The organism is Phyllobacterium sp. 0TCS1.6A (assembly GCF_026420825.1).
In the GTDB taxonomy this organism is placed as follows: domain Bacteria; phylum Pseudomonadota; class Alphaproteobacteria; order Rhizobiales; family Rhizobiaceae; genus Phyllobacterium.
The window spans coordinates 173,015-230,685 of sequence record NZ_JAPMAB010000003.1 but is presented as its reverse complement, the minus strand read 5'-3'; the positions used below and the strand labels follow the sequence as shown (position 1 = coordinate 230,685).

48 protein-coding genes and 2 pseudogenes (2 of these 50 running past the window's edge) are annotated in these 57,671 nt (G+C 57.5%); 39 read left to right on the top strand and 11 right to left on the bottom strand.

Annotation, left to right across the window (positions count from 1 at the left end):
* The 5 genes from OSJ75_RS09225 to OSJ75_RS09205 all read left to right on the top strand — a co-directional run.
* Nucleotides 1-155: the end of a CaiB/BaiF CoA transferase family protein gene (locus OSJ75_RS09225; protein ID WP_250015669.1), read on the top strand. It extends 1,039 nt beyond the left edge of the window; only the last 155 of its 1,194 coding nucleotides appear in the window; the start codon falls outside the window, past its left edge; the stop codon is at nucleotides 153-155.
* Nucleotides 73-1,302 carry a carbohydrate ABC transporter substrate-binding protein gene (locus OSJ75_RS09220; protein ID WP_267227687.1) on the top strand — a complete coding sequence of 410 codons (1,230 nt, stop codon included), beginning with the start codon at nucleotides 73-75 and terminating at the stop codon, nucleotides 1,300-1,302. The genes OSJ75_RS09225 and OSJ75_RS09220 overlap by 83 nt, the downstream gene beginning before the upstream one ends.
* Nucleotides 1,303-1,309: 7 nt before the next feature.
* Complete coding sequence (locus OSJ75_RS09215; RefSeq protein ID WP_267227685.1) at nucleotides 1,310-2,080, top strand: enoyl-CoA hydratase/isomerase family protein; 771 nt, start codon at nucleotides 1,310-1,312, stop codon at nucleotides 2,078-2,080.
* Nucleotides 2,081-2,132: 52 nt separating this feature from the next.
* Nucleotides 2,133-3,467, top strand: a complete 1,335-nt coding sequence (locus OSJ75_RS09210) for an MFS transporter (protein WP_250015676.1) — start codon at nucleotides 2,133-2,135, stop codon at nucleotides 3,465-3,467.
* A gap of 363 nt (nucleotides 3,468-3,830) precedes the next feature.
* Nucleotides 3,831-4,862, top strand: a complete 1,032-nt coding sequence (locus OSJ75_RS09205; RefSeq protein ID WP_267227684.1) for an SPFH domain-containing protein — start codon at nucleotides 3,831-3,833, stop codon at nucleotides 4,860-4,862.
* A gap of 298 nt (nucleotides 4,863-5,160) precedes the next feature.
* Here the strand turns inward: OSJ75_RS09205 and OSJ75_RS09200 are convergent, their stop codons facing one another.
* The 4 genes from OSJ75_RS09200 to OSJ75_RS09185 form a co-directional block, all read right to left on the bottom strand.
* Complete coding sequence (locus tag OSJ75_RS09200) at nucleotides 5,161-5,349, bottom strand: hypothetical protein (RefSeq protein WP_267227683.1); 189 nt, start codon at nucleotides 5,347-5,349, stop codon at nucleotides 5,161-5,163.
* A gap of 658 nt (nucleotides 5,350-6,007) precedes the next feature.
* The gene (locus OSJ75_RS09195; protein ID WP_267227682.1) at nucleotides 6,008-6,757 is read right to left on the bottom strand and encodes a FadR/GntR family transcriptional regulator; all 750 of its coding nucleotides are present in this window, start codon (nucleotides 6,755-6,757) and stop codon (nucleotides 6,008-6,010) included.
* A gap of 121 nt (nucleotides 6,758-6,878) precedes the next feature.
* Nucleotides 6,879-8,249 carry an APC family permease gene (locus OSJ75_RS09190; protein WP_250015686.1) on the bottom strand — a complete coding sequence of 457 codons (1,371 nt, stop codon included), beginning with the start codon at nucleotides 8,247-8,249 and terminating at the stop codon, nucleotides 6,879-6,881.
* A gap of 15 nt (nucleotides 8,250-8,264) precedes the next feature.
* Nucleotides 8,265-9,191: a proline iminopeptidase-family hydrolase gene (locus OSJ75_RS09185; protein WP_267227681.1), complete on the bottom strand. Its 927-nt coding sequence runs from the start codon at nucleotides 9,189-9,191 to the stop codon at nucleotides 8,265-8,267.
* Between the two features lie 321 nt (nucleotides 9,192-9,512).
* On the opposite strand from OSJ75_RS09185, the gene OSJ75_RS09180 reads away from it, so the two are divergent.
* Together OSJ75_RS09180 and OSJ75_RS09175 are read left to right on the top strand one after the other, a co-directional pair.
* Nucleotides 9,513-9,767, top strand: a complete 255-nt coding sequence (locus OSJ75_RS09180) for a type II toxin-antitoxin system ParD family antitoxin (protein WP_267227680.1) — start codon at nucleotides 9,513-9,515, stop codon at nucleotides 9,765-9,767.
* A complete protein-coding gene (locus OSJ75_RS09175) occupies nucleotides 9,767-10,060 on the top strand; it encodes a type II toxin-antitoxin system RelE/ParE family toxin (RefSeq protein ID WP_267227679.1) in 294 nt (97 codons plus the stop codon). Before OSJ75_RS09180 ends, OSJ75_RS09175 begins: the two co-directional genes overlap by 1 nt.
* Nucleotides 10,061-10,069: 9 nt before the next feature.
* On the opposite strand, the pseudogene OSJ75_RS09170 reads toward OSJ75_RS09175, so the two are convergent.
* Both OSJ75_RS09170 and OSJ75_RS09165 read right to left on the bottom strand, forming a co-directional pair.
* A pseudogene (locus OSJ75_RS09170) lies at nucleotides 10,070-10,273 on the bottom strand (3-keto-5-aminohexanoate cleavage protein); the annotation flags it as partial.
* A 9-nt stretch (nucleotides 10,274-10,282) separates the two neighbouring features.
* Entirely contained in the window at nucleotides 10,283-11,116 is an 834-nt protein-coding gene (locus OSJ75_RS09165) for a helix-turn-helix transcriptional regulator (protein ID WP_323748352.1), read from the bottom strand.
* A gap of 73 nt (nucleotides 11,117-11,189) precedes the next feature.
* On the opposite strand from OSJ75_RS09165, the gene OSJ75_RS09160 reads away from it, so the two are divergent.
* The 3 genes from OSJ75_RS09160 (at nucleotide 11,190) to OSJ75_RS09150 (ending at nucleotide 17,417) form a co-directional block, all read left to right on the top strand.
* Nucleotides 11,190-12,125 carry an NmrA family NAD(P)-binding protein gene (locus OSJ75_RS09160; RefSeq protein WP_267227677.1) on the top strand — a complete coding sequence of 312 codons (936 nt, stop codon included), beginning with the start codon at nucleotides 11,190-11,192 and terminating at the stop codon, nucleotides 12,123-12,125.
* Nucleotides 12,126-12,951: 826 nt separating this feature from the next.
* Nucleotides 12,952-16,980 carry a type III effector HrpK domain-containing protein gene (locus tag OSJ75_RS09155; protein WP_267227676.1) on the top strand — a complete coding sequence of 1,343 codons (4,029 nt, stop codon included), beginning with the start codon at nucleotides 12,952-12,954 and terminating at the stop codon, nucleotides 16,978-16,980.
* A 224-nt stretch (nucleotides 16,981-17,204) separates the two neighbouring features.
* Nucleotides 17,205-17,417 carry a hypothetical protein gene (locus OSJ75_RS09150; protein WP_250015701.1) on the top strand — a complete coding sequence of 71 codons (213 nt, stop codon included), beginning with the start codon at nucleotides 17,205-17,207 and terminating at the stop codon, nucleotides 17,415-17,417.
* 106 nt (nucleotides 17,418-17,523) lie between these two features.
* On the opposite strand, the gene OSJ75_RS09145 is transcribed toward OSJ75_RS09150, so the two are convergent.
* Nucleotides 17,524-19,326 carry an NAD(P)/FAD-dependent oxidoreductase gene (locus OSJ75_RS09145; RefSeq protein ID WP_267227675.1) on the bottom strand — a complete coding sequence of 601 codons (1,803 nt, stop codon included), beginning with the start codon at nucleotides 19,324-19,326 and terminating at the stop codon, nucleotides 17,524-17,526.
* A 319-nt stretch (nucleotides 19,327-19,645) separates the two neighbouring features.
* Entirely contained in the window at nucleotides 19,646-21,544 is a 1,899-nt protein-coding gene (locus tag OSJ75_RS09140) for a sigma-54-dependent Fis family transcriptional regulator (RefSeq protein ID WP_250016044.1), read from the bottom strand.
* Nucleotides 21,545-21,845: 301 nt separating this feature from the next.
* On the opposite strand from OSJ75_RS09140, the gene OSJ75_RS09135 reads away from it, so the two are divergent.
* From OSJ75_RS09135 to OSJ75_RS09115, 5 genes are all read left to right on the top strand, one after another.
* The gene (locus tag OSJ75_RS09135) at nucleotides 21,846-22,772 is read left to right on the top strand and encodes a 3-hydroxyacyl-CoA dehydrogenase (protein WP_267227674.1); all 927 of its coding nucleotides are present in this window, start codon (nucleotides 21,846-21,848) and stop codon (nucleotides 22,770-22,772) included.
* A 223-nt stretch (nucleotides 22,773-22,995) separates the two neighbouring features.
* Entirely contained in the window at nucleotides 22,996-23,976 is a 981-nt protein-coding gene (locus OSJ75_RS09130; RefSeq protein WP_267227673.1) for a substrate-binding domain-containing protein, read from the top strand.
* A gap of 170 nt (nucleotides 23,977-24,146) precedes the next feature.
* On the top strand, nucleotides 24,147-25,136 hold the full coding sequence (locus tag OSJ75_RS09125) for a TRAP transporter substrate-binding protein (RefSeq protein WP_267227671.1): 990 nt from the start codon (nucleotides 24,147-24,149) through the stop codon (nucleotides 25,134-25,136).
* Nucleotides 25,137-25,285: 149 nt separating this feature from the next.
* Nucleotides 25,286-25,816 carry a TRAP transporter small permease gene (locus OSJ75_RS09120; RefSeq protein ID WP_267227670.1) on the top strand — a complete coding sequence of 177 codons (531 nt, stop codon included), beginning with the start codon at nucleotides 25,286-25,288 and terminating at the stop codon, nucleotides 25,814-25,816.
* Nucleotide 25,817: 1 nt separating this feature from the next.
* Nucleotides 25,818-27,095: a TRAP transporter large permease gene (locus OSJ75_RS09115; protein WP_267227669.1), complete on the top strand. Its 1,278-nt coding sequence runs from the start codon at nucleotides 25,818-25,820 to the stop codon at nucleotides 27,093-27,095.
* A gap of 45 nt (nucleotides 27,096-27,140) precedes the next feature.
* Here OSJ75_RS09115 and OSJ75_RS09110 read toward each other — a convergent pair whose 3' ends face one another.
* A complete protein-coding gene (locus tag OSJ75_RS09110) occupies nucleotides 27,141-28,148 on the bottom strand; it encodes a LacI family DNA-binding transcriptional regulator (RefSeq protein ID WP_267227668.1) in 1,008 nt (335 codons plus the stop codon).
* 196 nt (nucleotides 28,149-28,344) lie between these two features.
* Here OSJ75_RS09110 and OSJ75_RS09105 point away from each other — a divergent pair, with 196 nt between their 5' ends.
* The 11 genes from OSJ75_RS09105 (at nucleotide 28,345) to dhaL (OSJ75_RS09055) (ending at nucleotide 41,206) form a co-directional block, all read left to right on the top strand.
* Nucleotides 28,345-29,712 carry an LLM class flavin-dependent oxidoreductase gene (locus OSJ75_RS09105; protein WP_250015711.1) on the top strand — a complete coding sequence of 456 codons (1,368 nt, stop codon included), beginning with the start codon at nucleotides 28,345-28,347 and terminating at the stop codon, nucleotides 29,710-29,712.
* A 17-nt stretch (nucleotides 29,713-29,729) separates the two neighbouring features.
* Complete coding sequence (locus OSJ75_RS09100) at nucleotides 29,730-31,091, top strand: acyclic terpene utilization AtuA family protein (protein WP_267227667.1); 1,362 nt, start codon at nucleotides 29,730-29,732, stop codon at nucleotides 31,089-31,091.
* Between the two features lie 2 nt (nucleotides 31,092-31,093).
* A complete protein-coding gene (locus OSJ75_RS09095; RefSeq protein ID WP_250015715.1) occupies nucleotides 31,094-31,411 on the top strand; it encodes a DUF4387 domain-containing protein in 318 nt (105 codons plus the stop codon).
* 82 nt (nucleotides 31,412-31,493) lie between these two features.
* On the top strand, nucleotides 31,494-32,837 hold the full coding sequence (locus OSJ75_RS09090) for an MFS transporter (RefSeq protein ID WP_267227665.1): 1,344 nt from the start codon (nucleotides 31,494-31,496) through the stop codon (nucleotides 32,835-32,837).
* 17 nt (nucleotides 32,838-32,854) lie between these two features.
* Nucleotides 32,855-33,823 (top strand): flavin reductase, encoded by a 969-nt coding sequence (locus OSJ75_RS09085; RefSeq protein WP_267227664.1) that lies wholly within the window; start codon nucleotides 32,855-32,857, stop codon nucleotides 33,821-33,823.
* 24 nt (nucleotides 33,824-33,847) lie between these two features.
* Entirely contained in the window at nucleotides 33,848-34,729 is an 882-nt protein-coding gene (locus OSJ75_RS09080) for an MBL fold metallo-hydrolase (RefSeq protein ID WP_267227663.1), read from the top strand.
* Nucleotides 34,730-34,766: 37 nt separating this feature from the next.
* On the top strand, nucleotides 34,767-35,891 hold the full coding sequence (locus tag OSJ75_RS09075) for a zinc-dependent alcohol dehydrogenase family protein (RefSeq protein WP_267227661.1): 1,125 nt from the start codon (nucleotides 34,767-34,769) through the stop codon (nucleotides 35,889-35,891).
* Between the two features lie 121 nt (nucleotides 35,892-36,012).
* Nucleotides 36,013-37,323: a histidinol dehydrogenase gene (hisD, locus tag OSJ75_RS09070; RefSeq protein ID WP_267227660.1), complete on the top strand. Its 1,311-nt coding sequence runs from the start codon at nucleotides 36,013-36,015 to the stop codon at nucleotides 37,321-37,323.
* Between the two features lie 63 nt (nucleotides 37,324-37,386).
* Nucleotides 37,387-38,151, top strand: coding sequence for an SDR family NAD(P)-dependent oxidoreductase (locus OSJ75_RS09065; RefSeq protein ID WP_267227659.1), 765 nt, complete (start codon nucleotides 37,387-37,389; stop codon nucleotides 38,149-38,151).
* A gap of 343 nt (nucleotides 38,152-38,494) precedes the next feature.
* On the top strand, nucleotides 38,495-40,513 hold the full coding sequence (locus OSJ75_RS09060) for a bifunctional sugar-binding transcriptional regulator/dihydroxyacetone kinase subunit DhaK (RefSeq protein ID WP_267228032.1): 2,019 nt from the start codon (nucleotides 38,495-38,497) through the stop codon (nucleotides 40,511-40,513).
* Between the two features lie 48 nt (nucleotides 40,514-40,561).
* The gene (gene dhaL / locus OSJ75_RS09055) at nucleotides 40,562-41,206 is read left to right on the top strand and encodes a dihydroxyacetone kinase subunit DhaL (RefSeq protein ID WP_250015723.1); all 645 of its coding nucleotides are present in this window, start codon (nucleotides 40,562-40,564) and stop codon (nucleotides 41,204-41,206) included.
* Between the two features lie 49 nt (nucleotides 41,207-41,255).
* On the opposite strand, the gene OSJ75_RS09050 is transcribed toward dhaL (OSJ75_RS09055), so the two are convergent.
* Nucleotides 41,256-42,608 (bottom strand): MATE family efflux transporter, encoded by a 1,353-nt coding sequence (locus OSJ75_RS09050; protein WP_267227658.1) that lies wholly within the window; start codon nucleotides 42,606-42,608, stop codon nucleotides 41,256-41,258.
* A 333-nt stretch (nucleotides 42,609-42,941) separates the two neighbouring features.
* Between OSJ75_RS09050 and OSJ75_RS09045 the strand changes: the two genes are divergently transcribed.
* The 7 genes and pseudogenes from OSJ75_RS09045 (at nucleotide 42,942) to dhaL (OSJ75_RS09015) (ending at nucleotide 50,662) form a co-directional block, all read left to right on the top strand.
* Complete coding sequence (locus OSJ75_RS09045) at nucleotides 42,942-43,832, top strand: LysR substrate-binding domain-containing protein (RefSeq protein WP_267227657.1); 891 nt, start codon at nucleotides 42,942-42,944, stop codon at nucleotides 43,830-43,832.
* Nucleotides 43,833-43,955: 123 nt separating this feature from the next.
* Nucleotides 43,956-45,128, top strand: a complete 1,173-nt coding sequence (locus tag OSJ75_RS09040; protein ID WP_416362535.1) for an ABC transporter permease — start codon at nucleotides 43,956-43,958, stop codon at nucleotides 45,126-45,128.
* 78 nt (nucleotides 45,129-45,206) lie between these two features.
* The gene (locus OSJ75_RS09035) at nucleotides 45,207-46,208 is read left to right on the top strand and encodes a substrate-binding domain-containing protein (protein ID WP_267227656.1); all 1,002 of its coding nucleotides are present in this window, start codon (nucleotides 45,207-45,209) and stop codon (nucleotides 46,206-46,208) included.
* 67 nt (nucleotides 46,209-46,275) lie between these two features.
* A pseudogene (locus OSJ75_RS09030) lies at nucleotides 46,276-47,829 on the top strand (sugar ABC transporter ATP-binding protein); the annotation flags it as partial.
* Nucleotides 47,818-48,900, top strand: a complete 1,083-nt coding sequence (locus OSJ75_RS09025; protein ID WP_267228030.1) for an ABC transporter permease — start codon at nucleotides 47,818-47,820, stop codon at nucleotides 48,898-48,900. The pseudogene OSJ75_RS09030 and the gene OSJ75_RS09025, both read left to right, overlap by 12 nt.
* A 107-nt stretch (nucleotides 48,901-49,007) precedes the next feature.
* Nucleotides 49,008-50,003, top strand: a complete 996-nt coding sequence (locus OSJ75_RS09020) for a dihydroxyacetone kinase subunit DhaK (RefSeq protein WP_267228029.1) — start codon at nucleotides 49,008-49,010, stop codon at nucleotides 50,001-50,003.
* 14 nt (nucleotides 50,004-50,017) lie between these two features.
* A complete protein-coding gene (gene dhaL / locus OSJ75_RS09015) occupies nucleotides 50,018-50,662 on the top strand; it encodes a dihydroxyacetone kinase subunit DhaL (protein ID WP_250015730.1) in 645 nt (214 codons plus the stop codon).
* Between the two features lie 63 nt (nucleotides 50,663-50,725).
* Here the strand turns inward: dhaL (OSJ75_RS09015) and OSJ75_RS09010 are convergent, their stop codons facing one another.
* Complete coding sequence (locus tag OSJ75_RS09010) at nucleotides 50,726-51,478, bottom strand: SDR family NAD(P)-dependent oxidoreductase (protein ID WP_267227655.1); 753 nt, start codon at nucleotides 51,476-51,478, stop codon at nucleotides 50,726-50,728.
* Nucleotides 51,479-51,853: 375 nt separating this feature from the next.
* Here OSJ75_RS09010 and OSJ75_RS09005 point away from each other — a divergent pair, with 375 nt between their 5' ends.
* The 6 genes from OSJ75_RS09005 to OSJ75_RS08980 all read left to right on the top strand — a co-directional run.
* Nucleotides 51,854-53,323, top strand: a complete 1,470-nt coding sequence (locus OSJ75_RS09005; protein WP_267227654.1) for an aldehyde dehydrogenase family protein — start codon at nucleotides 51,854-51,856, stop codon at nucleotides 53,321-53,323.
* Nucleotides 53,324-53,326: 3 nt separating this feature from the next.
* Nucleotides 53,327-54,847 carry a xylulokinase gene (xylB, locus tag OSJ75_RS09000; protein WP_267227653.1) on the top strand — a complete coding sequence of 507 codons (1,521 nt, stop codon included), beginning with the start codon at nucleotides 53,327-53,329 and terminating at the stop codon, nucleotides 54,845-54,847.
* A gap of 36 nt (nucleotides 54,848-54,883) precedes the next feature.
* Nucleotides 54,884-55,579 (top strand): HAD-IA family hydrolase, encoded by a 696-nt coding sequence (locus OSJ75_RS08995; protein WP_250015804.1) that lies wholly within the window; start codon nucleotides 54,884-54,886, stop codon nucleotides 55,577-55,579.
* Nucleotides 55,576-56,415: a MurR/RpiR family transcriptional regulator gene (locus OSJ75_RS08990; RefSeq protein WP_250015806.1), complete on the top strand. Its 840-nt coding sequence runs from the start codon at nucleotides 55,576-55,578 to the stop codon at nucleotides 56,413-56,415. The genes OSJ75_RS08995 and OSJ75_RS08990 overlap by 4 nt, the downstream gene beginning before the upstream one ends.
* 25 nt (nucleotides 56,416-56,440) lie before the next feature.
* On the top strand, nucleotides 56,441-57,151 hold the full coding sequence (gene rpiA, locus OSJ75_RS08985) for a ribose 5-phosphate isomerase A (protein ID WP_267227650.1): 711 nt from the start codon (nucleotides 56,441-56,443) through the stop codon (nucleotides 57,149-57,151).
* Nucleotides 57,152-57,344: 193 nt separating this feature from the next.
* Nucleotides 57,345-57,671: the beginning of a sugar ABC transporter substrate-binding protein gene (locus OSJ75_RS08980; RefSeq protein ID WP_267227649.1), read on the top strand. 756 nt of this gene lie beyond the right edge of the window; the window shows 327 of its 1,083 coding nt (coding positions 1-327); it begins with the start codon at nucleotides 57,345-57,347; its stop codon lies off the right edge, out of view.

Genomic DNA, 57,671 nt, shown 5'->3' with positions numbered 1-57,671 from the left:
TCCCGATCCGTTTCTCCAAAACGCCATCGACAGTGGATCGCGGAGCACCAATCACGGGCCAAGACACGCGCGATGTACTGGCTGAAGCCGGATATGCGGCCGACAAAATCGAAGCGCTGGAGCGATCGGGCGCTATTGTTTCGGGCAGCATCTGAAATGCAGGCGGTTAAAGCGCTCACTTGGGACCATCCGCGCGGCTACAACGCATTGGCTGCGGCAGCAAAATTGCCGATCGTCAATAATTCAGGTTTGGACATCCTTTGGCAAAAGCAGCCACTGGAAGGGTTTGAATCGCACCCGATCGCGGATCTTTGCGCACGCTATGATCTCGTGGTTCTCGATCATCCGCATGTGGGTGAGGCCATTTCCAGCAACTGCCTCCATTCGCTTGAGGAAGTGTTTGGCGCGCAAACAATTGCCGAACTTGGCGAAGTCAGCATCGGCCCATCGCTGACAAGCTATCGCTTTGGAGGTAAGCACTGGGCCCTGCCGCTTGATGCCGCCACGCAGGTTATGGCTCTGCGTCCAGATATTGCAGACGATATTCCGGTCACATGGGATGAAGTGCTTCGCCTTTCGCAAAGAAGCGGAAAGGTAGCACTATCGCTCGCTGGTCCGCATGCCTGTCTGTCATTTCTGTCTATTGCTGCCGCTCATGGGGAACCGCCCGCTGAAGCGGATCCCGACATATTGGTTTCCGAAACTGTCGGACGACAGGTCTATGGCCTGATGGCGGAACTGGCTGCGCGCAGCCCTGCGTCTGTCCGGCAAATGAATCCCATCGGCCTGCTGGGACATATGGGTCAGAATGAGGACGTCGCACTTTGCCCGCTGGTCTATGGCTATGTGAATTATGCGGCTCCGCAAAGTGGACGGACTATCATGTTTCACAATGCACCGCGCGCCGCCGTTGGCGGGCGTCCTGGTTCGACGTTGGGTGGTACGGGTATTGGTATTTCCCGCCGTTGCAGTGTTACGCCGCAACTCAAAAGCCATCTGTTGTGGCTGATGGGCCACGAAGCCCAATCGAGATTTATTCCCGACCATGATGGTCAACCATCGCGCCGCGATGTCTGGCACGATGACCGGGTGAACCGGCAATGGGCCGATTTCTATCGCAATACGGCGGATACGTTGGAGCAGGCCTATGTACGTCCGCGTCATGACGGCTACATCGCTTTTCAGGGCAAGGCCTCGGCGATGTTGGGAGCGGCGTTTGATGAACGCCGCCCTGCACCCGCAGTGCTGAATGAATTGCAATCTCTTTATGCGGCTTCGCGCGTGCGTGGCGGTGAAAGGTAGGTTTTGAATGACAGAAGAAATAAAATTCGAAATAGCTGGGGCGATTGCCATCATCACATTGAATCGCCCGCAAAAGCTCAATGCCGTGACGCCGGAAATGGCTGATGCGATCGTTGCTGCAGTGACAGAATGCAACGATAGTAACACTATCCGTTGTGTCATTCTGACTGGCGCCGGAGAACGAGCTTTCTGTGCAGGCTCGGATATACGCGAACTCGATGCGTATGAGACACCATGGCAGTTCCGTAATCGGCCAGACTATTGCGACGCATTTCGTGCGTTGCTCAAGCCGTCGATTGCGGCCGTCAACGGCTTTGCCTTTGGCGGGGGACTTGAAACGGCCATGTCCTGTGACATCCGGATTGCATCCGAAAATGCCCAGTTTGCGGCACCTGAGATCAAGCTCGGCTGGATCGGTGGCGGCGGAGTGGCGGCGCACCTGGCGCATTCCGTCGGCGCATCCAATGCGGCACTGATGATCATGACAGGCGATCCGATTTCAGCTGAGAAGGCAGAACGGTGGGGGTTGGTGAGCGAGGTTGTGCCGCAGGCCGATTTGCTTGCACGCGCCCACGAAATTGCGAACGTGATCGCATCGCGCGCACCCATTGCGGCCGAGACTGCGAAACTCAATCTCAAAGCTGCTGTTTCGATGCCACTTGAAAAAGCCATCGAATACGAACGCGATCTGCAAACGATCTGCTTTGCAACCGAGGATGCGCATGAAGGGCGAGAAGCTTTCAAGGAAAAAAGGGCACCAGTTTTCAGGCGCCGATGAGAGGACTTCTGAGGCTGTACAAATCTATCATTAGTTCATGGGAGGAACGCTCGTGGGAACGAGTCCAACAACCGGGTCAAGGGCACTCGCCAGTACAATATTTGCAAGCACCATTGGAACAGTCGTCGAATGGTATGACTTCATACTATATGCCACCGCGGCAGCATTGATATTCAATCATCTGTTCTTTCCGCAATTTGACCCCACCACGGGGATAATTGCTTCTTTTGCGACATATACAGTGGGTTTCCTGGTGCGCCCGCTTGGCGGTATCGTCTTTGGTTGGATGGGCGATCGCATTGGTCGCAAACCGGTGCTGATGCTAACGCTCTTGATGATGGGCGTCAGTACGACACTGATCGGCTTGCTGCCGACCTATGCCTCGATTGGTATCTGGGCCCCAATCTTTCTTCTCTTGCTTCGCATTGTACAAGGCCTGGGAGCTGGCGCGGAATATGCTGGCGCCGTCGTTATGGCAGGCGAGATTGCGTCGGACAGACGGGGGCTTTTTGCCAGCCTTCCCGCCGCTGCGGTGGATGTGGCGACCATTCTGGCGGCGGGTGTTTTTGCGCTCTTTACGTTGCTGCCGGAAGACGCATTCATGAGTTGGGGCTGGCGCATTCCATTTCTGTTGAGTGGACTGGTGCTATTTCTCGGCGTCTATATACGCCGCAAGGTTCCAGAATCGCCGGAATTTATTCAGGTGAAGGAAGAGCGCCGCGACACAAAATTGCCGGTGCTGGAAGTGCTCCGCAATCATCCCCGCACAATGCTTGCCGCAATGGGCGCTAACCTCGCGCCGAACCTTTCCTATGTGTTCCAGACATTCACTTTGGCTTATGCGACGTCTAAACTTGGTTTCCCACGTGAGATCATTCTAACTGGTGTCATGCTTTCAAGCGCGTTCGGCGCGGTCATGTGCGTGGTGTTTGGGGCATTGTCCGATCGTTTCGGACGGGTTGTCATCATGGCCTTGGGGTCGGCTGCGGCGGCGGTCTACTCCTTGGTATATTTCCAGCTGCTGGGCGCGGGCACGCCGTGGATGGCGGTTGTTCTGATCATCATCGGCCATGCGATTGGCGCCAGATCGTCCTTTGGTGTTCAGCCTGCCTTCTACTGCGATATCTTCCCAACCGAGGTGCGCTACAGCGCGATCGCCTTTGCGCGCGAAGTTACGGGTGCCATCTTTGTTGGTCCGTTGCCGTTGTTGGCGACTGCGCTGGTCGGCTGGTATGACTCTGTCTGGCCCGTCGCGATGATAACTGCTCTCTATTGTCTCATCACGCTAGCGTCGGTGTTGTGGGTCGAGAAGGCTCGTCGTCGTGACGAGCAATCAAACCGGAAACGCATTCTGTCCGAGCAGGAGGCGCGCACAGCGCACGGCTGATTAGTTGCTAGAACCTTGACTTGCGAGTCGACACAGTTCGATCTTTGCGTGATTTTCAGGCTGCTTCCGTGCATGTGACTTCCAACTACATGTCGGTCGCAGCCTAGCCCAATTTGACCGGCGCTGCCCAGTAAAGGCTGAGCATCATAAACGATGTATCGCTGGTGCGAAAATCCGCGAAGGGAAACAGCGGATGGCCCAGAATTTGGTCAAATGAAACCGAGTGAGTATCCAGATCGCCCTAACTGCCGAACAGGCACGTATTGCCCCATGGCGATTGCCGCGGTAGCGTTCTCACCTGGCAGGAGAAGCCATTTTGCCTTGCCGCTTGTGCGGACATGTTGATAGTCGAGAAGGATTTTCATGTTCAGTTTTCCGGAATTTAATCTCTTTGGCTTCGAAATACCGGTATCGCCTTTGGTGGGAGTTATCGGTGCACTGATCATATTGCGATGGGTAAAGACATTCTTTGTCATAACTCCGCAACAGCATGCGCGGGTGCTTGAAACCTTCGGGCGTTACACGGGCTACCGTACTGCCGGATTGTCGATCAAGTTTCCATGGCCGTTTCAGCGCGCCCGCAAGCCATTTTCCCTCCAAACCCGGCAGATCGCATTACAGCTTGGCGTCAAATCGAAGGATAATGCCTTTGTGACGATGCCGATCAGTCTGCAATATCGGGTCATACCATCAGCAGTCAAAGCGGCTTTCTATGAGTTACACAACCCGGAGGCCCAAATCGAATCCTACGTGGCAACGGATGCGCGCGCCGTTGCGGCCGCACGAACTTTCGATCAGCTCTACACTGATCGAGATGAGTTCACCCGCACCGTCCGTGAGTCTTTGGACGAAGCTATAAATGCTTATGGCTACGAGATCCGGGCGGTGCTGATTGATGATCCACGGCCAACGCCTGAGATGATCTCAGCCTTCAACGAAGTGCTTGCATCGCAGCGCAGATTGGAAGCGGCCGAGAATGATGGCGAGGCTGAAAAGATAAAACGCACCAAGAGCGCGGAAGCCTCGGCAGCAGCAATGTCGATCACCGCACGCGGCATCGCGGAAAGCCGCAGCATTATTGCAGAAGGCAATGCACGGGCGCTTTCAGCATTTCGTGCTGATACGACGCTGACTGATTCGGACGCCATGGCCTTCATGATGGAAATCAATCGGCTGGAAGCCCTCAGAGATGCTGCTTCTCACGGAGGTCGCACAGTGCTGGTGACGGGCGATGCGCCCAATGCCGATCTCGTGAGCCGGTCCCTTTTGGGTGGCCTCGGTTCAGGTGACGGCAAACAATCTGGATCCAGAGCATCGCCGAAATTGACACCAGACGAGATAGAGCTTGCGCAAGAGGCTGGCACTGGTTCAGACGTACAGGTAACGAAAAGCTGATGTGTTTCAGCGGTGCCGCTTGGTTGTCTCGAGGCACTTCCCGATGAACCCTCGCTATGGGTTCGCCGGCCCGCTCGGCTGCGCGCATCGGGGCAGCGAGCGATTTGCATAGCGTCTCCAACGCCTCTTTCCGCCGCGCGGCGAGCACCAATTCGATCTCGGAAGATAGGGCCAACAGGGCGGCCAACCGCTACCGAATGTGCCGGTTGCACCGATCAGGACGACGCGCCTTCTCACGGCTTGCCTATTGGTATTTCATCGATGAAGCGCGCCCGGACATGCGGCGGGAAAACTGATTTCATTTCAGCGACATGAGCACGCCCGTGGTACAGGCCATGAAGGTCACGAGCGATATCAGAGGAATGGCGAAGGCGGTGCGATCAAAGCCCATCCTATACGGCACGATGGCAGCTATCGGCCCGAGAACAACCAGCGGGATGCCGGCATAGAAGGACAGATCATACAGGATCGCGGTCCAATATCTCATCTCTGAATCGGTTGGCCATTGCGCGAACCCTAGCGCCAATGGCGACATATACCAGCAGAAACCCAGAACGACCCCTGTCAGGGTCATTCCGACCAAGTAAACACTTAACAAGACGCGACGTGTTGAACCATCGAGGGCCCGAGTGTTTTGTTTCATCGGACGATTGGAGCATGCGCCAATAGGTTCTGCAACAGTGTAGCGGAACAACGGTTTCTAGCCATCCACGGAGTTGTGCTGGGGCGATGTGGATGCGCTTTGTGCCTCCGAGATCCACTGATCAACTGGCGGAGTGACAGGCTTCATCTCACCAGTCCCAGGACTCGGTCTACTGCTTGATCATTGACCGCGTTGCGGAGGAGCAATCGCGATGATTCAGGCCTTGCAGCAGCCAGAGCGGTTTGCCGTCGAGCGCGATCAACCGCCGACAGGGCGGCGTCTCGCCCGATTTGAGCGCCAGCTCAAAAGGAGCCTTGCGGAGGATCCCCGCCGGCCATTCCAATCTGATCCGGTGAAAACGTATTGACTCGTTCGTGGGTCACAATAGCGATGGCGATGGTAAAACAGGTCATTTTTGATATCTTCCTGCTGACCCTGGAAAGTGCCACGGACATGCAAACTTATCTGGAAGTCGGGAACGAGCAGGTTTCATACAGCCAATTTAGGAAGAAGTGATCAGCTCCAATACATCGATCATAATCTTGAGCGTTAGAGAGAAATGCTTGTATGCCACGCTGTATGATCGAGCCAGATCGCGCGTCACTATCGCATCGACGAGCTCGATATGTTCTGTTCTGGCTTGGTCCAAATACGCAAGTGGGTAGGGTTCTGAGTTAAATCCAAGCGTCGCTTTAATACTCAACTGATTTACCAATGATTCCAGTTGCGGATTTCCCGCCATTTTGCTGATCTGTTGGTGCAACCTGCGATCCAGGACTCTGGCCTGCGCCAGATCGTCAGTAGCACAGAAATCGTTCAATATCTCTCGTAGTTCGTCTGATTGTTCTTGCCTATGTCGTTCAGCTGCCGTCCTGGCTTCCAACCCAGCGATCAGACAACGGAAATCGACAAATTCCGTCAATTGGGGCAACTCGTCAGTCAATAGTTTTCGAACGGAATCGGGAGCCGCAGTCTTCAAGTTGACTGCTTTTACAAATGTTCCGCCGCCGCGTCCGCGTTTCGACGTCAGCAGCCCTTTTTCCCGGACAAGTTCAAGGGCTCCTCGAACAGTGACGCGACTTACCTTTTGAAGGTCAGCCAGCTCCCTTTCCGATGGGAGTTGCTCACCAGGAGAATACGCCCCGATCACAATGGCTGTTATGATGCGGTCAGCCAGTTCACGTTTCGCCGTCACTGCCGCGGCCCTTAACTCCGGTCCTGCAGCGTGGCTCAAGAGATCGTCAAGACGCATTCATGCACTCGGTTCCGTTCTTGGTTGCGGCAATTCCTTCCGCAATGCCAGTGCGGTTATCGCAGTATTCATAAAAAATCCCAAGCCCAAGCACAGCTCGGGCTTGGGATAAGTCAATTTATCAGGAAACCTGTTCTACTCGCCCGAGATGACCAGACATTTTAAGAGATAGCGCAACGCAGACGCCTACAATCATCCAGATCGTTCCGGCGATCTGCGCGTGATAATCCGCATGCCAGAGCGCATATGACAAGATTGCTGTGCCAATCAAGGGGCTCAGCCAATGCAAGAATAGCTTCCTACTGCGGTCGATCAGCCCAAAACGGACAAGGACTGCTATATTCAGAAGTATATACGCCGTAAGGGCACCGAATGTTACAAGCGTGGTCAGAACACCCTGGTTCTCTGCACCAAAAATGCCAATCAGAAGTGAAAGAACGCTGATAAGCAAGGTCGCGTTGCGTGGAACATTATTCGAACTTACTGCGGCCAGAAAGGAGGGAAGCTGCCTGTCACGTGCCATGCTGAAGATCAGGCGTGACGAGGTCGCCATGGAAGCCAGAGAATTGGCAAAAATGGCGATCAATGCGGAGCTGAGCGTCACTAATATGCGAAGCCAGTCGCCGCCTATTTGTCCAGCGATATTATAGAACGCATTGTTCGTCTGATCACCCTCCGAAAAAATTGTGTTATCGGGCACATAAAGCGCGGCCAGATATACTTGGAGCATGAAGAGAAATGCCACGGCCACGAGCACGATCATTGTGGCTTTCGAGACTGTTTCACCACCGCCTCTGGCTTCTTCGTTAAGGGTGGAAATGGCGTCAAAACCGATAAAACTCAGAGCTGCGATCGGAATGGCGCCAAACACTATCTGCCATGAAAAACCCTCGCTATTGAAGAAGGGAGACAAAGACAGGGATATACGTCCATTGATGAGGTCAAGTCCCACTACAACAGCAAAGATCGTGAGCACCGCAAGTTGGATACCGAGAAAGACCTTATTCATGGTTGCAGTCAGCGAAATGCCTCCCAGATTAATCAGAGTCGCCAAGGCCACGAAGATTGCTACCCATATCCAAGCCGGAAATGCTGGCCAAAGCCCGGTCATTGCACTTGCTGCAAATACTGCCAAGAGCGCCGGAAGAAGAAGGTAATCGAGCAGTATGGCCCAGCCTGCGAGATAGCCGAAGTAACTGTTGATGCCAAAACGAACGTAAGAATACACTGATCCTGCCACAGGGTAGCGCTTTGCCATTTCCTTATAGCAGAGCGCGCTGAATACCATTGCCGTAGCTGCCACCAGATATACGAGTGCTGGCATTCCCATCGAAAAATTGTAGGTAATTCCAAAGACAGCGATGGGTGCCATTGGGACCATGTAAATGAGCCCGTAGACTACGATGTCCGTTAGCGACATCGAGCGTTGCAATTGCTGGCTATATCCCAGCGACTCCAGGCTATTTGCTTGGGTGGTTTGTGAGTTTTCCATATTCGTCAGACGCTCTTATTTGATGTCGTTCGTGCGTAAAAATTCGCCAACGACGCGGAAATATTCCTCGGGACATTCCAAGTGAGGTGTATGGCTCGCATTTGGAAACACATAGCTGGAAGCGTTTGGCATCCGCTCGACAAATGGTCGCCATGCTATTGGTCGAGCCTCGTCAAACTCCCCCGCAACAACAAGAGTTGGGGTGACAATCTGGTGTAGACGGTCGATGACGGTCCATTCCTTCAAAGAGCCGGTAATCGTAAACTCGCTCGGCCCGATCATCGTGTTATACACGGTGGGGTCGGCCGCCATACGCTCTATGCTATCCGTCAGATCTTGAGGGAACGGATCAAGCCGGCATAAGTGCTTGTGGTAGAAAAAATCGACAGCATCAACATATTCTTGGTGACTGGTCGTACCAGCAACTTCATGCTTTCGAATCTGCGTTTGGACATCTGTCGGAAGCTCCTCAATGAGCCGCGACGTGCCTTCGGTCCAAAGTGGCATGGAAGCCGGGGAGTTCGACAGCGTCATGCTGAGTACACCTTCAGGACATTGAAGCACGTATTCCGGCCCCAGCATTCCGCCCCAGGATTGCCCCAACAGATGGAAACCGTTCTCCAACCCATAGAAGTCTACGAGATTGGACAGTTCATCGACGAACAACTGCACGTTCCAGAAGGTCTTCGGTGCATCCGGCCGATGGCTGCTACGTCCACACCCAATTTGATCATAATGTATGACCTTTCTTCCGTCGTCGCAGAAAGCGATCATCGGTTTGCTATAGTCGTGAGGCATTCCCGGTCCGCCGTGCAGAATTACCAACGGTGGTAGATCGGGCCGGTAGTCTGTCGCCGGGACAGTAGACCGGGTCCATGTCGAATGGTCCCGAAATGGAACAATTGCCTCCTCCGAGCGATAACGCTCATCGCTTTTCATCATGTGTAGCTCCCCTGATTGTTCGGGAGCATATCAGCACACAAAAGGTATTATGTGAAGACCTTTTACCATTGGAAGCGCTGGAGCCATCGTCCGATGGCGAACCTCACGGCTCGGCGGCGGCGATGATCGATTCTGGCCTCGACGTGCCTCCCCACTGGATGACGACACTCGCGTCAATAGGCGGTGGCGAGTATGCCGAGCTTTGCGGGCACCTCCCTTCACCGCCGTCAGAATAAACGCTGCTCGTTCGAAGCTCTGTGTTCAAGAAAGTTTGACAAACTTTGCCAAACACCGTTAATCTGCACACAAATGGAGGCTTGAATGGCTACTATGAACGTGTCTCTACCGGCCCCGATGAAAGATTGGGTCGAAGCCCAAGCGAAAACCGGGAGATATTCCAATGCTAGTGACTATGTGCGGGATCTGATCCGCAGAGATCAAACGCGTAATGATAAGATCGTGGCCATGCAACGCTTCGTTGATGACGGTCTCGGAAGTGGTGTTGGCAGCCGATCGAAGGACGAGCTCTTCGCTGCGGCTGTCGCGCGAACGGAAACGGCGCGCGGCAGCAGATAATGCGCTTTAGCCTTTCGGTCGAAGCGGAAGAGGACATCATTGCCCTGACCGAGCAGGGTATCCGCATGTTCGGAACGCTACAGGCCAGGCGTTACCATGACGACTTGTTCGCAATACTGGAACTGATCGCCGTGAATCCGCGAATGGCTCGTGAGCGGGAAGAGATTACACCGCCAGTTAGAATCTATCCGTTCAAAGCCCATCTGATCGTTTACCGCATCGAAGTGGATGAAACCATTCTCGTGATCCGAATACGCCATGGACATGAAGACTGGGTCAGCGAACCTGCTTAGGATCGCCGATTAGACAAGCGCAATTGCAGACCAGAAACCGACACGGTCGCCGCCCTTGAGGGCGAGGATCGTTCGGGCTTCGGCCGGGCTTGCGACGTCAAAGCCGAACTCCTCTATCAGAGTTCGCACCTTGGTGACCTGCTGGGTATTGCTTTCGGCAAGCTTGCCCGGCCTGATCCATAGTGAATCTTCAAGATCGACGCGGACGTTGCCGCTATAGTCTTAATTATACGCGTGCTCCGTGTTCAATAAGCGAGCACCAAAGTAACGCGATGGTGTGGTCCCGAGGGCCTTCTTGAACATGACGATAAAGGCCGTCGTAGATTCATATCCTAAGTCGCCTGCTACTCGCTGGACCGTCGCACCGCCGGCCAGTTCCCGCAGCGCGATGACTAGATGGAGCTGACGTCGCCAACGGCCGAAGCTCAATCCTGTCTCCTGGACCATTAGTCTCTTCAACGATCGCTCACTGACGGCGACATGCTCAGCCCATTGGCCGAGGGTTCGGCGGTCGCTCGGGTCTGCCAGAAGAGCCGCAGCGATCAAGGCGATCTTCGGATGGTGAGATACGGGCAGCTCCAGCCCCTCCCGCGGCATCAGCGCAAGTTCATCGAGCATGACCCGCATGAGCCGATCGACATGAGCGTCGCGCGCATCACTTTCCGATAGTTCCGCTACCCGAAGTATCATCTCCCGAAGCATCGGTGATATCGAAAGCGTGCAGCATTCAGCCGGAAGCAGGGCCGCGCCGGGCTCGATAAACAGATATGTCACACGAGCATTGGACGTGACCTGATTGCTGTGAGGAACGCCGCCGGGTATCCAAACTCCGCAGTTGGGCGGAACGATCCAGACCCCACTTTCCACTCTGCAGGTAACCGCGCCATGTAGCGCCAAGATCAGTTGACCCTGCCGGTGTTGGTGCTGCGTTCCCTCGGGCTCATAGTCTGCGAAGTCCATCTTGATAGCCATCGCCGGCCCATGCGAGAGGCTCAGATCGATAGCGGTGCTGCAGGGAGCTGGCTTATTCCAAGGTTGGCCCGATTTCGAGATCATATGGCATTATCTCGACTTTCACTCGCGACTCAACCCCTTAGAGTCTTGGTTCATCAACTTTAGGAGATTAGCCATGCGTATCGCCGTGGTTGGCGCGACCGGCAGGATCGGTGCCAAACTTACCGAAAACCTCTTGGCCAAAGGCCATTCAGTCAAAGCTCTTTCGAGAGGAGGGCCCGCCCTCGATGCACTTGTTGCAAAAGGCGCAGAACCGTTCCTTGGCAGCTTCGACACAGGTGCTGGTGAGCTTAACACATTCTTCGAAGACGCTGACGCAGCGTTCTTAATGGTCAAAACCGTTTGGGGATCGGAGGACTTCCATGGGCACTACCCTACGGTAGCGCTCCGGTTTTTCGACGCACTTCGGGATTCCCCTGTAAAATTGGCCGTGAACCTGACCGGGATGGGATCCGAGGTCAGCGGAAATACCGGCCATTTCCAGGGTTTCCATATCCTGGATCAGATACTCAACCGACTACGCGACATCAAATTGGTGCACTTGCAGGGTGGCTGGTTCATGCAGGATCTGTCCGGATGGGTCGACTCGATCGCGCACCACGATAAGATCGGCTGGTCGCTTGACCCAAACGTCAAAGCTCCTTGGGTTGCCATTCAGGACATCGCGGATCTCGCGGCGAAGGAGTTCGACACGCCGACCGACCAGCACCGATCCGTAAAGCAATTGGGCATCGATTACACGATGACGGAGATCGCTGCGAGTATCAGCCGGGCACTCGGTAGAGAGGTGGACTATCGCTTCATCGATAGGGGCGATCGCGAGGTCGAGACGGTATTCCGGGAGAGGTTCGGAACCCTCGGGCGGTGGGTCTACGATAACGACACCTTGGCTGCTCTTAACGATGGGCGTGTAGCGTTCCGCGACGATCGCCCTGCGCTGCGTACGACAATGGAAGACTTCGTCAACGGCAGCCTCAGGCCGCTGATCGAGAAGGCGCGGGCGGATGGCGTCAAACCAGAGACCTTTCTATCGTGGAGCTCAAAAGGATAATTGCTGAGTTAGCGAAATCTACGCGAGAACCTCATAGGGCTGGCAGCCACAAGCAACCTAATGTCCGGGCCTGTCTCGAAGGCGACAGGCTTCGCCGAACAGGTCCTGCCACAGCTATTGGGGCTGGAACTGGCGATCCGTAGTGGCGGTAAAGCAAATCCAGCGTTCGACTTTGAATGACTTGAAAGCGGTCTATTCGGCAACTTCAAGCCACCGCTTTTCGTCATGAGGCGGAAAGGAAATATTGTGCGTAAATCCGCACAAGGCCCAGCACCTTGCGCGGTTATACACACACATTAAGATGCAGGCGAAAAACTTGTTTGCACAAATCCGTTTATTGCCAAGCATTTATAGGTGTTTTGTGCAACTGGCACGACATTTGCTTTTAAAGGGTCGAGAGGTGGGAGGTGCAGTTCTGCTTGCCTCTTGGAGGAGACGCCATAAGTACTGTGAAATTACTGCATCCGAGGTTGGCCAACCATAGGTGCGGGAACGCTCTATGTTGCCAACGGTACATCTACCCACGGACTCTCGTGGGGAGAGGGCTCATGTCGTCTGTTAGTGATAGTTAAAACATTGATTACTCTCATTTTGGTATGAACAGTGGAGGAACTTTTCAATGCCCTTGCCGTCAGTGAAATCCGAAAAAGCCGTTGTCAATAAAGCGCCCCAGCCCGATTTTTCCAACAAATGGGCTACAATAATTGCTGCAACAAAAAACTCTCCGGACGAGAATGTTCGCAAGCAAGCTGAGGCTCTGGGTATCGAATGGAACCGTCCGAAGGGCGATAACCGTTCGGCCAAATACATCATAGAACATTCGCCGATGTTGAAGGACCTGATCGGTCAAGAAGACCGCAAGGGCCGTCCTGACGTAAAGGACATGAGGGACGGTCTGAAGAAGCTTGTCGGCGACTACGAGAAGGATGCCGATGCGGCGTTCAGGGCTGATCAGGTGCTCGAACATATCGAGAAGTTCGACAGTGATGGGAAGCTTATTACCGATACAAATGTCGGCAACGGCGCGCTCGACGGAATCACGGGGTCGGGTGAGGTCAGGCATGGCACGGAAGCGGGCCGGCTAAAAGATCTGGGCAAGTACGGTTTTGAGCACCTCAAGGGCAATCTGGTAAAGTCGAACACCATGTGGGGAGATCCGAAAGCTCGTGAAGATGCGGCGCGGCTGGGGATCAACTGGGTTACTCCCGAGGGCGATAACCGCTCGGCCGAAGACATTATCAATGACAATCTTCTTCTCAAGAACCTCGGCAATCAGAGCGGCGTGAAGGACAAGCTCAAAGATCGTGTTGGAGACTTCGAACATGATCGCGATGCTGCCTATCGCGCGGTGCAGGTGCTCGAGCACATCGAACAGTTCGATGAAAAGGGCAAGAAACTGGACGGCGGCGATGTCGGCAACAATGAGATCAATGGCTTTACCAATAGCGGTGAGGCCTATGCCGGGACGGAAGCCGGGCGCCTGCAGGATTTCGGCAAATACGGTTTCGAGCACCTGAAGGGCAAGCTGCCGGAAAAGCTCAATCCTGCAGATAACAAGGAAGCGCGCAAGGAAGCCGAAGCGCACGGAATCAAGTGGCAGCGTCCGAAGGGCGATGACCGGTCTGCCAAAGAGATCATCGACGACAATCGCCTGCTAAAGAACCTTGAGAACCATGGCGATGCGAGGGACATGCTGAAAGAGCGTGTCGGCGATTTCGACAGGGATGCGGATGCTGCCTTCCGCGCGGTGCAGGTGCTCAAGCATATCGAGAAGTTCGACGGCGAGGGCAGGGTTCAGGACGGCGACGAGGTCGGCAATAACAAGATTGACGGCTATACAAGCAGCAATGAGGCCAAGCACGGGACCGAAGCCGGGCGTTTGCAGGATTTCGGCAAATACGGGTTCAAGAACCTGAACGGCAATCTGGAGGATATACCTGCCAGGGACAAGCCGGAATCGCCCACATCGGATGGCGGCGAGACCTCGGACGGGGGTGGTTCGCAACCCATCGAGAACGAGGAGAAGGCGCGCAAGCAGGCCGAGGCGCTGGGCATCGAATGGAAGCGTCCGAAGGATGACAAGCGTTCGGCCGAATCGATCATTGATTCCGACCCGATGCTGAAGGGTCTGGTCGATCTTGAGGACGGCGGCAAGGGTCGTCCTGATATCAAGGATATGAAGGAGAACCTGAAGAAACGTGTTGGCGATTACGAGAAGGATGCCGATGCGGCCTACAGGGCCGTACAGGTTCTCAAGCATATCGAGAAATTCGACGAGGAAGGCAAGATCGCCAAGGGCAAGGATGTCGGTAACGGCAAGATCGACGGGATCACGGATTCGGATGAGGTCCGCCACGGGACGGAAGCCGGGCGCCTGAAAGACTTTGGCAAATATGGTTTCGAGCATCTGAAGGGCAAGTTCCCTGATCGGTCGGATGCGGGCAAGGACGAGGAGGCGCGCAAGCAAGCGGAGGCTCTGGGCATCAAGTGGGAATTGCCCGACTACGACAAGCGCGATGCCAGGGAGATCATCGACGATAGCCGGCTTTTGAAGGATCTGGGCAATCAGAGCGGCGTGAAGGACATGCTGAAGGATCGTGTCGGGGACTATGAGAGCGATCGGAACGCCGCCTATCGCGCGGTGCAGGTGCTGGAGCGTATCGAGAACTATGATGCGGACGGCAAGCGGCAAACGGGCGACAATGTCGACAATGGCAAGATCGACGGGTTCACCGATAGCGCCGAAGCCGAACCCGGGACGGAAGCCGGACGGCTTCAGGATTTCGGCAAATATGGCTTCTCCAGCCTTGCGGGCGTCGGCGGCACCTATGAGGACTATCTGAAGAAGAACAAGGATGCCGATGACGCATCCAAGATCATTGCCAAGCACGGTTCGATCCTGCACGAGAATTTCGATGCCATCAGGGACGCGACCGGTGCGCAGGGGGATACACTTACCCTCAAGGACCTGCAGAAGTTCAAGGATGAGAATCCAAAATTCATGAGCGATGATCTGAGGAAGTCGCTCGACTTCTGGACGAAACCTGGCAGTTTCGACATTCTTGAAACGAGCCATGACAAGCTGCGCAATGGCTCGGACGGCAAGCTTTCGAAGACTGACATCTCGGATTGGATAAATAATGACGCGCCCAAGGATGCCAAGGGAGCGATCGGGTTTGCCGTGCGCGCGGCGGATGGCAATGCGGTTTCGGGCGTACAGGTCGAGAAATTCGACGACGAGATATTCAAGAACCCCGAAAAGTATAGCGCCAAGGAGAAGGCTGCGGTCGTGCGCGACCTGCAGAACGCCTATGATCTGGTCGGGATGGGCGAGCAGGCCGGGATGTGGAAGGAAGACCACATCATCAAGAAGCTCAAGGACCGGGCAGGTGTCGGCGACGACCCGGAACTGGTCATGAAGGAGATCGATGCCCGTATCGCCACGCTCACCAAGGACCCTGAAGTCGAGAAATTCCTCAACGAGACGGGCAAGAGCGCCCTTTCGGATTTCCTCGACAGCGACAAGGATTTGAAGAAGGCGCTGACCGAAAATTACGACAAGGACATCAAGACCGGCGCATTGCTGGACAAGCAGTGGAAAACGAAAACCGAGGATGGAAAATCGATCAGTCCGACAGAGAACCTTGCCAGCTTCCTCCAGACCGGCAGGATGTATCAGGCGGCGCTGGGGCTCGACGATACCAAGGCGTTGCAGGGGGCGGTTAAAAACTCCAAGCACAATGGCGAGTTGCAGGACTATTACGAGAAAACGATGGTTTCCGGCGATCGTCTCAAGGAACTGCTGAAGGATCACTCCCCCGAAGAGGCAATCGGCAGTTTCAGTCTGGAGGCAGCAGTTTACAATGCTGGGCTGGATCCGGCATTCACCGGCAAGTTCGATAAGAAACTGAACGAGAATTTCACTTCCATTGCCGAGAAGGGTACCTTGGAGGCTGGCTCTTTCGACGATCTGAAGAAAGCCTTCGGCGTTGATGGCGGCGACAAGCTCGATGACGACAAGGTCGAAAAGATCCTCGAGGGGATCGAGGAGACGAATCCGGAGCTGCTCGTCAATGCGGACGGTACAAAGGCAAAGCCGGACCAGATTCTGACCGCCTTCCGCGGCCAATGGGAATTGTTGCGGCAGGGTATAAAAGGGGCGGGTGCCTATGGCCTTGTGGACGCCAATAATTCTGCCAAGCGACTCTTTGACAAAGGTGTCCAGCATGGCGTGAGCGGGCTGCTTCTGGCTGGCATCACCATAGCCAAGGGGGCCGGTTCGGGCGGTGAGCTGACGGACCGCAACAAGGTCGATATAGCCATCGGCTCGGTCCAGACGGCATCGCTCCTGGCCGAAGGCGGAGTGAAGGGTTACCGCGACTATATGAAGAAAGCCGGGATCAAGGTGAGCGACGATCCGAAGAACTTCAATGAATTTCTGCAGAAGAATGCAAGCAGGTTTGAATTCGGGTTTAGAGGTCTTGGCGGCGGGCTGGCTGCGCTTGCCCTCGGTGCCTACAGCATCTTTGACGGCGTCAAGGCGATCCGCAACGGCGATACGGGATATGGCGGCGTCAATATTGCGGCCGGCACGCTCGGTATGCTCGGCGCCAGCGCCGTGACGGTAGAAGGCGGGCTGGGCGTGCTCGGCCTGACGGTTCCGCGTCTGATAAGCGGACTCGGTGCCGGATTTGGCATCGCAGGCGGTGTCTTGAGCCTGGCCTCCGTGTTCATTTTTGCGGCTATCAACGAGAGCCAGGCTTCATCGCTGCAAAACGACTATGGAGACCTTCTCGGCGATTATCTGGAGAAGTACAAGATCGACGGCATTGCCGATGAGGCATCTTCGGCCTGATCGACTCCATCGAAGCTGACCAATGCGGCGAAGGATCGGACCCGTCGCATTGGTCTCGGCAAATCATCATCATCAAGCCTTCACGCGCATGACTCATTGCACCGGGATGGACGCAAGTCCCGTTGTGCCGAGGAAGGCTCGTCTCGGGATAGCTCTGAAGAGCGCCATCACATTGGCTCTGGGAGGCTTGGTTTAGCCAAGAGCGACGGATTCGAGGAGGGAGAATGGCGGACGGAAAGGATAAATGGATTCAGAGGCTGAAAGCGGAAATTCCGGCCTACGAGGCCTATGCGGAGGCCCTGGAGACCGGAAGGGAAAAGGCGGGATCGGTGAAATGCGACGGAACGCCCATAGATAATTCAAAGCAGTGGGCAGCCCACTATCGGCGTGTGGTCGATGATTATAAGGCGCTGATTGCTCGCTACGAAGCCCGATAGCAAGCTGTGGGGGTCGCTTACGTCGGACCAGCCGGCACACGGGAGCTTCCGCACTCGGGTTCAAGCGAATGCGGCAGCCCCCGGCGCGGACCTCGGCCGGAAGGATTCAGGACAAATGGTGCACCTTCTGCAGATCGTAGACTGGTGTCGGAATACCCTCCTTGCGCGCCTTTAGCTGCAGCGAGAGATATTGCGAATAATGACGCGACTGGTGCAGATTGCCGCCGTGGAACCAAAGGGCCTCCTGCTGCGTCGGTTTCCACATGTTACGCTGCTCGCCTTCCCACGGTCCGGGGTCCTTGGTCGTGGCGGAACCCAGGCCCCAGCACTTGCCCACCTTGTCGGCGACGTCCTGGGAGATAAGATCGGCGGCCCAGCCGTTCATCGAGCCATAGCCGGTAGCGTAGACGATCAGGTCCGCCTGTAGTTCGCGGCCGTCTTCGAACAAGATCGAGTCTTCCGTCAGCTCGAGGATGCCCACACCGCTTACCAGCTTGATCTTGCCGTCTGCCACGAGGTCGCTCGCGCCGACGTCGATGTAGTAGCCCGAACCACGCCGGAGATACTTCATGAAGAGACCGGAATCATCATCGCCGAAATCCAGCATGAAGCCGCTCTTTTCCAGGCGCTTGTAGAAGTCGGCGTCCTTCTCCCGGATGGCATTGTAGATCGGAATCTGGAACTCGTGCATGATGCGATAGGGTAGTGAAGCGAAGATGAGATCGGCCTTCCGGGTTGTCATGCCAGAGGCGACGGCACGCTCGGAATAGAGATCGCCCAAGCCGATTTCCATCAGCGAGTCCGATTTTACAATGTGGGTCGATGAACGCTGCACCATGGTGACGTCCGCGCCAGCCTCCCAGAGCGCTGCGCAAATATCGTGGGCGGAGTTGTTGGAGCCGACGACTACCACCTTTTTGTTGCTGTAGGCATCCGGACCTGGGTGCTGCGACGAATGGTGCTGCTCGCCCTTGAAGACATCCTGTCCCTTGAACTTTGGAATATTCGCCTTGCCGGACATGCCAGTCGCCAGCACAAGTTGTTTCGGCCTGAGCACGATTTCCTTGCCATCGCGCTCGACGGTAACAGTCCACTCCTTGGTGTTCTCATCGTACTGGGCCGATGTGCACGTCGTGGAGCTCCAGTAATTCAGCTCCATGACCTTGGTATACATTTCGAGCCAATCGCCGACCTTATCCTTCGGTGCGAAGACCGGCCAGTTTTCCGGGAACGGGATGTAGGGCAGGTGATCGTACCAGACGGGATCGTGCAGGCAGAGCGACTTGTAGCGTTTGCGCCAGCTGTCGCCCGGCCGCTCGTTCTTTTCTACGATGATCGTCGGCACGCCAAGCTGACGTAGCCTCGCACCAAGCGCGATGCCGCCCTGGCCGCCGCCGATGATGACGACGTATGGCTGCGTCGTTATGCCAAGCTCGGCTGCCTCCCGTTCCCGCTTTTCCTTCCAGGTCTTGCGGCTGGGATCGCTGCCGTGCTCGGCGCCCATCGGACGTCTGGTTCCCTTAGGCTCCTCATGACCTTTCAGTTCGGACATGGTCGTCAACAACGTCCATATGAGCCCGTGCTTCAGTCTGATGTGGCCATAGCCACGCGCCACATCAGTCTCAAATTCGAACCAGCCTTCGGTGATTTCGCCACTTTCGCTGGCCGGATTGGCCGGATCCTGGTGAAAATGGTTGGGCTTGATAGCGGCCAGCTGCTTGGCCAGCATGTCGCGCACATGATCGGGACCTTCCATCGTGCGAATATTCCAGGTGAACGTCACCAGGTCGCGCCAGTAGCAATCGGCCTGGAACAGGCTTGCGGCCGCATCGATGTCGCCGTCCGTCAGGGCTTTCTCCAATTTGCCAAGAACGGCATCGATCTTTGTACGTGGATCAATTTCCAGCATATTGTCTCCTCCTTGAAACTCATTTCTTGTCGCGTGACGATTATCTGTCCTTCACGCAGACCATCGCGTCAGGACCGAGCTGTCGCATTTTCGGGGCCACGACCATCGACTGCCCCTCAAGATTGAATGACATTGTTTTCCTCCCGAGTTTGGCATTCACGTGAATGCACACCGATGAGGTAAGCAAAAGCTGTGCCAATTGGAAAAGAGAGGAAAAAGCAGGCGCTTCAGGCGTTAGACGGCAGGTAAGTGTTGCATCGATTGCGGTACGTGCAACACCTGTTGCAACGCTGGTGCACCAGCAAACGACGTGACCTGCTCAGTGCACGCGCGGGCTCAGTACATGTCGTTTGATCTGACGATGCACCGTGGACCTGTCGACGCCCAGCCTGCGGGCCGCCTCCGAAACATTCCAATCGCAGGCGATGAGCATCGCCTCCAGTGCAGACTTCTGCAAGCCAGGCGCGGCCGGGCGCTTCTGGTCCGCCACGCTGAGCATTGCTTCCGGCAAATCCGCAAGAGTGATGATGCCGGTCTGACAAAGCGCGGCGCCAACTGAAACGACATTGTCCAGTTCGCGGATGTTGCCCGGCCATGCGTAGGCCTTAAGTACGTCCAGCGCATCGGGTGCGACCGTCAGCACGTTCTCGCCCACGCTGTATTTCTGCAAGATTGCATCCAGCAACCATTCAAAGTCGGATCGCTCCCGCAAGGAAGGCAAGGTTAGGGTTGCCACATTCAACCGATAGAACAGGTCCTCCCGGAAGAGCCCGTCCTTGACGAGCGTACCGAGCAGCCGATGCGAGGCGGCGACAACGCGAATATTGACCGGTTTCGGGCGCATCGCGCCGATAGGCAGCAATTCCCTCTCCGCAAGCACGCGCAACAGGCGGCTCTGGAGATGGATGGGCATGTCGCCGATCTCGTCGAGAAACAACGTGCCGCCATCGGCTTCCTCGATCAATCCCTTTCGGCCCTTGGGGTTGGCGCCGGTGAAAGCGCCGGGAACGTGGCCGAACAATTCGCCCTCGATCAGTTGTTCCGGGATCGCCGCGCAATTGATCGCCACGAAGCGTCCTTTGACGCCGCTGCTGTCGTGAATGGCGCGTGCCAAATATTCTTTGCCCGTTCCGGTTTCTCCCTGAATCAGGATGCTGAGCGGCGTTGTGGCGAGTTTGGCGGCTTTGGCCTGAAGCATTGCGAGACGTGGATCGCCTCCGCCGAGACTGCGCAGGGAGCGAGGAATGCTTTCGCGAACGCTTGCAGGCGCGCGCGCCGTGGCGTTTGGCTCGATTGCATGGGCGAAGAGGGCGTTACCATCACGGGCAAAGACAAGACGATCCTGAGGACGGCGCTGGCGCATCAGATCAGGCAGATCGTCGATCTCCATATCGAAAAAACGCGAGATCGGTTGTCCGATCAGGTCGTCAGGCCGGCGCCAGTCGAGACTCACCGAACGCGCGAGAATCTTGGCGCCGCCATTGGTCATGCCGATAATTCGCCCGGAACCGTCGATGGAGATGGCTGCCTCCGGGTCAACGTCCAGGAATTCAGGTGATCGGGCAAAGCGCAGAACCCATTCCTGTCTGGCCTGCGCCATGAGATTGGCCATCTCTATGCGCCGCACCGTAGCCGTAACCAGATGCAGGGCGAGATTCTGACTCGCCTTCTTGATGGGAGAACTCAGTAGGGAGATGTCCAGCACTGCGGAAAGCCTGCCACGGACATTGTAAATCGGCGCGGCGGTGCAGGAAAGCGGGGTATGCGTGTTGTCGAAATGATCGGTCTGATGGATGCTCAGTGCTTCGCCGGTCTCAATACAGGCACCGACGGCGCAGGTGCCCGCGCGGGATTCCGCCCATTGAGAGCCAAGATAGAGCCCGGCCTTGCGCAAATTATTGTCGAACAGTGGATCACCGAGGAAATCGACTGTCACACCTTGGCGATCCGAGAGCAGCAGCACATAGTTTTGACCCGCGACCTGCCGAAACAGATTCTCGAGTCCGGACCGTGCTATCGAGATCAGTTCTTCCGACTGTTGACGATGTTCACGTAACTCGGTATCCGGCACAATATAGGCTTCGCAAGACTGCGCGGGATCGAGCCGATGTTCATTGATACAGCGCAGCCAGCTTTGCACGACATTGTCATCACGACCGGTCGCTGCGCCGAGACCGACGCTTTCGATTTCGCGAATATGCTCAGAATGAGGAACCATCGGACAATTCGGCGCGCCTCCCGACACGCCGCCCTTCCTGTTCTTTCACGTTAGGGTCAGTGTGCATGAGTTAAATCGAATGTAAACAATCAACTCGATGACGTCGATGGGGATGGTTTCGTGCCGAAGGTCAGGGTGTTGCGCCGTGGTTGTGATCCCGGCTGTTACGAACTGTGCCTGATGATGAAAGATTTTCACCAGGCGGTCCGGCAGTTGACGCGTCGTATCCGGCAATGCTTGCTCGGTCCTGCGAACGCGGAGGCGTCGCGCCATCCAGCATGCACAAGAGGAGCCCTGCGTCATGAAAGCTATCAATAACGTTGCCATTGTCGGCGCGGGTCTGGTGGGGCAGGGCTGGGCGATCGTCTTTGCACGGGCAGGCATGCAGGTCTCGATTTATGACGAACGCCAGAATGCCAAGGCAGGCATCTTCTCCCAGGTCGAAAACGTGTTGGCCGATCTGGTAGAGGCGGGGCTCTGCGATGATGCCGGGACAATCCTTTCACGCATCCGCTTTGCGGCGGACCTCAAGGACGCCGTGGCCGGATGCGACTACGTGCAGGAATCCGTCTTCGAGCGGATCGACGTCAAGCGCGAAGTGAGCCGCGCCATCGATGCGTTCCTGCCGGCACATGCCGTTGTCGGAAGTTCCACTTCCGGTTTCCCGGGATCCGCCTTCTACGAGGATTGCAGGAATCGGAAACGCATGATGGTCGTGCATCCGGTTAACCCGCCGCATCTCGTGCCGCTGGTGGAGATCGTTCCTACACCTTGGACCGCGCCGGAGGAGGCAGCCCGTATACGGCAGTTGATGGGAGATATCGGCCAGTCGGCCGTATCGCTGAGCCGCGAAATTCCGGGCTTCGTTCTCAACCGCCTGCAGGGTGCGTTGCTCGACGAGGCTTTCGCGCTCTATGCGGAAGGCTATGCGACGGCGGAGGATATCGACCGGACGGTGCGCGACGGGCTTGGTTTGCGCTGGGCCTTCATGGGGCCGTTCGAGACGATTGATCTCAACGCGCCGAAAGGGCTGGCCGATTACGCGGTACGGCTGGGGCCGATGTATTCCGGCTTTGCCGGGCAGAGGAATGCCAATCGCAATTGGGTGCCTGAAGCCATAGCAGGGGCGGATGCGGAGCGTCGCGAGGTGCTCCCGTCCGAACAGCTCGATGCGCGCCGCTCATGGCGCGACAAAATGCTGATGCGCATCATCAAGGCGAAACGTTAGAGGGCCGAGCGTTGGAGGGTATGGCGGGGGCGCCGGCTCAGGCCGGCTATCCCGCGGCCGTCGAGCATAAGAGTGGGCCATCGCATCGTCGGCACACGGTGGTTGCTTTGCCCTGCTCCAGATAACAGATCGCCACACGTCTCTTTCGATGAGAAAGGTAATGTGCTAGCGATGGCGCATGCAAGTTTTCATCATTCTTTGAAAAGATTTCACGGAGACAGGATTGAAGCCGACAGCCAAGCAGGTGGCGCATGAGGCAGATGTCTCGATTTCCGCGGTATCGCGGGCGTTCTCGCCCGGATCGTCGATCGACCCCGCGAAGAGGCAGCGAATCCTCCAGGTAGCGGCACAGCTCGGTTATACCAGCCCGGCGCGGCGCACAGCCGAGATTATTTCCGCTGGCACGGTAACATTGGTGGCTGGCGATCTTGCCAATCCGTTCTATCCACTTGTACTCGACACACTGGCGAAAGCGCTGCAGGCGGTGGGCCGGCAGTTGCTCGTCTATACGATTGCGCCTGGCACGGATATGGATCAGTTGACGCCGCAGATCTTGGCAGCACGACCTAACGCACTCGTCGTAACGTCGGCGAGGTTGACATCCGACATGGCACGGGCCTGCCGACAGCATGGCATCCGTGTAGTGCTGCTCAACCGGATACAGAGCGATGTGCGCGTTAATGCCGTTGCCTGCGATAACCATGCGGGTGGGCGCGATGCTGCTACTTTTCTGATGGCGCGCGGGCGTCGGCGGATTGGCTTTATCGGCGGTATCGTGGATACCTCGACGCATCGTGATCGCGCGGCGGGGTTTCGTGAGGCGCTACAGGCAGGCGGACAGTCGCTGTTCGCGGAGGCTGCCGGTGGCTATTCCTATCGCGGCGGCTATGTCGCGGCGCAGGCGATGCTGACGCAGAAAACGCGGCCCGACGCAGTGTTCTGCTGCAATGACATCATGGCACTTGCCGCCATTGATGCAGCGCGAGAATTGGGACTTTCGACGCCGGACGATCTCTCTGTCATTGGCTTCGACGATATCCCGATGGCGAAATGGACGTCCTATCGCCTGACCACAATCCGCCAGCCGATTACCCGCATGATCAATGAAGTGGTCAACCTGATCGAGGCCGGCGCTGCAGTCCCGATCGACGATACGGCGACCAGCATTCTGCCTGGCAAGCTGATGGTGCGCGGCAGCGCTTGAAAGTTGCAGGCGTACTCCCAGGCAGACGTAAATTTCGTGACAGATGAAAAAAATCTTGACTAGCGCGGCAAATTTGACATGTTTCATGCACACGTTTGCGCACTTGGCAACGAGCAGGCAGGAGGGCCTGTTCGTTTTATCCAGTCGTGAAACAGAATGGGAGGAGCACCATGAAATTGAGAACGCTGGCCATCGTTTGCGCGGCCGTTCTTGCTACCGCAGGCCAGGGATTTTCTGCCGAACGCGCTCTGCGAGTCGCGACGAGCGTTCCCCACAATCACTATCTCACCAAGGTCGTCAAAGAATTTGCCGCGAATGTAACGAAGCGGACGAATGGCGAAATCGTGTTCGAATTCTATGATTCCGGATCGCTCGTCAGCGATCAGCACATGGACGAGGCGGTAGCGAATGGCACGATCGACATCGGGATCGCGTCGGCATCCATTCTCGCCGGCACTGTCCCGGCGCTGAATGTCTTTGCCGTTCCTTTCTATTTCGATACCCGCGAGAAACTTGACCGTGCCGTCCTGCCCGGCACGCCGATCCGCACCATGCTGGATAAAAGGATCAACGAGACGGGGTCTCATGCCCTTTTCTGGATCCCTTACGGCTTCATCACGATGATTACAGCGGGCAAGGAAGTTCATCTGCCCGCCGATATGAACGGGCTCAAGATCAGGACATTCGGCACGACCGTCAGCGAGTTTGTCGAAGCGCTCGACGCAGCACCGGTGGTTACCAGCGGCAGCGAGCAGTTTCTGGCGCTCCAGCGCGGTATCGTCGATGGCGGGTTGACTGGCTGGCCGTCGGTCGAGGAGCGGCGCCTCTACGAAGTTTCCAAATATGTGATCGCCACGGACCACATGTACGAGACGCATTTCGCCCTGATGAGCGAGAAGGCGCTCGACGCGATGCCGGGCGAGCTTCGGGCCATCTTTCGAGAAGAAGCCGCCAAGCTTGAGGCCGTTTTGATGGACCGCATCTTCGACGCCACGAAGCACACGCGTGACGTTCTCTCCAACAAGATGGAGATCATCGATCTCACGCCCGAAGAGATCGGCCAGTGGAAGCAGAAGACGGCGCCCGTCGCCAAAGCCTTCTACGAAAACGGAAATGAGCTTGCCCGTTCCGTGTTCGAAGAAGCGCAGAAACTGCAATAAGCGGCTTGGTGCTCCTCACGCTGCCGTAAGGCCAAAGGACCGGTCAACACTAGAAGCAAGGATGGTGGCTCAGCCACCGTTACGGCCAACTGCGCATACGCGCAAACGCCTGCGTTGGTCAGGCGTGAAATTCTGGGAGGAACGGCATTATGCCCCCGCAAGAAAAGAAGTGGGTGAACGCCATCGAGGCGACTATCCTGAAGATCGGTGAATACAGTTCATGGATCTACCTCTTCATCGGCATCATCGTCGCCTATGAGGTGGCATTGCGATACTTTTTCAATAGTCCGACGGATTGGGTAGAGGAAACCTCACGGCTCGGCATGGTCTGGGCGACATTCCTCCTGTTTCCGGCCTGTATGAATCGCCGGCAACTGATTTCGATCACGCTTCTTTCCGATGCCGTGGGTGAGCGTGGCAAGATGATGCTCGAGGGACTTGCCTTTGCGGTCATCTCCGTCGCTTGTGCTCTTGTTTCCTGGGAGGCGACCATTGCGGCATTTGATTCCGCCGCGGTTGGCCGCGCTACGGCAAGCGTGCTGCGCATTCCGTACTGGCTCTTCTATCTGCCGGTTGCTGTCGGTTTTTTCCTATTCTTCATCCAGGCCGCGCTGGATCTGTTCCTGCTTGTCGCCACCGGCCAACGTCGCAAGACCGAACTCAGCCACGAGGATATCTGATATGGAAAGCGTTCTTGTGCTGATCGCGCTCTTTGTCTTCCTGTTTACCGGCATTCCTGTCGGCATCGCACTGACGACGACCGGAATCGTGCTTCTGATGATGAAGGGCGTACCGCTCGCCAGCGTGTCCATGGAATTCCTCGGCTCGGTGAATAATTTCATCCTGCTCGCCGTACCCGTCTTTTTGCTCACTTCCAACATCCTGCTAAAGGCAGGTGTGGCGAAGGACCTCTTCGACGCAGTGCAGCGATGGGTCGGCGGCGTGCGGGGTGGAGTTGCGATCGCGACGATCATCTCCTGCGGCATTTTCGCTGCGATCTCGGGCTCCTCCGTCGCCGTTGCCGCCATGATCGGCACGGTTGCCATCCCCGAAATGGTGAGCCGTGGCTATGACCGCCGCTTCGTCATGGGCACGCTTGCCGCCGGCGCCACGCTCGGCATTCTCATCCCGCCTTCGATCCCGCTGATCATCTATTCCGCGGTGGCGGAGGAATCCACGGCGCAAATGTTCCTCGCAGGCGTGGGCCCAGGCCTGTTCCTGATTGCCGCCTTCCTGGTTTATTGCGTCATCAAGTCGTTCCTTGGCGGGGCTCCACAAACCGAGGCCGCGGCCGGAGATGGCGGGCGCATGATGGCGAGCGTGCGAGCCCTGCCGACAATCGTTATCGCGCTGACTATGATCATCGGCATCTATGCAGGCGTCTTCACACCGACGGAATCGGCCGCTGTCGGCCTCGTCATGACGCTGATCTATGTCTTCGGCATGCGACGTGGCGTGTCCTTTACGGACTTCCGCGAGGCAGTATTCGGGGCGGGTCTGACGACCGCTAACCTTCTTCTGATCATCGCCGGAGCCAATGTCTTCGGCAAGGCGATCATGCTTTACCGCATTCCTTACGAAATTTCAGGGTGGATCGCTGCCAATATCGAATCAGCCGGTCTCTTCATGATCTCGGTCACGGCGGTTCTGCTTGTCATGGGCCTGTTCCTGGAAGGGATCGCGATGATCCTGATCGTGTTGCCGGTGCTGCTGCCGTCACTCGACGTTCACGGCATCGACGCTGTGTGGTTCGGCATCTATTTTGTACTGATGATCGAAATCGCATTGATCACACCGCCGGTCGGCATGAACCTCTTCGTCATCCAGTCCGTAGCAAGATCGAGTTTGAAGGAGGTCATGCACGGGGCATTGCCCTATGTCTTCATCATGCTGGGCGCTGTGCTGGCGATCTACTTCTTCCCGGAGATCGTGACCTACATTCCGTCACTCAGCAAGTAATAAGATGCCGGTGTCGGGGAGGGGGCACTTCATGCCCCTTTCACGTTAGCCGCAGGAGCCGCGGATGATGAGTTTTCCGCGCATGGCGATCAGTTCATCCGGCAGGCTCGGGTCGAGGGTGCGGGCCTGCAGAAGCTCAAAGGCGCGCTGGATCATCAGTGGCAGCGGCTGCTGGATTGTGGTCAGGTCGTAGATCGGCCGCGCCGAACTTGGCAGGCCGTCGAAGCCGGCCACGGCAATATCTTCGGGTACGTTGATCGATGCGAGGCGCAATGCGTCGAGGACGCCCATCGCCATAATATCGCTAAGCGCGAATATCGCATCCGGCCGTTCATGCGCGGGCAGGGCTGCGATCTCCTGGCCGGCTGCATAGCCTCCGTCATAATTGGAGTGGCCATCGATGCGGACGGCCAGTTTCAGCCCCGCCTGCTCCAGTTCGGAGACGAAACCTTCCTCGCGTTCCCGCGAGGTCGAACTGCTGGACGCGGTATAGACCAGCCCGAAACGGCGCCTGCCGCGGGCGATCATCAGCCTGGCAATCTCGACTCCACCGGCGCGGTTGTCGCAAGTGACAAAGCAGCCATGGGCAAGGGCCACACGGTTGACCATGACCAGCGGCACGTTGTTCTGCGCACAGATTTCCGCTGCGCGAGACGACAGGATGGCTGACGAGATGATGCAGCCGTCGACCTGATACTGGATTAGCGCCTGGGCAGTGATGTCTTCGATCGGCCCGCCGCCGGCATGGATGATAAGCAGGCGAAAACCGAGCTTCTCGGCTTGTCGCGTCGCTTCATATAGAAGTTCCAGGTAGAAGGGGTTTTCCGCCGATCCCAAAACGAGGCCATAAAGCCCGCTCTTGCCGGAAGATAGCGTGCGCGCCAGCACATTGGGCATGTAGCCATGTTCTTTTGCAAGCCCGAGAATCAAGTCCCGCGTCTTCTTTGAAATGCGGGTGTCTCCCTTCAGGGCACGCGTCACCGTCGACGGCGCGACGCCGGCCAGTTCCGACAGGGTGACGACCGTTGCTCTGCGTGGTGCTGGTGGGGTCAAAATTGAGCTCATGCGGCTTCATAGCAAAACGGTGGCGGCCTGTCGCGTGGATATGCGCCAACTGCGAGTCGGTGGAAAATGCGCCGGCGGCGACAAAATTTTAGAACGCAACTTGACATCGAACACATAAACCGTTTGGATCAGATTGCGCAAACGTTTGCGCAACTTTATTGATTTGCCTGATGTGGGAGGAGCGATGTCCAGTTCAAAACGCCAGATGAAAATGGTTGGCTTTCTGCAGGCGCAGAATTGCTCCATTGCACCAGGCTCGTGGCGGCATCCTGCCGGTGCCGTCGACTTTCTCTCGCCTGAGTATTTCCAGCGCATCGGACGCATCCTGGAGGAGGGCAAGTTCCATCTCGCATTCTTCGACGATCGCCTGGCGATGCCGGATATCTATAGCGACGATCACGAAGAGGCGGTCGAGAACGGCGTGCGCGTCGTCAAGATGGACCCGGTTTCGATCATCACCGCGATTGGTATGGCGACGAGCCATATCGGTCTTGGCATCACCTATTCGACGACCTATTACGAGCCTTTCCACGTGGCACGCCTGTTCGGCACGCTCGACCTGATGACCAAGGGCCGCGCCGCATGGAATGTCGTGACGTCGCTCAATAATTCGGAGGCCGCCAATTTCGGCCGTACCGAGCATCTCGCCCATGATCTGCGCTACGAGCGAGCCGACGAATTCATGGAAGTGGTCACGGGGCTGTGGAACAGCTGGGAGCCCGACGCGCTGATCGTCGACAAGGAGACGGGCCGGTTCGCCGATCCCAAGAAAGTTCATCGTCTGAATCACAAGGGCAAGTATTTCAGCTCGCGTGGCCCACTGCCTGTGCCGCCGTCGGCGCAGGGACGCCCCGTGCTCATCCAGGCCGGCCAGAGCGGCCGTGGCCGCCAGTTTGCCGGCAAGTGGGGCGACCTGATCTTCGTCGTCTACCCGACGATCGAGACAGGCCAGAAGCAGTATGCCGCCGTAAAGGAAGAAGTCGCCGCCGCCGGTCGCGACCCGGACGAAGTTGCAATCTGTCCGGCCTGCTATGTCTGCGTCGGCGAAAGCGTGGAGATCGCTGAGGAGAAGCGCGAATATATTCGTGCGCTCGCCAAGCCGATCGATGCCCTCGTGCTTCTGTCGGAAGCACTCAACTTTGATTTCGCCAGCAAGCCGATGGACAGCGAGTTCACCGACGAGGAACTGAAGAAGCTTTCCTGGTCGGGCTTCAAGGAGCGGGTGATCACGCTGAGCGGCAAACCCAACCCGACCGTGCGCGACTTCGTACACTATTCCGGTCGCGGCACGATCGGCGAGTTCCCGATCTTCTGCGGCACGCCGACCATGGTCGCAGACCAGATGGAAGAATGGTTCACCTCGAGGGCCTGCGACGGCTTCGTGCTCGCCGCGACGCACACCCCAGGCGCCTACGAGGATTTCGTGCGCTACGTGGTGCCGGAGTTGCAGCGACGCGGCGTCTACCAGAAGGACTATGCCGGTACGACGCTCCGCGAAAATCTGGGCATCTCCATGCCGACCCATCCTGCCCAGCGCCGCGCAGCCGAATAAGACAGCGGAGAAGATCGATGAAAGAATTCAGAATGCTCTCGACGAGCGGTATCCTCGGCTATGGCTATGCGGAAGAGTCGCTCAAGATCGGTATGTCCTGGGAGCCGCATGTCATCGGCTGCGATGGCGGCAGCACCGATCCGGGGCCGTATTATCTTGGCGCGGGAAAATCCTTCTGCTCGCGCCTGTCGGTCAAGCGTGACTTGCGGCTGATGCTGCAGGCAAGCATCGCGGCGGGCATTCCCTGCATTATCGGTACATCCGGTGGTGCGGGCGGGGAGCCGCATCTGCAGGATACGGCAGCGCTTGTGCGTGAAATCGCGCGGGAGGAAAAGCTGTCTTTCAAGATGGCGCTAATCCATTCGGAACAGAGCAAGGGCGATCTTGCCCAATGGGCCGCAGCCGGCGTGACCAAGCCGCTGGGGAAGATGAGGCCGCTCGATCGCGGCATGATAGACAACGCAACCCGCGTTGTCGGCATGATGGGGCCGGAGCCGTTCGCCAGGGCGCTCGACGAAGGAGCGCAGGTCATTCTCGCTGGTCGCAGCAGTGACCCGGCGCAATGGGCCGCACCTGCAATCCGCGCCGGCATGGCGCCCGCACCATCCTGGTATGCAGGCAAGATGCTGGAATGCGGCGCCGAGCCGACGGTGCCGAAGGAGCCAGACTGCATCTTCCTGCGTGTTCGCGACGATCATGTTGTTTGCGAACCGCCGAACCCGATCCGTCGTTCGACGCCGCTGGCGGTTGCGAACTTCGCGCTGCATGAAAATTCGAGCCCTATCCATCATGTCGAGCCAGGCGGACTTCTCGATACGGCCAATTGCCGGTTCCAGGCCATCAGCGACCGCGCGGTCAAGATCGACGGGATGACCTGGACGCCCGCGGAGCGCTACACGGTGAAGCTGGAGGGAGTCGAGATGGCCGGTTATCGCGCCATCGCCATCTGCGGCACGCGCGACCCGATACTGATCTCGCAGATCGACGATTATCTCGCGACCCATCGTGAGAAGGTGGCGGTGAAGGCCGAGTCCTTCGGCGTGCCGCGCGACGACTACCGGATGATCGTCCATTGCTACGGCAAGGATGGTGTCATGGGCAGCTGGGAGCCGGTCAACCAGATCACCAGCCACGAACTGGGCTTCGTGATCGAGGTGGTCGGAAAGACTGCGGATGTCGCCAATGCGGTAATCGCCATGGCCCGGACCTCCATGCTGCACGCGGACTTTCCAGGGCGCCTCTGCAAGGAAGGCAATATGGCCTTCCCGTTCAGTCCGTCCGATATCGACATGGGGCCGATGTACCGCTTCAGCATCTTCCATACAGTCGAGGTAAGTGATCCTTGCGCTCTCTTCCCCATCGAATACGAGAAAGTTTGACCATGGCCCTCATCAGAGACATTGCCCAAATCTGCAAAAGCAAGAATGCCGGTCCTTTCAACGTGACGATCGACGTGTTGTTCGAGGATCACTCGGTCTATCAAGAGGTGAAGGCCACCGGGGTGCTGAACGCCGCGCTGTTTTCAAAACTCTACGGCGTCAAGGAAGAGGACGTGCTCTTCACTCCCTACGACACGGCGTCCGCCTTCAAGGCAACCTTTCCGCGGGCGGTGCCCGCAGGCGATATCGGAGATACCGACGTCTATGGGGCGCAGCAACATGCGCCGCTGCTAGATGTAGATATCCCGCTTCAAAAGTGACCTGAAAACCGCGCATGGGTCTTCTTGCAGGAGGACGCAGGGAGGTCCATGCGGTTGCCACTATCAGCTTTGGGAGGAGCTTATGGCCACAGAAACATCCGACATCCGCAAGGTTGCGCTGGCAAGCTTCATCGGGTCGACCCTGGAGTGGTACGATTTCTTCATCTTCGGTACGGCCACGGCCCTCGTCTTCAACAAATTATTCTTTCCTGAATTCGACCCCGCAACGGGCATGATCGCGGCCTTCGCGACCTTTGCTGTCGGGTTCATCGCCCGCCCGTTGGGCGGCATCGTGTTTGGCCATTTCGGCGACCGGATCGGCCGGAAGGCCATGCTGGTGCTCAGCCTGACCATGATGGGGGGCATCACGTTCCTGATCGGCCTCATCCCCACCTATGCGGTGCTCGGCGTCGGTGCGCCGATCCTTCTGACATTGCTCCGCTTTCTGCAGGGCTTTGCGGTCGGCGGCGAATGGGGAGGGGCAACATTGATGGTCGTCGAACACGCGCCTAATCGGACGCGGGGCTTCTTCGGCAGCTGGCCTCAGATGGGCATCCCGGCGGCACTTCTTCTATCGTCGGGCATGATGGCGCTCGTCGGCGCGCTGACGACGCCGGAACAGTTCATGGCTTGGGGGTGGCGCATACCGTTCCTGTTCAGCGGCGTGCTGCTGGTCTTCGGCATCTACCTGCGCCGCCGCCTGGCGGAATCGCCGAGCTTCCGGAAAATGAAGTCCGAGGGCGAGCGTGAGCGCCTGCCCGTCGTCGAGGTGCTTGGCAAGCACGGCAAGAAGACCGCCCTTCTCATCGCCTGCCAGGCAGCAGAGAACACGAGTTTCTACGTCGTTGCTGTCTATTCGCTTGTCTACCTCACCACCGTGGTTGGCATTGATCGTGGCACCGCATTGAATTCCCTGATGGTCGCTGCGGTATTCTGTTTTGTCGCCCAGCCAATTTTCGCCGCTTTGTCCGACCGGATCGGCCGCAAGCGCGTATTCATGGGCGGGATGATTTTCAACGGCCTGTTCATCGCACCGTTCTTCCTGTTCCTCGATACGGCCAACGTGTTCTGGATCACGGCGGCGATGATACTTTCCATCGTCCTCGGACAGGCGACGACGCAATCCACGCAACCCAGCCTCGTCGCCGAGCAATATACCGCCTCGGTGCGATATAGCGGCGTATCGGTCGCCTACCAGTTCGCTACCGTGCTCTGGAGTGGGCCGACGCCGATGATCGCAGCAGCACTATGGGCGTGGTCGGGAACGTGGATACCGCTTGCGTGCTACATCATGGCAGCTGCGTGCCTCTCAGTCCTCAGCATCGTCCCGTTGCGCGAAGCAGCCGGCGCCGATCTCGAAGAGAAATCTAACGAAGGCACGCTCAAACCGGCATCCTCGACACGGGCCGTCCATCAATATCAATAAGACAGGAGCCAGACGCCATGTCCCATGATCAACGCATTCTCCGCAACGCCCTCGGATCTTTCGCTACGGGTGTCACCGTCGTCACCACTCGTGCCGTTGGCGACAGGGATATCGGACGGACGGCCAACAGCTTCAGCTCGGTCTCGCTCGATCCGCCGATGATACTCTGGAGCCTGGCGAAAACCTCGTCCAGCTTCGAGGATTTCAGGCAGGCCGAACATTTCGCCGTGCATATCCTGTCGGCAGACCAAAGCGACATATCCGGCCTGTTCGCCAGCAAGAAGGAAGACAAGTTCGATGGGCTGGCAGTCGAGCGTGGCGAAGACGAAATTCCGCTTCTGAAAAACTGCGCAGCCCGTTTCGAATGCCGAACCGCCTATCAGTACGAAGGCGGCGACCACATCATTTTCGTTGGCGAAATTATCGGTTTCCAGCATTCCAGCACGCCGCCGCTGATCTTTCACGGCGGGCAGTATGGCCGGCTCATTCGCCACGCCGGCGACGCAACCTCGTTCGAAAAGAAGGAAAGCAGCCTTTCGCCGGACGACTTCATCTATCAGATTTCGCGCGTATTCTATCAGATTCGCAGCGACGCGATGGCAGAACGGCGTCGCCGCGGATGGAGTGGCGCGGACTATGCCGTTCTGACACTGCTCGGCCATGAGGATGGCCGCGCGCTCGAGGAAATTCGCGAAATCGGCCGCTCGCGCGGAGACGAGATCACTGACGAAACGATTAACAAACTCAAGTCCATAGGCCTTATCAAGGTCGATGGAACAATGACACGAACGGCGCATCTAACCGGGGAGGGTCGCAAGGCGATGATCGAGATAGTCGCAATGCTGAAATCGGCGGAAGCCGAAACTCTGGCCCTTCTCGACGAGAACGAGGCCTGGGTGCTGAAACAACTGCTGAACAGGCTCGCGACATCACGGGATAGCGGCTGGCCGCCGGTTCGGCAGCAGGCAGTCGCTGCGTCAGCTTGAGCGCACACGGATAGTGGAGGTGTGATGACCCGCTTTGCCATCGGAGACACCGTGGTCTCCGCCATATGGGAGATGGAGGACACGTCGTTCCAGATGAGGTCCTTCTTTCCACTCGTCACGGAGGAAATGCTGGCCCGGGAGCGATCCTGGCTAACGCCGATGTTCCATGACCCCGCTACGGACCAGATCAAGCTCAGCATTCATGCCTGGCTGATCGATACCGGTCGGCACAAGATCCTCGTAGATACCTGTGTCGGCAATGACAAGAAGCGTCACGCGCGCAATCAATGGTCCAATCTTGATACGCCCTTCATTGAGCGCCTGCGTGCGGCGGGCGCCGAGCCCGATGCGATCGATTATGTCTGTTGCACCCATCTTCACGCCGACCATGTCGGTTGGAATACGAGGCTCATCGACGGGCGTTGGGTGCCGACCTTCCCGAACGCAAAATATATTTTCGGGCGGAAGGAATACGATTACTGGACTGAAAAATATGGCTCCGACCCGGGTAGCCATCATCTTGCCGCTTATAACGACAGCGTCCTGCCTGTCGTCGAAGCCGGGCAGGTGGTGCTGGTGAACGACGGATACGAGCTTGACGGCTGCCTGACGTTCAAGCCGGCACCCGGCCACACGCCTGGCCATGTTGCCATTTGGCTGCACTCCAATGGCCGCGAGTGCGTGTTTTCCGGCGATATCATCCATCACCCGATCCAGCTCAGATATCCGCGGCTTAGCTGCATGGGCTGCGAGGATCCAGTGCAGTCGGCACACACCCGTAACGCCCTGCTGGCCGACATAGCAGATACCGGCAGGATGCTGATGACCGGGCATTTTCTGGCGCCGCATGCGGCCCATATCGAAACCGCCGGCGAAAGTTTTCGTGTGCGGTGTTCGCCGTGCTAGCGTCGCTGGCTGCAGATCGCATTTGAAGGAGAGAGACATGAAGATCAGAGCCGCCGTGCTTCGCCAGATGGGCGCCAGCATGCCCTACACCAAGAGCAAGCCACTGGAAATCGCCGAGCTTGATCTGGACCGCCCGGGACGCGGAGAAGTTCTGGTGCGCATCCGTGCGGCCGGGCTCTGCCATTCGGATCTCTCCGTCATCAACGGCAGCAGGCCGCGGCCGTTGCCGATGGCAATCGGCCACGAGGCGGCAGGCGAGGTGGTCGAACTCGGTGAAGGCGTCGACGATCTGGATGTGGGCGATCATGTCGTGCTGGCCTTCGTGCCAAGCTGCGGACATTGCCTGCCATGCTCGGAGGGACGGCCGGCACTATGCGAGCCGGGTGCCGCGTCCAATGGCAAGGGCACGCTCCTCACTGGAGACATCAGGCTGCACTCTAATGGAAAGCCGGTTCATCACCATCTCGGCTGCTCCGCCTTCGCCGACCACGCAGTCGTGTCGCGGTGCTCGATCGTCAAGATCGACAAGGACCTCCCGTTCAATGAGGCAGCGCTGTTCGGCTGCGCGGTGTTGACCGGGGTCGGCGCGGTGGTGAACACCGCAAGAGTCCAAGCGGGGCAGACCACAGTGATCGTCGGTCTCGGCGGTGTGGGGCTGGCGGCTTTGCTGGGCGCGATAGCCACAGGTGCGGCGCATGTGATAGCGGTCGACCTGTCGGATGAAAAGCTGGAGACCGCCCGCGAGCTCGGGGCAACGGCGACGGTCAATGCCCGCGACGCGGATGCGGTTGAAAGAGTCCGGAAGCTCACAAATGGCGGCGCTGATTTCGCCTTCGAGTTCGCAGGCTCCGAAAAGGCGCTGGAGACCGCCTACAAGATGACGCGGCGCGGCGGAACGACGGTGACAGCCGGGCTGCCTGCGCCAACGGCGGCCATGCCGCTCAACATTGTCAGCCTTGTCGCCGAGGAGCGAACCGTGAAGGGCAGCTATATCGGTACCTGCGTGCCGGTTCGCGATATTCCGCGTTATGTCGCCCTCTATAAGTCGGGGCGCCTGCCGGTGAACAAGCTGCTCAGCGGTGCGATCAGACTCGACGAGATCAACGAGGGTTTCGACCGGTTGCACAAGGGTGAGGTGATCCGGCTGGTAGTCGAGATGTAGTGTCTGGCTCAAACGAGCCCAGACTCGGCATAATCATCATGAAAATTTTTCATGATGATTATGAAAACTTGCAAGCGGTATGTCTTCGCCCTTACAGCTTGGTCGCAAAGGGAGATCAATCATGACCATCACCTATCTCAAGCGTGGCAAACCCGCCGACGAACGCGCCGAGGACGATGCCAGGGTTCGCGCCGTCGTCGAGACGACCCTCAAGGACATCGAGACCCGCGGCGACGCCGCTGTGCGCGAGCTGTCGGAAAAGTTCGACAAGTTTTCACCGCCCTCCTTTCGCCTCAGCGCTTCCGAAATCGAAGCGGCGATGAGCAAGGTCGGGGCGCGCGACATGGCCGATATCGAATTCGCCCAGGCACAGATCCGGAGTTTTGCTGAAGCGCAGAAGGCGTCGATGCATGACATCGAGGTCGAGACGGTGCCGGGTGTCATCCTCGGCCATCGCAACATTCCGGTCCAGTCGGTCGGATGCTACGTGCCTGGCGGCAAGTTCCCGATGGTGGCGTCTGCCCACATGTCGGTTCTGACCGCCTCTGTCGCGGGTGTTCCGCGCATCGCCGCCGCGGCGCCGCCGCAAAAGGGTGAACCGCATCCGGCGATCGTCGCAGCCATGCACAAGGCGGGGGCGCATGAAATCTACGTTCTCGGCGGCATGCAGGCCGTGGGCGCCATGGCGCTTGGCACCGAAACGATCAAGCCGGTGGACATGCTGGTTGGCCCCGGCAACGCCTTCGTCGCCGAAGCGAAGCGCCAGCTCTATGGTCGCGTCGGTATCGACCTCTTCGCCGGCCCCACGGAAACCATGGTCATCGCCGACGAGACGGTCGATGCCGAATTGTGCGCCACCGATCTCCTGGGCCAGGCCGAGCACGGCTACAATTCCCCAGCCGTCCTCGTCACCAATTCGGAAAAGCTTGCACGCGCGACGCTGGCCGAGATCGACCGGTTGCTAGCCATTTTGCCCACCACCGAAACGGCCTCTGCTTCCTGGCGCAATTATGGCGAGGTGATCGTCTGCGACACCTATGAGGAAATGCTCGACGTCGCAAACCACATCGCCTCCGAACATGTCCAGGTCATGACAGACCGCGACGACTGGTTCCTGGAAAAGATGCATTCCTACGGCGCGCTATTCCTGGGTCCCCGCACCAATGTCGCCAACGGCGACAAGGTCATCGGTACGAACCATACGCTGCCGACGAAGAAAGCCGGGCGTTACACCGGCGGCCTCTGGGTCGGCAAGTTCCTGAAGACGCACTCCTACCAGAAGGTGACGACGGATGCCGCTGCTGCCGAATTCGGCGCCTATTGCTCGCGGCTATGCATGCTGGAAGGCTTCGTCGGCCACGCCGAACAGGCCAATGTGCGCGTTCGCCGCTATGGCGGTAAAAACGTACCTTATGGCGTCGCCGCGGAATAAGGTACATAACCCACGGGCGTGCCACCGCTGGCACACATTCCTTCAAAAGCCGGGGCCGGAACCATGGAACTGCCGACCACACCTTCGTTTCGACTGGAAGGCAAGCGCGCACTTGTCGCCGGCGCGTCCTCTGGTATCGGCTTGGGCGGCGCCGTCGCGCTGGCGGAAGCCGGCGCCCAGGTCGTTCTCGCGGCCCGCAACGCGGACCGGCTCGCCGAGGCCGTGGAAGCGATCCGCGCGCGCGGACACTCTGCCGATGCCCTTTCCCTCGACGTCGCCGATGTCACGGAGACGGAGCGTCAGGTCGCGGCTCTGGGCCCCTTCGATATCCTGGTGAACAGCGCAGGGCTCGCCCGCCATACTCCGGCGCTCGAAACCACCACCGCCGATTTCGACGCCGTTTTCGGCATCAATGTCCGCGGTGCCTATTTCCTTACCCGGGCGATTGCCAAGGGTCTGATCGGCGCCGGAAAACCCGGATCGCTCATTAACATCTCGTCGCAGATGGCGCAGGTCGGCGGCATAGACCGCGCCGTCTACAGTGCCTCCAAACACGCGGTCGAAGGCTTTACCAAGTCGATGGCGATCGAGTGGGGCAGGAGCGGCATCCGCGTCAACACGATCTGCCCGACCTTCATTCGCACACCTTTGACCGAACAAACCTTCGCAGATCCCGAGCGGGTGCGCTGGATCGAGGAGAAAATAAAGCTCAGTCGTCTCGGCACGGTCGAAGACATCATGGCCGCCGTCATTTATCTCGCCTCGGATGCATCGTCGATGATCACGGGAACGGCCCTCATGGTCGACGGCGGCTGGACCGCCGATTAGCGCTATCCAACGCCTGTGGCGCAATTCGTCTGTCCCGATGCGGTTACTGGCCGTTGCACAGCGGATGCTCATCGAAGCCGGTCACGGGCGCGGCTCTGCCAGGGCCGGGTCGGCCGCTCGATTGCTCAAGAACTTCCGATGGCGCGTTTGATGTAGCCATCGAGTTGTCATGCGCGCAGCGCTCAGATACCGCCGAATTCAGGGAGGCAATTGCAATGCTGCCACATTGGCCTCATTTTGCCTGTCACATATAGGGACGGGTAGGCGCATCATGGTTGACCAGAACACTTCTCCAAGAAAGACCACGGGAACGAAAGGCGATGCAGTCGAAGTTGCAGCTCCCATGCCGCTGAGGTTTGGGGATGATCCCTATGTCTGGGCCTGCTGGCTGTATTACGAAGACGGGCGGACGCAAAGCGACATTGCACAGATCATGGGAATCTCCCGCGCGACCGTAAACACCTATCTTGCGGACGCACGCGATCGCGGCATCGTCAATATATCGTTGGAACCAGAGCGCCTTGGTTCGTTGTTGTTGGCCAAGGAACTCAAACGGCATTTTGGTCTGAACGACTGCCTCGTGGTGCCAAGCGACGATGGTGCTCGCCCCCTGATAGACCGGTTAGGGGCCGCTGGTGGACAGGCACTATCGAGGATGATCAGATCGGGAGACACTCTTGCTGTCGCGTGGGGCCGCACGGTAATGGCTATCGCTGAGCACACGTCTGCAAGTGTGCAGGATGTAACCGTCGTGCAGGCTACCGGCGGGACGAGAGCAAATTTTGCCTACACGCCAGAGCATTGCGCTGCGGCACTGGCGCGGGCAGTCAAGGGCCGTCTTGTCAATATTACCGCCCCGGCATTGGTCAATAGCCGCCAGGCGCGTGACATCATCATGCAGGAACCGCTGGTGGAAGATCAGTTCGAGGTCCTTCAGCAGGCAAACAAGGCCTTGTTCGGAATTGCATCCTTAAGGCCAAATTCCACTATTCATACGAGCGGATTTTTTGAGTCTGTAGCAATTCAAGAATACCTGTCGAAGAACGCCGTGGGTGTCGTGGCGGGCCGTTTCCTTGATGGACAAGGCACCCCCGTGAAGGGCCCGCTGGATGAGCGCACGATCGGGATCAATCTGGATACGCTCAAGGCCATCGACATGCGCATCGCCGTAGCCGGTGGCTATGACAAGGTTCCCGCAATTCTGGCCGCGTTGAGAGGAGGATACGTGACCATCCTCATAACCGATGCTGCGACCGCTTCGGCGATACTGAGCGCCGAGGACATACGACCGAACGTCACCAGGCCGCTACGAACGCGATCGCAGGACGAGGTCGCGCAGCCACTGAGGACGCGCAATTTCGTGAAGAAATTCCTTAACGATGCAGATGAGGTCGTGGAGGAAATGCTGGAAGGTCTCGTCGAGGCTCATAGCTCCCATCTTTCGCCAATCAACGGATCCCAGCGGGCTTTAATGGCTCGAAATGGTCCGCGGCCGGGAAAGGTTGGACTGGTGATTGGCGGGGGATCCGGGCACGAACCCTGTTTCTTCGGGTATGTCGGCCAGGGACTCGCCGATGCCGTCGCCGTTGGGAATGTATTCTCTTCTCCACCGCCTGGGCCAATTCTCGAGTGCGCACGCGCCGCCAGTGGTGGTGAAGGCGTGCTCTTCGTGTATGGCAACTACGCCGGAGACGTTATGAATTTCGAGATGGCCGCCGAGATGGCGCAGGTTGAAGGCATCAAGGTCCGAACCGTCCTGACGACCGATGATATCGCATCCTCCTCCCTGGAAGATCGCGAGGGACGGCGAGGTGTCGCGGGAAATTTCTTCATCTTCAAGATAGCCGGCGCTGCATGCGACCGCGGTCTGAATCTTTATGAATGTGAAGCGATGACCCGCCATGCCAATGACCGCACGTTCACCATGGGGGTCGCGCTGGAGTCGTGCTCATTGCCTCAAACACGGCGTCCAAGCTTCGATATCGGGCCTGACAACATAGAAATCGGTATGGGCATTCATGGCGAACGCGGGGTGACCCGACAGGAGCTGGCGCCAGCCGATGCGATTGTTGATCGCATCATGGATCAGATATTCGTGGAAATGAAACCTGCCAATGGCGACAGCGTGGCGGTGCTTGTGAATTCTTTTGGCGGCACCCCGCTTATGGAGCTTTATATTATCTACCGGCGCGTTCGGCAGCGCCTCGCCGCGCGCGGCGTCAGAATAGAAGCTAACTGGATCGGGCACTACTGTACGTCGCTCGACATGGTTGGTGCATCGATTTCGATCATGCATCTGGACAACCAGCTCACGGAACTCCTTCGTCATCCCTGCGACGGCGTGGCGATTAACATTGCATGATTACCGCTGTTACAACGAGAGTTCGTGAGTGGAATGGGAGGAAATGGAATGGGTGAGCCAGGTACGCAGCAGATCATCCGAATGTTCGAGCGGATATCTCTGGCGATCAATAGCGAAAAAGGCAGGCTCTCGGAGCTTGACGGAGCGATTGGGGATGCGGACCACGGAATAACAATGGCTCGGGGTTTCTCCGCTGTGACCAAACGATTGTCGGGTTCGAATTGCGAGACCCTGTCCCCCTCGGAAATCTTGCGCATTGCGGCATCGACATTCCTGGATGCAGTCGGAGCTTCCACCGGCCCTCTCTATGCGACCGCATTTACAGATGCGGCGCAGGCTCTGTCCGGCAAGGATCGCCTGGCGGTGCAGGAACAGGCGGATCTCATCGCGGCATTCAGCTCAGGTATAAAGCGACGAGGAAAGGGCGAACGTGGCGACAAGACAATGCTGGATGCCTGGGTTCCCGCTGCCGAGGCGGCATTGAGGGCCCGCGCTCGCGACGCAACGGCCGTCGAAATGTGGCAAGACATATTGTCGGCCGCTGAAACCGGCTGTGAATCAACCAAATCGATGGTGGCAGCGCGCGGCAGGGCTCTGCGCCTGGGCGAACGATCCCTTGGCCACATCGATCCCGGAGCAGCATCCGCCGTGGTCATCATTGCGGCCATGAAGGACACCTTTGCCGATTCCTGATTTCCTGAAGTTCGCGTGGCGGCCAGTTCGGCAACCTACCGAACGCGATCTATATTTTCCCGAATGTCGCGGTGCGAAGGCGTGGCAGCGCGAGCATCAGACTTACGCCACGCACAATCAGAAAAATGTGCAGTGCCAACCACAGACCATAGTTGGCAAGATAATGGCCCAAAACGAAAAGCGCGGCTATATAGACGACGAATGAGAAAAGCATCATGTTCCGGAGTGTCGAAGACCACGTTGCTCCCAGATATATGCCGTCCATCTGGAATGCGAGAACACCGGTGAGTCCAGTGGCCGCAGCCAGCGGCAGATACCTTGTTGCCTCCTCTCTTACCTCTTTCGACGTCGTGAAAAGGCTGATTAGTTCAGTGCCCCAAACAACAGCGACTACACCGAATACCGCAGCCAAAACGCCGCCCCAGACTGTTGTCAGTTTGACCGCCTTATCAAATGCCGGAAGGTAGCGTGCTCCTACAGCTCGGCCTGCCAGTTGTTCAACTGCGGCGGCGAATCCATCAAGAAAGAAGCTTACGATAATGAGAAAATGCATGAGAATGGCGTTTGCGGCGATTTCCACGGTCCCGAGGCGCGCTCCTTGCCTGGCGAAAAGGGCAAACGCTCCCATGAGCACAAATGTGCGGATCAGTATGTCCCGGTTGAAGACCATCAGTCGCTTTACGGCAGGGGGCCCCAGCAGCATTCTCAAAGAGATCGGGATTATCCGGCCGAAGCCGCTGAGCACAATTCCAATGCCAAGAATGGCGGCGATGGTTTCTGCGGCAACTGCTGCCCAGGCGACGCCAGCAACCCCCAGGTTGAGATAGAGGCCCCACCATACTGACAAACATATGTTGAAGACATTTATCAGGACCTGCAATCCTAAGGCGACGCGCGCATCCCCCTTTCCGAGTAGATAACCCAGTATTACATAGTTCAGCAACGACAGGGGTGCGGCCAACAGGCGAATTCGAATATAGGTATCCATTGCAGAGCTGACCGCCGGCGATGCTCCAATGAACCACATTCCGGCCAGTGAGATGAGGGGTGCGGCAGTGACCAGTAGAAGGCCGCAAAGGATTCCTAGGGCTGAAGCGCGCCAGAATATCTGCTGTTCTTCCGCAACATTGCGCGCACCATAAGCCTGGGCGATGAGACCCGTCGTGCCGGCACGCAAAAAGTTGAAGCTCGTGAACGCTAGATCAAATATCACAGCACCGGCGGCCAGCCCTCCCAACATAGCCACGTCATTGAGCTGACCGACGACAGCAGTGTCTACAAGCCCGAGGAGGGGGGTGGTCAGGTAGGCTATCGTCATCGGCGCCGCGATTGCCAACACGACCTTATTCGTTACTTCGAAAGCGTGGTCGTCTGACCGGTCGACGGTCTCCGCATGCCTCATAGGCCACAGTCCTTATAAACCGTTGTCAGGTGGTCAAGGCGCTCATCGGCAGGCCTCGCCGCTTTTGAGCGTTTCGTGAGATGGAGTATCCTCAATTTCGGTTCCGGCGGATTCAGCAAGGCATTTCCCTGTTCGCCAGCTTGCTCATCTGAGCAGTCTGTGAAACTAGAGGCGATTGTCCATAAGTACGATTATCTATGGTATTTCGAATCTGTCGCTCTCTCCCAACTTTGGTGACGGGAGAAATCACCTCTGAATAGGTCTCGATTGATGGAAAGAATCAATATGAGATCGTGCGTAAATTCATTCCGTTTAGTTATGTAAGAGGACGATGTGCGACTTCGGCAAATTGAGCTATTTCGTCTGGTCGTTCGTCAGGGAACGCTGACCGCGGCCGCAGACGCCTTGTCGATTACCCAACCTGCTGCAAGCAAACTGCTCGCTCAACTCGAAAGCCACGTTGGGCTGGAACTATTTGAACGGACGAAGCGTCGTTTGATTTTGACGCGGGAAGGTGAGGTGTTTGCAGCCGAGGTTGAGCGCACATGGGAGAGCATTCAACGGCTTCGGCGTACCGCTGTCGATATCAGGCAACTGAAATTTGGTCGTTTGAACATCGCCGCTATGCCGAGTGTGGCGGGCTCATTCCTGCCGCCGATCGTCACGAACTTCTCTGCAAGAAAGAAGAATGTTTCAATTTCAGTGCATGCGCGCACTTCCGAACGCATCCATGAATGGGCGATTGGCGGCCAGATCGATATCGGCTTCACGCACAGTCGCGCGATTCACCCGTTTGTTTCGAGTGAGCTTCTGGTTCGAATTCCGGAGGTTTGCATCATGCCAACAAACCATCGGCTGGCGCATCGGGAAACTATCAGACCCGCCGACTTCCAGGATGAGGAATTCGTCCGGATAGGCGATATTGGCGACATTACCGAGGCGGACCAGGTTTTTATCGACGCCCAAATCCCCCGTAAATTAAATCTTGAAACACCGATGGCTTTCGTAGCCTGCGATCTTGTCGCTAACGGAGCGGGTCTCTCTCTAGTGGACCAGCTCACAGCCGCAAGCTACGGGCGACCAGGGCTGGTGTTTCGCCCCTTTGTGCCAACGCTCTACTCGGAAATCTGGTGCATTCGACCTAAAATGCTACGACCATCCGGCATTGCCGATGAATTCCTCCGCGCTGTTCGCGATAGCATATCCCACGTGATCCAAAGATAAAATCGCTCCCGTCAGGATCTCATGACAGCAAATTTGTCGCCGATATCCTGCGACGCTTGTCCTGGCCTTTAAAGCTGGGCTGCCGATCCCGGCCTTTGGTGACAGGTGTGAAGCCGGGCCCCTGTGCAATCAGGCGGCCTTTTTACAAAGTTCGATTTACTATCGACATATGTCAAAAACTCACATAAGCTTTCCAGGCCTTGGTTAGCGGAGGACGGAGCGACAATAGCGCCGGCTAGTGGAATGGCCTGGGAGTTGGGCGAGCAATTCACAGGGTGGTTGGCTTGCAGCTATGCGGGAGGATGTGCGGTGTTTGCCAGATTGTCGGATCGGCAGTTGAATTTCCTTGTGGTGGTCAACGCCCTCGTGATTGCGGTTGCGGTTGTCCTCGCTGGTGATACCTTTCTCAGCCTTTACAATTTTCAATCCATGTCGGCGCAAGTCCCGGAACTTGCGCTTCTTGCGCTCGGCGTCATGTTGGCGATGATCGCGGGCAGTGGCGGCATTGATCTGTCGGGCATCGCGCTTGCCAATCTTTCCGGTATCGTGTCCTACCTGTTGATCCGCGATTGGGTTTCGGCCGATGATCTGCCGCTGACCTTCGTCTGGCTGTTCGCGGGCATTGCGCTGCTCGTCGGCCTCGTCGGCGGCATGATCAATGGAGCGCTGGTCGCCTTCGTCGGGCTGACCCCGATTATCGCCACACTAGGCACTCAACTGTTCTTCACCGGGATTGCCGTTCTCATCACCAATGGTTCGGCTGTCAGCCTCGGCTACATCGAGCCGCTTGATGATTTCGGCAACACGCCGGTCCTCGGCGTGCCCATGTGTTTCGCCCTGTTCATCGCCATTGCCGTCATACTGGGCGTGGTGTTGCGCTACACACCTTTCGGCCTCAAGCTTTATCTGATGGGAAGCAATGCGAAGGCCGCACGTTATGCCGGTATTCCAAACCGGCGCATGTTGTTCGTCATCTATACGATTTGCGGAGTTCTCGCTTCGATCGCCGGCATCATCATCGCTGCACGCACTTCCAGTGTGAAGTGGGACTACGGCACATCCTATGTGCTGATCGCCATTCTGATCGTGGTCATGGCCGGGGTTCGCCCCGAAGGTGGTTACGGGCGCATCATTTGCGTCGTCCTGTCGGCAACGGCATTGCAAATGCTGTCCAGTCTTTTCAATTTCATCGATATTTCCAATTTTTTCCGCGATTGCGCCTGGGGTCTGCTGCTGTTGATCTTCCTCGCAACCTCGCGGTTCGACGTGCGGTCCTTCCTTCCATTGCGAAGTTGAAGCCGCGGCATTGCTGGCGGCGCAATGCCCTCGCAGCCAGCACATTTTTGGGGCAACAACGATAATGAGGAAACGCTTATGTCTCTCTACAGGAAAATCGCAGCCTGCACGGTTGCCGTCGGCGCTCTCTGCGCAGCCCAGGCCGTCGTTGCACAGGAGACGCCGTCAATCGTTACCGTCGTGAAGGTGACCGGCGAGAACTGGTTTACCCGCATGGAACAGGGCGTCGTCGCCTACGGCAAGGACAATGCCGGCGTCAAGACAAGTCAGGTTGGACCGGCAAAGGCAGACTCCGCACAGCAACTCCGATTGATTGAAGACCTGGTCGCCAAGAACGTCAGTGCCATCGCGGTCGTTCCGATGGATCCGTCGGCGCTTGAGGGTGCTTTCAAGCGCGCCATGGGCCGCGGCATCAAGATCATTACGCATGAAGGCGACAGCCTCAAGAACACTAATGTCGACATAGAGGCCTTTGACAATGCGGTCTTTGGCGCACGTTTCAACGAGCGACTTGCCCAGTGCATGGGCAATTCCGGCAAGTGGACGTCCTTCGTCGGTTCGCTCGGCAGCCTGACGCATGTCCAATGGGCGGATGGTGGTGCTGAAAATGCGAAAAAGCACCCTGAAATGGAACTGGTTTCGGAGAAGAACGAATCCTTTAACGACGCCAACAAGGCTTATGAAAAAGCTCGCGAAATACTGCGCAAATATCCCGATATCAAAGGCTTTCAGGGTGGTTCAGCGATTGATGTCATCGGCATCGGCCGTGCTGTAGAAGAAGCCGGCCTCGTCGGCAAAGTCTGCGTGGTCGGTCTGGGCTTGCCGAAGGATACATCCAAATATCTCGAATCTGGCGCCGTCCAGAGCATTTCCTTCTGGGATCCGAAGGATGCGGGCTATGTCATGAACAAAGTCTCCGATCTCCTGCTTCAGGGCAAGGAAATCACCGACGGCATGGATCTTGGCGTTCCCGGCTACAACAAGGTCAGCGTCAAGAAGGGGCCAGGCGACGGCATCATCATCGTCGGGGAAGCCTGGGTCGATGTCGATAAGTCGAACTACAAAGAATACCCGTTCTGATCCCGCAACGATCGTCATGAATGCGCCGGCGAAGCACCGCCGGCGCGCAGCATAACGGAATGAGATAATGCGAGACAGCGTTACAATTGAAGGTCCCCGAGGTTCCGCCCCGGCCGACGCGACACCATTTCTGGAAGTCAGAAACCTGCAAAAGCGCTTCGGCGGCGTCCGCGCATTGAAGGGAGTGAGTTTCAGTATCGAGCGCGGCCGCACCTATCATCTGATGGGCGAGAACGGCTGCGGCAAGAGTACGCTGATCAAGATTATCTCCGGTGCCCAATCAGCCGATGGCGGCGAACTGATCATCGATGGTCAGACCGTGGAGAGCCTCGATCCGATAGGCGCGCTCGCCGCGGGGATTGAAACGGTCTACCAGGACCTGTCTCTTCTGCCCAATCTCAGCGCCGAGGAAAACGTTGCGTTGACTCGCCAGCTCGTGGCAGCAAACGGCAATCTGGCGCGGCAGCTGGATCGCGAAGCCCTGCGCCAGACCGCCGTCAAAGCGCTCGAAGCTGTTGGCCTGCCAACCGACGCCTATTTTCTTGCAACACCGGTAGAACAATTGCCGATTGCTACCCGTCAGCTGATCGCCATTGCCCGCGCGATTGCGTCGGACGCCCGTCTCGTCATCATGGACGAGCCGACGACGGCACTGACACGCCGAGAAGTGGACAACCTCATCCGTGTCGTGCGCGCCCTGCATGACAACGGCGTCTCGGTGCTGTTCGTCACCCATAAGCTCGATGAGTGCAAGGCGATCGGCGGAACCGCCATCATCATGCGCGACGGCCTCAAAATTACAGAATGCGATGTCGCGGAACAGTCCAAAACGAAGCTCGGCTTCTGGATGACGGGCAAGGAGCTCGAGGACAAGCGCTATCGCTCCACGCCGCATAGCGGCGAACGGACATTGTCTGTTCAGACACTCGCTGGCCGCGGCTTCGAAGACGTGTCTTTCAATGTCGCCAAGGGCGAAATTCTCGGCATCACCGGCCTGCTCGATTCCGGCCGAAACGAGCTGGCGCTGGCGCTCGCCGGCATCAACCCACCGAGCCACGGCAGCGTTTCCCTTGCGGATGCAACCGTTAACCTTTCATCACCCGTCAATGCCATCGATGCCGGTATTGGTTATGTTCCGGAAGATCGGTTGTCCGAAGGGCTGTTTCTGGAGAAATCGATCCGGGAAAACATCGTCATGGCGGTTCTCGATCGGCTGCGGGGCGCGTTCGGCCTGCTCGACGGACGCCGCGCCAGAGCGCTGGCACAAAAGACGGTGGAAGACCTGCAGGTGGCGACACCCGACATCGATAAGCCGGTCACCTCGCTATCGGGCGGCAATGCGCAACGCGTCCTGATAGGCCGCTGGCTGACGATCGAGCCCAAACTTCTCATCCTGCATGGACCGACTGTCGGCGTCGATGTGGGCTCCAAGGACACCATCTTCCGCATTATCCAGCAGCTCGCGGGGGAGGGCATGTGCGTGATCATCATCAGCGATGATTTGCCCGAATTGCTACAGAATTGCGATCGCATCATGGTGATGCGCAAGGGGCGCCTCGCCGATACGTTCGAGGCCGAAGGCCTCGAGGAAGAGGTACTCTACCGGTCCATGGCCGCCGAACCGGTATCACAGAGGGAAGAGCCTGGGGATGCTGACCCCACCGACATCGCCGCCGAAATTCCTTCTGGCCAGACCGACCGGCATGGCGTTCTCAATCGGTTGACACGCTGGCTCGTGCGTCATCCACCGGCTGTCACCGCGTTCTTGATTGTCCTCGTGTGTCTGGTCGTAGGGTCGATCAATCCGGACTTCTGGCAGATGTCGAACCTGTTTGACCTGGCGCGCTCGACCGTTGTTCGGGGTCTCTTCGCGCTCGGCGTCCTCGTCGTACTGGCCTCCGGGGGGCTGGACGTTTCGTTCACCGCGATTGCCGCTTTCGTGATGTATGTCGTGACGATGCTTGTCACAAGTCAGGCACCGGAGATGCCGATTGCAGTCATCCTCCTCGTCGCTGCCCTGGGGGGCGCGCTACTGGGTACGGCCAATGGATTCCTCGTCAGCAAGCTTCGGGCTCCATCGTTGATCGTTACAATCGGTACGCAGTATGTTATCCGCGGGTTTCTACTGACCTTCGTTGGCACCGCACTGTTTATGAACATACCGGCCGCCATGGACGCTTTCGGCAAGCTGCCGCTATTTCACTACCAGGGCTCCAATGGCGCCGTTGCCACCATGCCGGCTTATGTACTGGTGCTCGTTGCGGCAATCGCCGTGACCTGGGTTTTGCTGAACCGCACGCTTATGGGGCGTGCGATCTATGCAGTCGGCGGCAACTCGGAGATTGCTGAGCGCCTGGGGTATAGTCTTCGCAAGGTTCATATATTCGGGTTCGCCTATGCGGGCCTTCTCGCTGGCGTCGCAGGTATCATGCACGTATCCAGCAATCGTCTGGCAAACCCCTTTGATCTTGCAGGATCTGAACTTGAGGTGATCGCCGCTGTCATTCTCGGCGGAGCGAGGATCACCGGCGGATCTGGAACGGTCCTCGGAACGATCCTGGGGGTGGTGCTGATCACTCTCGTCAGCAATGTCCTTATTCTCGTAGGAATTCCCAGTACTTCGCAACTCGCGATTCTCGGGCTGTTCATTATTGGCGCAGGAGCGCTGTTCTCAATCAAGCCACGCGCCTGATGCGTTCAATTCGCCGGGCCTGCGGCCCTTTCTCAATCAGCCGCCAACCAAATTGTTAGGGCGGGCATGTGTCCGCCAGCCTCACTGGTAACCGTAAAGGAGTGATTATGCAGCGTTTTATCAACGACCCTGACATGGTGGTTGAGGACACGGTCAGGGGATTTGTGAAGGCCCACTCAGATATCGTGCGCCTTTCCGCTGAGAACCCGCGTGTCATCGTTGCCAGGGACGCGCCGGTTGCCGGCAAGGTCGGCGTAGTAACCGGCGGAGGCTCTGGTCATGAGCCGGCCTTCATCGGATATACGGGCACAAACATGCTCGACGCGGTCGCGGTCGGCGAACTCTTCTCCTCGCCCACCGCAAAAAGCTTTCATGACGCCATCCGCGAAGCCGATGGTGGCAAAGGCGTCGTCGTGCTCTACGGCAACTATGCCGGCGACAACATGAATGTGAAGATGGCGGTGAAACTCGCCGCGAAAAATGGCATCGAAGTAGCAACCGTCGTCGCCAATGACGACGTCTGCTCCGCCCCGGCAGCGGAGCGCGAGAAACGCCGCGGCGTGGCCGGGGAAATCTTCATGTGGAAAATAGGCGGCGCCAAGGCCGCAACGGGCGCAAGCCTTGAAGAGGTGCGCGCCACGGCGCAGAAAGCAATCGACAATTGCCGCTCGATCGGAGTCGGCCTTGGCCCGTGCACGCTGCCGGCCGTAGGCCAGCCCAACTTCCGGATCGAACCCGGCACGATGGAAGTCGGCATCGGGCATCACGGCGAGCCGGGTGTACGGGTCGAGGCGCTGAAGACCGCCGAAGAGGTCGCACGCGACATGGTGAAGATCGTGCTCGACGATCACGACCTGCCGGAAGGCAAAGAGGTCGCCGTGCTCGTCTCGGGTCTCGGAGCGACGCCGCTGAATGAACTCTACATCCTCAACGACACGATCGAGAGCGAAATATCGGCGCGTGGCCTGAAGATCCGCAAGACCTGGGTCGGCAACTACTTCACATCACTGGAAATGGTCGGCGCGACGTTGACCATCATGGCCCTTGACGAAGAACTGGCAACGCTGCTCGACGTCGAGACGCGTTGTACAATTATCCTGTGACGGGAGGAGCATCCATGCAGAATTTCGACAACGCATCCGCAGGCGCAATAATTCTCTCAATGGCTGAGCGGATCATCGAAAACCGCGCCTACCTCAGCGAGATCGACGGCAAGATCGGCGATGGCGACCATGGGGTGAATATGGCAAAGGGCTTCGGCATGGCTGCGGAGCGGCTAAAAGGCAAAGACCTGACGCTTGCCGAGTCTCTGGATACGCTGGGAGACCTGCTGATGACCGAAATTGGCGGCTCGATGGGGCCTCTCTATGGTGTCATGTTCACGGAGTTTGCCGAAAGCATCCAAGGCACGGAAAAGATTGACGCAGCGCTCTACAGCAAGATGCTGCATGCGGGCCTTTCCGGCGTCGAGTCGATCGGTTCGGCCAAGGTAGGCGACAAAACGCTGCTCGATACGCTCGTTCCCGCCATCGAGGCCTTCGACAGAGCGACTGCGGACGGAAAAACCTTCCGTGAGGCGCTCGAAGCTCTGGTCGCTGCGGCGGAGGCCGGCCGCGACTCGACCATAGATCTTGTGGCGAAGATCGGACGTGCCAGTCGCCTTGGAGAACGGTCGCTTGGCGTGCTCGATGCCGGCGCAACCTCCTGTGCGATCATACTCAAGGAACTGTCCGACGGTGCGCGTGCGCGCATTGAGCGCTAGCTGCTCTTGGCGATGTGGACACCGTGCGCCGCAGATATGTTCCGGCAGGCCAAAGGCCTTTTTCTAGATGCTCGTATACCCCGCATCTGCTGTCACGATCGAACCGGTCATGAGGCTTGAAGCATCGGAAGCAAGGAATTGAACGATCGATGCGATTTCATCCGGCTGTCCCATTCGTCCAGCGGGTGTGAGATCAAGCCATCGATCGACGAGGCCGCTCTGGGTTTCCAGGTTCTGAAGCAGTGGCGTCTCGATATAGGTCGGCGCGACGGCGTTCACTCGCACGCCGCGCTTGGCCCATTCGACCGCAAGCGACCGTGTCAGGTGATGAACGCCTGCCTTTGACGCATTATAGTGGCATTGCGGCTGCGGCACGTTGACGATCTCGGCGGACATCGAGCCAATATTGATGATAGAGCCTTTGCCGTTTTCGAGCATGCGCCGGCCGAAGGCCCGGCACGTGCGGAAGACACCGCTGAGGTTGACTTCAATGACGCGATCCCATTGCTCGTCCGTCATCTCTTCGGCCGCCACATTGCTGACAATTCCGGCATTGCACACCAGAATATCCAATGGAGGCAATGAATCGGCCAACGCAGTCAGCTGCTGACTGTTTGTGACGTCCAGCTCGCGGGCCTTGGCCATATCGCCGATGGCCCTCGCTGTATTCTCGGCTCGACCAAGGACGATGTCAGTGCAGATCACCGTGGCGCCTGTTTCGGCGAGTGCCTGTGCGCAGGCAGCACCGATTCCCTGCCCGCTGCCGGTTACCAGGGCCAGCCGTCCACTCAAGTCCATTTTCGAACGATATGTCATCTTACTCTATTGATCCGAACGTTGTTGGATTGATGAAAGATCATGGGATGGCAGCAACGCGTTTGTCGCTTCGCGTACTCCTCCAGTTTGTGTGTAGTAAAACTATTTAAATGACCCTCATCTCGTCAAGAGCAAATAGGGAGAGCTTTCGGAGAAATGCGCATTTTCGCGGCAGTCTCGGCAATCAGTGTCAGGAAACTCGGGAGCAATGGGCTATTTTCCTTAACAAAAGCAGCATGATGAGGCAAAAGAGGCACCGTCGTTGAAAATTCCTGATTGCATGATTTCAACAATTGTGTTTCAGGTAGTTATGCTAGTTTCAAACATCAGTCGGGCACGTCGCGTCCGGCGACAAGGAAACATGTGGAGGACTATATGCCTGCAGTCAAACTGTCGCAAATCAGCGGCAAGCTGTTTATCGGCGGCCAGTTTGTCGAAGGACGCGGCGGACGCATCGACGTCATAAACCCTGCACGGGGCGATCGGATCGGTCAGATTGCAGCCACGACGGCCGAAGAGGTCGACGCCGCTGTTGAAAGTGCTCGCGCGGCTTTCAGGGTTTGGTCTCGTGTCCCGGCAAAAGTGCGAGCCAACGCTTTGCACGCCCTTGGCGAGCTGATTGCTGCCGATGCGCTGAATATGGCGCAGATCATGACGAGCGAGCAGGGCAAGCCGCTGAACGAGGCAAAAGGTGAAATCCTCAAGCTTGCGGAAGCCTGCCACTTCTATGGCGAGGAAGCTGTACGCGTTTTCGGCGAAATCGTACCGAATGACCAGAATGGTTATCAAAGCCAGGTAGTGCGCGAGCCGATCGGTGTCGTTGGAGCGATCACGCCTTGGAACTATCCGGCGGAGCTCGTCGGGTGGAAACTTTGCGCCAGCCTTGCTGCCGGATGCACCATTATCATAAAGCCGGCAGAACTTACGCCTTTTACCGCACTGGCCATCGCTGAAAAGGTGAGCGAAGCCGGGATTCCAGCCGGTGTCGTCAACGTATTGACGGGGAAGGGCTCGATCGTTGGTCAGGCACTCGTGGAACATTCAGGTGTCGACAAGATCGCCTTCACTGGTTCCAGCGCTGTCGGACTGCATATTCAGCGCTCCTGCCCGAGCGTCAAGCGCCTGTCGCTGGAACTCGGTGGAAACTGCCCGATGATCGTCACGAAAAGCGCTGATATCGATGCGGCGGTGAAAGGCGCGACGCGCAGGTCCTTCCGCAACATGGGGCAGATCTGCATCGCAATAAATCGCATATACGTCGCACGCCCGATCTACGAGACGTTTCTCGATGGATTTGCCAAGGCTGCCGACGCCCTTACAATCGGTGACGGCCTCGACAACCCCGCCGCGGACCTTGGTTCGATGGCCTCCCGCGATCCACTGACTAAAACGCGCGACCATCTTGATGATGCCCTGGTCAAGGGCGCCCGCCTCGTTGCAGGTGGCAATGCACCACAAGGCCCGGAGTTCGAAAAGGGCTTCTTTTTCAGACCGACGATCGTCGCCGACTGTACGCAGGACATGAAGGTCATGAGCGAAGAAACGTTCGGACCTCTCGTTGGGGTCGCGCCGTTCGACTCATTGGAGGAGGCTGCCTCACGCGCAAACGATACGCCCTACGGTCTTGCTTCCTACGTGTATGCCCGCGATCTGGAGGAAATCTATCAGCTTTCAGCCGAACTCGACTATGGTAACGTCGCCATCAACAATGTCGACGCCGGCATTATGAATGCACCTTACGGTGGTCGCAAGCAGAGCGGCATCGGCTATGAACACGGCCGGGAAGGGCTGCTGGAATACTTCAATTTCAAGCACGTGCGCCTCTTTCACGGCGTCGGGGCGTGAGCCATGACGATCGCTTTGTTGGGCATCGATATCGGAACTTCCGGCTGCAAGGCGCTGCTGCTGTCCGTGGACGGCGACGTCCTGGCGACGGGCACTGCAACCTACGGCCTTTCTCAGCCGCGCGCCGGCTGGACCGAACAGGACCCGTCCCTTTGGGTTGAGGGCACTCGCAAGGCCGTAGCCGAAGTTATGGACCAGCGCCGGGATGTGAAACTGGCCTCCATCGGGCTGTCCGGCCAGATGCATGGCCTGACGCCGCTCGATAAAGACAAGAAGGTTCTTCGCCCTGCAATCCTCTGGAACGATCAGCGGAATGCGGCTGAGGCAGCAGAAATTACTCGCAAGGCAGGAGGCATCGAGGCGCTCATCGGCCGAACGGGAAACCGGATGTTGGTTGGCTATACAGGCGGAAAAATTGTCTGGATGAGCAGGCACGAACCGGAACTCTTCGCGCGGCTGCGCCATGTCCTGAACCCGAAGGATTACCTGCGTTTCATGCTGACGGGGGAACTGGCGACGGAGGTGTCCGACGCATCAGGGACCGGCCTGTTCGACGTGAAGAACCGCGTCTGGGCCACCGACTTGATTGAAATGCTCGGTATTGATCCTTCACTTTTGCCGATCTGCCATGAATCGCATGAGATTTCCGGGCAAGTCAGCGCATCGGGTGCGGCGTTGTTCGGACTGCCAGCCGGTATTCCGGTGGTAGGAGGGGGCGGGGACAGCGTGATCCAAACGATCGGTTCCGGCGTCATCGCTCCTGGCGATTTGCAAACCACGATAGGAACTGCCGGCATCCTGGCGGCAGCGCTCGATGCTCCGTCGCCGAGCCCTGATGGCCGCATCCAGATGTTTTGTAACGTCGCGCCTTCAAAGTGGCACGCCATGGGGGTTTCGCTGAATGCCGGCGGCGCGATGGGCTGGTTCCGATCTGTCCTTGCACAAGCTGGCCGCGGCGACGAGTTGTCGTTCGAGGCCATCTGCGATGCAGCGTCCGAGAGCCCTGCAGGCGCGCGGGGCTTGCTGTTCCTGCCCTATCTCAATGGCGAGCGTTGCCCGCATCCCGACCCGGTGGCGCGCGGGGCCTTTGTCGGCCTGACCGCGCGGCATACGCTTGGTGATATGGGCCGCAGCGTCATGGAGGGTGTGGTACACGCGTTTTATGACATGCACGCGTTGATGAAGCTGATGGGTATCGAGGGAAAAGTGATCAAGGCGTCTGGAGGCGGGGCTAAATCCCGGTTGTGGCGCCAGATACAGGCGGACATGTTTGACTGCGATGTCGTAACCACTGAAGGCGCCGCTGAAGGTGCTGCATTCGGCGCGGCGCTGGTCGCAGGCGTCGGGATTGCCGCCTGGAAGGATGCGACCGAGGCCGCCGGGACGATCCGGGCGCTGACACGGGAACGTGCCAATGATTCCGCACGTGATGTTTATCGCAAGGGGCACAGAATTTATAGCGATCTCTACCCGGCACTTCGCGCGAGCTTTTCCGCGTTGGCCGATCCTGCTTTTGCTGACTGAAGAAATTACTGCGGAAACCGCGAGGACCTGGCAGCTATGACCAACTATTCGGCTCTAATATTTGACCTGGACGGTACGCTGATCGACAGCGCTCCCGACATCGCCGCTGCGGTCAATGTCTACATGGCGGCCAACGGCTTACCGGAACTCGAAGTGGATTATGTGGAGAAATTCATCGGCAACGGGCCGCGCCGTTTGTTGTGGGACATTTTCGTCGACCAAGGCATACCCGTCGACGATACGACCGTCGATGCGGCCGTCAAAAGCTATATTGCGAATTACGAACGGGACCCAGCCAGCCGGACGCGCTTCTTCAGCAATGTTCACGAGGACCTGCAAAGTCTTCATGAAGCCGGCTTTCGCCTCGGTATCTGCACGAATAAACCGCATGCGCTGACACAGCAAATTCTCCAAATTCTCGGACTCGACAATATTATTGAAGTTGCTCTCGGTGCCGATGCTGTTCCCGCTTGCAAACCCGATCCGCGTCACCTTCTGGCCGTGGCTGACCGCATGGGCGTGAACAAGGGAAGTTGGGCCTATGTCGGAGACACGAATGTTGACAAGGCAACGGCGGATGCCATCAAGGCGACATTCTTCGTGGTGCCGTGGGGTGGCGGCGCCGGTGTCGATGTTGAGCCCAGGCAGCGTCTGACACGCATTTCCGACCTTATGGCGTACCGCCCATCGACAACTCAAGAGTCTGCCGTTGGCAGGGGGCGGATCGCATGACGGTAAGCTTGCTGCAGCGCATATACCAGGAAATGGACAAGATGGGCGCTGCCGAACAGCGCATCGCAACGTTCGTGAATACATCGCCCGGCGACGTTATCCATATGAGTATGGCAAAACTGGCCGAAAGCTGTTCCGTCAGCGATCCCACGATCATGCGCTTTTGCCGTAGGTTCGGCTACGGAGGCTATCAGGACTTCAAGCTCAAACTCGCCCAGAGTCTGGTTCCCTCCGCGCCCTTTGCTTACGAGCAGATCATTCCGAATGACGGCATTGATAATATTGTGCGTAAAACGTGCCGCAATTCGCTGAATGCAATACAGCGCGCGATGGAAGATCTGGTCCCACAGCAGATCGAGAGCGCGGCGCTCTTGCTGCGCGATGCGGCATGGACCGGAATTTATGCAAGCGGCATATCCGAGGTGACGGCAATTGACGCCGAACACAAATTCCAGCGGCTCGGCATGCGTTGCGCGGCGATTCTTGGCCGGAACAAACAGTGGATGCATGCTGAAAGCGCGCGCCCGAGCGAGGTTGCGCTTATCTTTTCGCAATCGGGCCATACGAAGCAGATGGTGGAACTCGCGATCGCGGCGCGAGCGGGCGGAGCCCGCGTTGTCTCGGTCACAGCTGCGCAAAGCCCGCTGGCCCACGTGACCGACGCTCTGATTGCGGTCCTTCCCTATGATCAGACGGAACTCATGACGCCGCTTGCCTCGCGCCTGAACCACCACCTCGTCATCAACATGCTCGTTACAGCTATCGCCGTCTCGAGCGGCAGCGAATTCCCGGACCAGCTACCGGCACTCGATTCGTGGCTGACCGACAAGATTTGAATTCACTCGTCATCAAGGAATAGAAATGTCCGACCAGCAGAATGAAGCCAAGAAAGTAGCCGGCCGCAGGGTCATTGAAGAGTTCGTCCACGACGGCATGAAGCTGGGGCTGGGATCCGGCACGACTTCCCACTTCTTCGTTCGCGAACTCGGCAAGCATGTTGCCAATGGCATGAAGCTGACCTGTACGACCACGTCCCGGTCGACCATTGATGTTGCACGCGAAGTTGGCATTGCCATTACTGACCCAAACGACATTGGCGAACTGGACCTGACGATCGACGGACCTGACGAAATTGATCGTCAGTTCAACATGATCAAGGGTGGCGGCGCTTGTCTTCTATGGGAAAAGATCATTGCGCACGCGTCCAAACGGATGATCACGATCTGCGATGAAACGAAGATCGTTGATAGCCTCGGGGCGTTTCCATTGCCGGTTGAAGTGGTGCAGTTTGCATGGAAGCAGAGCGAAAGGATGATTGCGCGCGTGCTAGCCGAGCATGGCATCCAGGCAAGCATCGATCGACGCATGCGCGACGGTCAACCTGTCGTGACCGACAGTGGCAATTTCATTCTGGATTGCAAATGTGGAGTAATTTCAGATGCCAGGTCTCTCGAGGTCGCGCTCAACCAGATCCCCGGTGTGGTTGAGAATGGTCTTTTCACCCGCGAATCCGCAGGAATGGTTGTCGGCTGCTTGGACGGATCGTCCTATGTAAAAATGCGAGAGATGTAGTAAAACTTCAGATCGACCTTAGCGCATTTCCCGACACGATCGGAGTCCGCCTAGCCAAACCGCTTCGTATCTCGGCATTTTCAGTCGAAATGCGTCGTTTTTAAGCGGAGGAGTTAGCTTGTGAATGGAAGTGACTTGACACTGACGGGTATAATGTAGTGAAACTATCTCAAGAAAACAGGGAGGTTGAAACGTGGGAAATGATTTCAGAGTGAACCGTCGCCAGGTCCTGGCGACAGGGCTTGCATTGGGTGTGAGTGCGACAGCGGGGCGCATGGCGTATGCGCAAGACCGGGTGTTCCTGCCGTTCAGCAATAAGAGCCTCGACTACTATTTTTTCGTCATCGAGGAAGAAGCCGTCAAGCGCGCCGTTGAGGGCCGGAGTTGGGCTTTCCAGGCGACCAATGCGAACTTCGACAATACCAAGCAACTGGAGCAGTGGCAGAGCCTGATGCTCTCACAGCCCGCCGCCATGGTTGCTGATCCGATCGATAGTCAGGCGATCGTCAGTGCCATCCGC

Bases quoted from the DNA above. Each gene is read 5' to 3' on its own strand.
- OSJ75_RS09185 (WP_267227681.1), bottom strand. From the start codon at position 9,191: ATGATGAAAAGCGATGAGCGTTATCGCTCGGAGGAGGCAATTGTTCCA.
- OSJ75_RS08995 (WP_250015804.1), top strand. From the start codon at position 54,884: ATGACCAACTATTCGGCTCTAATATTTGACCTGGACGGTACGCTGATC.
- OSJ75_RS09160 (WP_267227677.1), top strand. From the start codon at position 11,190: ATGCGTATCGCCGTGGTTGGCGCGACCGGCAGGATCGGTGCCAAACTT.
- OSJ75_RS09100 (WP_267227667.1), top strand. From the start codon at position 29,730: ATGAAAGAATTCAGAATGCTCTCGACGAGCGGTATCCTCGGCTATGGC.
- OSJ75_RS09080 (WP_267227663.1), top strand. From the start codon at position 33,848: ATGACCCGCTTTGCCATCGGAGACACCGTGGTCTCCGCCATATGGGAG.
- OSJ75_RS09205 (WP_267227684.1), top strand. From the start codon at position 3,831: ATGTTCAGTTTTCCGGAATTTAATCTCTTTGGCTTCGAAATACCGGTA.
- OSJ75_RS09200 (WP_267227683.1), bottom strand. From the start codon at position 5,349: ATGAGATATTGGACCGCGATCCTGTATGATCTGTCCTTCTATGCCGGC.
- OSJ75_RS09125 (WP_267227671.1), top strand. From the start codon at position 24,147: ATGAAATTGAGAACGCTGGCCATCGTTTGCGCGGCCGTTCTTGCTACC.
- OSJ75_RS09060 (WP_267228032.1), top strand. From the start codon at position 38,495: ATGCCGCTGAGGTTTGGGGATGATCCCTATGTCTGGGCCTGCTGGCTG.
- rpiA (WP_267227650.1), top strand. From the start codon at position 56,441: ATGTCCGACCAGCAGAATGAAGCCAAGAAAGTAGCCGGCCGCAGGGTC.
- OSJ75_RS09165 (WP_323748352.1), bottom strand. From the start codon at position 11,116: ATGATCTCGAAATCGGGCCAACCTTGGAATAAGCCAGCTCCCTGCAGC.
- OSJ75_RS09020 (WP_267228029.1), top strand. From the start codon at position 49,008: ATGCAGCGTTTTATCAACGACCCTGACATGGTGGTTGAGGACACGGTC.
- dhaL (WP_250015730.1), top strand. From the start codon at position 50,018: ATGCAGAATTTCGACAACGCATCCGCAGGCGCAATAATTCTCTCAATG.
- OSJ75_RS08990 (WP_250015806.1), top strand. From the start codon at position 55,576: ATGACGGTAAGCTTGCTGCAGCGCATATACCAGGAAATGGACAAGATG.
- OSJ75_RS09010 (WP_267227655.1), bottom strand. From the start codon at position 51,478: ATGACATATCGTTCGAAAATGGACTTGAGTGGACGGCTGGCCCTGGTA.
- OSJ75_RS09105 (WP_250015711.1), top strand. From the start codon at position 28,345: ATGTCCAGTTCAAAACGCCAGATGAAAATGGTTGGCTTTCTGCAGGCG.
- OSJ75_RS09180 (WP_267227680.1), top strand. From the start codon at position 9,513: ATGGCTACTATGAACGTGTCTCTACCGGCCCCGATGAAAGATTGGGTC.
- OSJ75_RS09145 (WP_267227675.1), bottom strand. From the start codon at position 19,326: ATGCTGGAAATTGATCCACGTACAAAGATCGATGCCGTTCTTGGCAAA.
- OSJ75_RS09095 (WP_250015715.1), top strand. From the start codon at position 31,094: ATGGCCCTCATCAGAGACATTGCCCAAATCTGCAAAAGCAAGAATGCC.
- OSJ75_RS09150 (WP_250015701.1), top strand. From the start codon at position 17,205: ATGGCGGACGGAAAGGATAAATGGATTCAGAGGCTGAAAGCGGAAATT.
- OSJ75_RS09065 (WP_267227659.1), top strand. From the start codon at position 37,387: ATGGAACTGCCGACCACACCTTCGTTTCGACTGGAAGGCAAGCGCGCA.
- OSJ75_RS09175 (WP_267227679.1), top strand. From the start codon at position 9,767: ATGCGCTTTAGCCTTTCGGTCGAAGCGGAAGAGGACATCATTGCCCTG.
- OSJ75_RS09050 (WP_267227658.1), bottom strand. From the start codon at position 42,608: ATGAGGCATGCGGAGACCGTCGACCGGTCAGACGACCACGCTTTCGAA.
- OSJ75_RS09220 (WP_267227687.1), top strand. From the start codon at position 73: ATGTACTGGCTGAAGCCGGATATGCGGCCGACAAAATCGAAGCGCTGG.
- OSJ75_RS09135 (WP_267227674.1), top strand. From the start codon at position 21,846: ATGAAAGCTATCAATAACGTTGCCATTGTCGGCGCGGGTCTGGTGGGG.
- OSJ75_RS09115 (WP_267227669.1), top strand. From the start codon at position 25,818: ATGGAAAGCGTTCTTGTGCTGATCGCGCTCTTTGTCTTCCTGTTTACC.
- OSJ75_RS09085 (WP_267227664.1), top strand. From the start codon at position 32,855: ATGTCCCATGATCAACGCATTCTCCGCAACGCCCTCGGATCTTTCGCT.
- OSJ75_RS09090 (WP_267227665.1), top strand. From the start codon at position 31,494: ATGGCCACAGAAACATCCGACATCCGCAAGGTTGCGCTGGCAAGCTTC.
- OSJ75_RS09140 (WP_250016044.1), bottom strand. From the start codon at position 21,544: ATGGTTCCTCATTCTGAGCATATTCGCGAAATCGAAAGCGTCGGTCTC.
- OSJ75_RS09025 (WP_267228030.1), top strand. From the start codon at position 47,818: ATGGCCGCCGAACCGGTATCACAGAGGGAAGAGCCTGGGGATGCTGAC.
- xylB (WP_267227653.1), top strand. From the start codon at position 53,327: ATGACGATCGCTTTGTTGGGCATCGATATCGGAACTTCCGGCTGCAAG.
- OSJ75_RS09005 (WP_267227654.1), top strand. From the start codon at position 51,854: ATGCCTGCAGTCAAACTGTCGCAAATCAGCGGCAAGCTGTTTATCGGC.
- OSJ75_RS09215 (WP_267227685.1), top strand. From the start codon at position 1,310: ATGACAGAAGAAATAAAATTCGAAATAGCTGGGGCGATTGCCATCATC.
- OSJ75_RS09120 (WP_267227670.1), top strand. From the start codon at position 25,286: ATGCCCCCGCAAGAAAAGAAGTGGGTGAACGCCATCGAGGCGACTATC.
- OSJ75_RS09075 (WP_267227661.1), top strand. From the start codon at position 34,767: ATGAAGATCAGAGCCGCCGTGCTTCGCCAGATGGGCGCCAGCATGCCC.
- OSJ75_RS09155 (WP_267227676.1), top strand. From the start codon at position 12,952: ATGTTGAAGGACCTGATCGGTCAAGAAGACCGCAAGGGCCGTCCTGAC.
- OSJ75_RS09195 (WP_267227682.1), bottom strand. From the start codon at position 6,757: ATGCGTCTTGACGATCTCTTGAGCCACGCTGCAGGACCGGAGTTAAGG.
- hisD (WP_267227660.1), top strand. From the start codon at position 36,013: ATGACCATCACCTATCTCAAGCGTGGCAAACCCGCCGACGAACGCGCC.
- OSJ75_RS09190 (WP_250015686.1), bottom strand. From the start codon at position 8,249: ATGGAAAACTCACAAACCACCCAAGCAAATAGCCTGGAGTCGCTGGGA.
- OSJ75_RS09035 (WP_267227656.1), top strand. From the start codon at position 45,207: ATGTCTCTCTACAGGAAAATCGCAGCCTGCACGGTTGCCGTCGGCGCT.
- dhaL (WP_250015723.1), top strand. From the start codon at position 40,562: ATGGGTGAGCCAGGTACGCAGCAGATCATCCGAATGTTCGAGCGGATA.